The organism is Paracoccus sp. (in: a-proteobacteria), assembly GCF_030538655.1.
GTDB lineage: Bacteria > Pseudomonadota > Alphaproteobacteria > Rhodobacterales > Rhodobacteraceae > Paracoccus.
Genome location: NZ_JAUNTO010000012.1, coordinates 55432 through 110696 on the forward strand (window position 1 = coordinate 55432; position 55265 = coordinate 110696).

Consider the following 55265-nt stretch of genomic DNA (forward strand, 5'->3'; position numbering starts at 1 on the left):
CAGAGGCCGCGCGGCCCCGGTGGCGACATCCATCAGCCAGATGTCGGAATTACCCCGCTTTTCACGGGAATAGACGATCCAGCGCCCGTCCGGTGACCAGCGCGGGGCAAAGGCCATGCTGTCGCGTGCCGCCGTCAGCGCGCGCGAGGTGACAGAGGCCACATCCATCACCCGGATCTGCGGCAGGCCGGTTTCAAAGCTGGTAAACAGAATGCTGCTGCCATCGGGGGAAAAGCGCGGCGACAGCACCAGATTCGAATCGTCGGTCAGCCAGACGGGGTTGGCCCCGTCGAAATCCATCACCCCCAGCCGCATCCGGCGCGCATCCTTGGGGCCGGTTTCCTGAACAAAGGCCACACGGCTGTCGAAATAGGGGCCTTCGCCCGTCAGCCGGACATAGATCTGATCGGCGATCTTATGGGCCGCGCGTCGCCAGTCGGCGCGGGCGGTGACGAATTGCATTCCCTCGCCCAAGGGCTGGCCTGCCACGACGTCGAACAGGCGGAACTTGACCGTGACTTCGGCGGCCTCGCCCTCGCCTGTCACGGTCACATCGCCCGTGACCAGCGCCTGCGCGTTGATCGCGCGCCATTCGGCATAGGCGACCGGGCTGCGAAAGCTGGCCGGGGTGGCGATATGGGCATCAGAGGGGATGGCGCGGAACAGGCTGGTGCCGGTCAGATCAGCAATAACGACCTGCTGCACCTCGGCAGCCATCTGTTCGTCGCCGTGAAAGGGGGCGATGGCAAGGGGCATCGGCTCGGTGATGCCATCGGTGATCTCGATCCGCAGGGGGCCATCCTGCGCAAAGGCAGGCACCGCCAGCGGCAGGGCGGCGGTCAGCAGGGCGCAAAACGGGATCACACGGCAAAACATATCCGGTCCTTAGCAAGGTTAACCCTGCGGCGAAAGGTCAGTTCACGTTGACACCTTGCGGGCGAAAATCGACGATAATTTCACGCCAACGGTTGTATTTTTCCGGTGGCAGCGCGTAACCACCCCGGCCACATTCCAGAATCGCGCGGCTGGCCACCTCGAACGCCTGCTGGACGGCGGCGGGCGATCCGCCATCCGAGGCATCCAGCCGCAGCGTGGCCTGATCGGGGATGCCGCTCATGCTCATCTGGAAACGCACCGAAACCGAGGTCTGCGCCGCATCCAGCGACAGCATGGCGCGGTTCCAGCAGGCGTTGATGGCGACCATCAGCCCTTCGCGTTCCGACAGGGACAGCGGCGGGCCGTCAGTGGCCCCGGCATTTGGGGCGCCCAGGGCGCGGTCCAGCGCCATAGCCAGGGCGTCGCCCTGCGGTTCGGTGCGCGATGCCCCGACCGCTGCTGCCGCACCCGCATCGCGCACCGCCTGTTCGGCGCGCGCGGCATCATCCAGCGCCGCCTGCAATTCCGCTGACAGCCCGCCGCCGGTGCTGGCCGATGCGTCGGGATCAGAGGCAAAGGCATCCGCCAAGGCCTCGGCCAGTGGGTCATAGGGCATTTCCGCCGACCGCCGCCGCGCAGCTTCTTCTTCGGCCTGACGGGCAGCCTCGGCGGCCTGTTCCTGCGCGATGCGGTCTACCTCGGCCTGACGCGCGGCTTCTGCCGCACGTTCCTGCGCGATACGGTCGGCTTCGGCCTGGCGCGCGGCCTGTTCGGCTTGTTCCTGTGCGATCCGTGCGGCCTCGGCTTGCCGTTGTGCCTCGGCCTGACGCACCGCTTCTGCCGCACGTTCCCGTGCGATGCGGTCTGTCTCGGCCTGACGCGCGGCTTCGGCGGCTTGTTCCCGGGCAATACGGTCAGCTTCGGCCTGCTGGCGTGCGGCCTGTTCGGTTTGCTCCTGCGCGATCCGCGCGGCCTCGGCCTGACGGGCGGCTTCCTGGGCCTGCTGGCGTTCGGCCTCGGCTGCGGCCAGCCGCGCCTCGCGGGCGGCAACCAGCCCATCGGGGCGGGCCTGCGGACGGGGCGAGACGTCCAGCGCCAGTTCGGAACGCGGCGGCGGGGCGGTCTCGGGCGGGGCGGGCGGTGTCATGCCGGTTTCCGCCTGCGGTATCGTCGGCGCAATCGGGGCTAATGCTGTCTGCGGCGGGGTGGAGGACGGCGGCGGTGGCACCGGGGCGGGTGTGCTGTCAGGTGCGGGCGCGGCCATCTGTGGCAGTTCCGTGGCCGCGCTGACCGGGGCCGTCGGGGTGACGCCGCTCAGATCCGGCTGGTCTTCCGGTGCCTGCGGCGCGGGTAGAGGGGCGGCGGCGTCGGGCGTGTCCATCGGCGCGGCGGCATCCGGCACAGGGGTGGCGCTGTCATCAGCGGGCGGCTGTGGCAGTGCGGCAATATTGGTTGTGCCCGGCCTCACCGGCCCGGCCCCGCGCGATGCGGCGGCGAAGTCCTGAAATTCGGCCTCGGACATGGTGGTGACTTCGGTCTGGCGGATCGCCGGGCCATCTTGCGGGCGCAGGAAAGCCCCCGCCAGCACTGCCCAGAGGATCAGCCCGCCATGCGCCACCCCCGAGGTCCAGCGCCCGATGCGTTCGGCCCGCTCCATGGCTTAACCGCCCATCCGCGGCCCGCCGGTTTCCGTCACCAGCACCAGATCGGTCAGGCCCGCCGCGTTCAGCGCCCCCATCACCTGCACCACGCGGGCATAGGGGATGCTGCCATCCGCGCGCAAAAAGATTCGCTGCGACTGGCGTTCGGCCAGCACCGCGCCAAGCCGGGCGATCAGTTCGGATTCGGCCACGGCGCTGTCCATCACCCGGATGTCGCCCTCGACCGGGATCGAGACGACCAGCGGTTCTTCGGGTTCGGTCGGGACGGCCTGCGCGGCGGTGCGCGGCAGTTCCAGCGGCACACCCACGGTCAACAGCGGGGCTGCGACCATAAAGATAATCAACAGCACCAGCATCACGTCCACAAAGGGGGTGACGTTGATTTCCGCCATCGGCGCATTGCGCCGCCGCCCGCGTGCGCCGCGCCCCCGCGCGATCCGTCTGACCACCTGCGCCATGGTCAGTCCGCCGCCATCTGCCGCGACAGCAGGGTGGAAAATTCGTCGGCGAAGGTTTCGTAATTGCCGACGATGCGGTCGGCATCACCCGACAGTTTGTTATAGAACACCACCGCCGGGATCGCGGCCAGCAGGCCAAGCGCGGTCGCCAGCAGCGCCTCGGCAATGCCGGGGGCGACGACGGCAAGATTGGTGTTCTGGCTGACGGCGATGCCTTCAAAGGCGTTCTTGATGCCCCAGACGGTGCCAAACAGCCCGATGAACGGCGCGGTTGCGCCAGTGGTGGCCAGAAAGGACAGGCCGCGCATCAGCCGCGATTCCTCGCGCTGGATGGCGACGTTCATGGCGCGGTCGATGCGCTGATCGGCACCGGGGATCAGCGCGCCATCGTCGCGGTGGCTGCGCCGCCATTCGGTCATCCCGGCGGCAAAGATGCGTTCCGCCGCGCCGCGCGGGGTGTCGCCGATGCGGTCATACAGATCGTCCAGCGGCTCGCCCGACCAGAAGCTGCGGTCGAAACGCCCGGCAGAGGTGCGGGCGGCGGCGAAGGCCAGCAGTTTCTGAATGATGATCGCCCATGCCCAGAAGGACATCAGGATCAGCACCACCATCACGACCTTGACGGTCAGCGAGGCGCGGGCAAACAGCGCCAACAGCGAAAAGTCGATGGCCTGTGCGGCCTGAAGGGTTTCCATGCTCTGCCTCTTGTGTGCCCGTCTGTAGCGGGCTTCTAGCGGCAGTTTACGCCGCCGTCAGCGGCTTGGCCAACACTTTGGCGCGAGGGCGGGGTGAGCAGGCCGGGGACCAGCCCCCGGACCCCCGGCGTATTTGGGCAAACAGGAGGCCGGGCGACGGTTTTCCGGTGCGGTTAACTGGTGGGTTCATCCAGAAACAGCGCCGCCGCGACCGGGGCGGGGATACGCGTCGGGCGACCGCTGTTCAGCGCGACGCAGACCACGGTCACGGTGGCCCGGAACAGCGGCACGCCGTCGCGCAGCACATCCTGCCCCACCACGATGCGCGATCCGCCCAGCTGGATCGTGCGTGTTTCCACTGTCAGCAGATCGTCGAAACGGGCCGGAGACAGATAATCCGCCTCGACCCGGCGGACGGCAAAGACAGTTCCTGCATCCTTGAGCGCGGCCTGATCCACGCCAAGGTCACGCAGCCATTCCGACCGTGCCCGTTCAATGAATTTCAAATAGTTGGCGTAATAGACGATTCCGGCAAGGTCGGTATCCTCGTAATAGATTCGGATCGGGAATTGGTGCATTCTGGGTCTCTTTCAGGTGGTGGCCGGGGCAGGGTGCCGTTCTTTGGGGCGCGCGTCCAGCCATGGGTTGTCTTGCTTGGGCTGGTTGCTGTGCGCGGCCGCAAGGCCCTGACGCTTTTATTCGGCACCTGGAATGAATGTTGAAAGTCTTGGGAAAAGCTCGCGCGGTTCGCGTGTTGTTTGCCGCTGGCGTTTCTGATCGTCCCATCGGGGGTGCGCGCAAGAAGATATTGCGCAGCAGGCCCAAAATCTGCGTCAGATCGTTGATAATCCGGGACAGGCCGCCAGACGGTGGGTGACATCGGCGGCGGCTTCCTGTTCGATCGCCTCGGGCGACAGGGATTGCGCCTATCTACGATCAGCAGGATTTTCCGGCCTTCGGTGTGGCGGCCTTGCAGAAAGGTCCGCCGCCGGCGCAGCGGTTCAAAGGGGCGACATCATCCTGCCCGAACGTCTGCAAAACCCAACGCAGCGGATTTATCGGATCAGGCCAATATGAGTGCGCCGCCGATGCAATTCGACAAAACTGCGGATCAGCAAGGTCTTGTCGGCGCCGACATCGCCGGTCAGCAGGGAAATGGCCTGACCTATTGGCAAGCGAAAACGCCATCATCGTCATGGCCTGACGGTGGTTGGCCAAAGTGAATGACGGGCCGGGAAGGCGTCATTGGGCGGGGACAGAATTGTGAAGAAATGCCCGTCGATTTCAGGGGTTCCCGTCATGATGCCGGAATGTCGCAGATCAGGCCGGGCAGGCTGGCCCTCAGCCCGGTGATGCCGCCGGGGTGCCAGCCCATAGCCGCTAGCCCCGTGCAATCAGGCACGCGCAGCCCGCTGGCATCGGCGCGGGCGGGCAGAGGGTGGCGGCACCCGGTCAGCGCGGCGACCTCGGCCAGCAGATCGCGACGGTCCAGCACCAGATCACTGGCATTCAGCGTGGCGGGCGGGGCAGGGTGGCGCAGGATCAGGGCGATTGCGGCGGCCAGATCGTCGCCATGCAGTTCGGTGGCGACATGCGGCTCTATCGGCTGCCCGGCCAGAAAATCGGCGAACAGCGGTGCCCATTTATGCGCCCGCCCCGGCCCATAGACGCCGGTTGCCCGCAGGCTGGTGCCGTGCAAGGGCAGGGCGGCCAGCGCGGATTCCGCCTGCGCCTTGATCTGCCCATACAGGCTGGTTGGCGCGGGGGGCAGGTCGTCGGGCAGGCGCATCCCCGGCGGGTGGCCGTCATGCACCGCGCGCGATGACAGAAACACCACGCGGCCCACGCCATCGCGGATGGCGGCATCCCACAGGCGCAGGGTGCCGTCCAGATTGGCGGCGCGGAAACCCGCCGGGTCGTCGCCCTCGCCGCCGCGATAGCGACCGGGGGCATGGGACAGCGCCAGATGCACCAGCGCATCGGTGCCGCGCAGGTCGGGCGTGTCGCCCAGCCGCCAGCCGGGCAACAGGTTCAGATCATACCCGGCAGCGGCCAGCGCGGGGGCGATCATGCCGCCCAGGCGCCCGGTTGCGCCGGTCAGCGCCACCCTCATGCGGCGGGGCGGATTTGTGCGCTCAGATCAGGCAGCGGGCCGCCTGCCGCGATGTCGCGCCATATCTGGATCAAAGGACGCAACGCCGCCGCCTTGGCATGATCCGACCATGGCTTTTCGTATTGGTAATGAATGACATGCACGCTCTCCCAATCCCACAGCGCGGGCATATTGATCCAGACATATTGCAGCATGTTGTATTGGATTGGTAGCCCGTGCCAGTCGGGGAAAAAGTCCTGCAAGAAGGTCTGGTCGGTGCGCCGCCAGAACACGCCGGGCCGGTCCAGCTGCGCCATCATCGCATCAAAGGTCGCTGCATTGGGGCGGGCGGTGAATACGCCGGAATTCATACGGTGGAACCCGTCCAGCCCCTCATAGACATTGGGCGCGGCGCAGAATTCGGGAAAGCCGAACAGCTTGTCGATATTACGCACCACCAGCGCATCGGCGTCGATGAACACGGTGCGGGCATAATCCAGCTGCCACAGCCGCAGTTTCACGAAATTATCCAGCGGTGTGTGGAAATCGGGCTTGCCGCCACGGGTAAAGGCGGCACGGCTGTGCAGGGCGTCGCGGGCATGGGTGCGGTCGAATTCGGTCGAAGTGGGCAACAGATCCGCCGCGATCAGCCGCGCGCCAAGGCGGCGCAACCCATCCAGTGCGTCATGTGGGATGCCCCGGTGCATCACGGCGATGTCGGCCCCAGCCCCGGTGCCGGTCAGCCGCAGCGAGCGCACAAGTGCCTGTGCCCCCGGCAGATAGTCGGCATTTGTGACCAGCGTCACATAGGCGCGATCACCCTGCGGCCCGCGTTCGGCCTGCAAGCCGGGCGCAAGGGTGTAACAATCAGCAGGCGATTCTGTCCTGGTGATCGGGGGCGATGGTTGTATCGTCATGCTTTTCAATCTCTTGCGGGGCTTTTGCCGGGATTGCCGGGGCAACACTGTCACAATCGGATAAATGAATTATGACAGCCGCCACGCGCCTTGGACAGAGCGCGGGATCACGCTAGAACCCCCTTCAGCGAGGAGACGCCCATGCCCATTTCTGAACCTGCCATCGCCGCTTTGACCGATGTTTTCGGCGACCGCCTGTCGCAGCGCACAGCCGACCGCGATCACCACGCCGGGTCGGAAACCTTTCACCGCGCCCCGCCGCCCGATGCGGTGATCTGGCCGCTGACCACGGCCGAGGTGTCGGCTGCGCTGGCGATCTGCAACGAACACCGCGTCCCGGTGATCGGCTGGGGCACCGGCACCTCGCTGGAGGGGCATGCGCTGGCGATCCACGGCGGGGTGGTGCTGGACCTGAGCCGGATGGACAAGGTGATCGACCTGCGCCCCGGCGATATGCAGGTGACGGTTCAGCCCGGCGTCACGCGTGAGGCGCTGAATACCGAATTGCGCGCGACGGGGCTGTTTTTTCCGGTTGATCCGGGGGCCAATGCCAGCCTTGGCGGCATGGCTGCCACGCGGGCCAGCGGCACAACGGCGGTGCGATACGGCACCATGCGCGACAATGTGCTGGCGCTTGAAGTCGTGCTGGCCGATGGCCGGGTGATCCGCACCGGCACCCGCGCGGCGAAATCCAGCGCCGGTTACGATCTGACCGGGCTGATGGTCGGGTCTGAAGGCACGCTGGGCATCATCACCGAACTGACCTTGCGGCTGCACGGCCAGCCTGAACATGTCGCGGCGGCGGTTTGTGCCTTTCCGACGCTGGAATCGGCGGTCGAATGCGTCACTGCAACGATGCAGTCGGGCATTCCGATGGCACGGATCGAATTTGTCGATTCGCTGGGGATCAGGGCGGTGAACGCGATGGCGCATCGCAGCTATCCCGAAACGCCGCATCTGTTCGTGGAATTCAACGGCAGCGCGGAATCGGTGCGCGCCGATGCGGCGGCTTTCGGCGATCTGGCGCAGGATTTCGGCGGCACCGGATTCGACTGGGCCGACACGCCCGAGGCGCGCACGGCCTTGTGGAAGATGCGGCATCAGGCCTATCCGGCCTGTCTGGCGCTGCGCCCCGGTGCGACGGCGGTGGTGACGGATGTCTGCGTGCCGATGTCGCATCTGGCCGAGGCGGTGGCGGCAGCCAGCGCCGATATTGCCGAACAGGGGATGACCGGCCCGATTCTGGGTCATGTCGGCGACGGCAATTTCCACGCCGCGCTGCTGGTTGACCCCGGCGATGCCGATCAACTGGCCCGCGCCAAGGCCATTGCCCGCCGCATGGCCGAACGCGCGTTGGCCGTGGGCGGCACGATCAGCGGCGAACATGGCATCGGCGTTGGCAAGCGTCCGCTGATGGCTGCCGAACATGGTGAAGGCTGGGCGGTGATGGGTGCGATCAAGGCGGCGCTGGACCCGCACAATATCCTGAATCCGGGTAAATTGATACCCGACCGGAATTGACTTACCAAGCATTTGGATAAAATCATACAAATGTTAAATTCATCATTTACCTTTTTGCTGACAAAAGTCTGTTCGTGGATGCTGACCGTCTGCTGATTCACGTCTGATGAATGTGCTATGAACACTGCTGACGCAATCACGGGTGACAGGGTGGCTGCCGACCGTGCAGTGCGGGCGGCGGGTGTGATTGAGGTGCCGCCGGTTATTCTTTATGGCGCGCTGCGATCCGGCACGACCATGCTGCGGCTGATGCTGGATATGCACCCGCAGTTATCCTGCCCGACCGAGGCGGATTTCCTGTTCGATCACCTGCGGCCATCCGGTGGCGGCTGGATTCTGGATCGTAACCGCCTGCTGGGCGACCGGATTTTTATGCAGTCTTCTATTGCGCCGCCCCTCAGCCATCACGGCCAGCCTGCGGTGGCGGCGATGGTCGCGGCACTGGCGGCGAAAAAGCCGCAGGCACGGCTGATTCTGTTGCTGCATCGCGGGCTGGATGCCGCGCTGGCGCTGTTGCCCGATGCCCATGTCATCCACCTTGTCCGCGATCCGCGCGATGTGGCGATCTCGTCTGTTCGGATGGGCTGGGCGGGGGATGTGTATCATGCCGCGCAGCATTGGGTCGCAACCGAACATGACTGGGACAGCGCGGCCACCGATCTGGCTGGCAGGCCGGTGGCGGTGCTGCATTTCGAACAACTGGTCGATGAGCCCAGGGAACAGCTCGCACGCCTGTGCGATTTTCTGGGTGTCGGCTTTGATCCGGCGATGTTGCACTTTCACGAAACATCCAGCTATCGCCCGGTCGATTCGTCCTCGTCCTTTCGATGGCAGCGGAACGCCAGGCTGTCGGATGTCGCCCTGATTGAAAGTGCTGTCGGTCCGCTGATCGCGGGGCGGGGCTATTCGCGCAGTCAGGCCGAGCCGGTGCGGCTGACACGGGCCCGGCTGCTGTGGGTCAAGCTGCGCGGCAAGGCCAAGCGGCTGGGGTTCCGCATCGACCGCTATGGCCTGCGCGATACGCTGCTGGAAAGCGCCTCGAACCGGCTGGGCCTGCCATGGCTGGGGCGCAATGCGCGGCTGCGGATTATGCAGGAAGACCTGCGCCATCTGGAATAAGCGACCCCGCCACCCGCTGACCTTGCCCCGGCATCCCGGCACATAAAGCCGTGCCCGCCCTGTCCATACGGCGGGCGCGGCATTGGGCGCAGGTGGTGGCGGAACCCTGCACCGTCTCTGGCGTTGTCTTTTCAACCAGCAGGAGAGGCAATATGTCCCATAATCCGAATCCCGAAAAACAGACCCGCAAGCACAGCCCTGCCTTACTGGCGATTCTGGTGGCGCTGGTCGTTGCGGCAATGGTGTTTTTTGTGTTTGGCGGCTCGGACCCGTCCCCCGATGATCTGACACAGGTCGAGGTGCCGCAAACGGGTCAGGCCGCGGGCACTGACACGACCCCGCCCACCCCCGCGGTCGAGCCGACGCCGGGCGATGAACCGCCGCAGGCCGAGGGTCAGCCCGCCACCTCGCCCCCTGATGAGACACTGCCCACAGCACTGTCGAACTGATGCGCAGGGTGCCTGCACGCTGACGCTTTCGTGAAACTCGCGCACCCGTGACTTTGGGCGCGGGTTTTGCGATAGAGACGAAAAGCTTTTCAAATCATCCGGGGGCAGGGTGCGTCAGGCAACGAAACTTCTTTTGGGGCTGGTTCTGGCCGTCATGGCCGCTTGTGGTCCCGCGCCGCAGCAGCGGGCGTCCGGTCCGGCGGTTATGGCAGGTAGCGTGCCGACCACAGTGCCGCAACTGGGCGACCGCGCGCCGCATCCATGGATCGGCGGTCATCCCTATGCCCATCCGGTGCATGGCATCGACGTGTCACGCTGGCAGGGCAGTGTTGACTGGAACCGCGTGCGTAATGCCGGTGTCAGCTTTGTGTTCATCAAGGCGACCGAGGGCGGCGACCACGCCGACCCGAACTTCCGCCGTTACTGGTATGAAACCGCACAGGCCCGCATCCCGCGCGGGGCCTATCATTATTTTTACTTCTGCCGCTCGGGGCGTCAGCAGGCGGAGTGGTTCATTCGTAACGTGCCGCGCGAACGCGGCGCGCTGCCGCCGGTGCTGGATCTGGAATGGACGGCATCGCGCACCTGCCCGCGCCGCCCGCCCAGCCACGAGGTTCTGCGCGAGGCCAAGATCTTCAAGGACATCCTGCATCAGCACTATGGTCAGCGGCCGATCATCTACACCACGGTCGATTTCTATCGTGACAATGACATGCGGTCCTGGCCCGAAGAATTCTGGCTGCGCAGCGTCGCGGGCCACCCGCGCATCGTCTATCCGGGGCAACGCTGGACCTTCTGGCAATACAGCGGCACCGGCATCGTGCCGGGGATCAGCGGCGATGTCGATCTGAACGTCTTTGCCGGCTCGCCCGCGCAATGGCGGCAATATCTGAACCAGCGACTGCAACGATGACGACCAGCGATTCCCTGCCGCGCGCCAACCGCCGCCTGCGGCTGGGCATCGAATTTGCGCTGCTGTATGTCGGCGCCCCGTTGGCGATTGCGCTGTTTCTGCCGCCGCGGCAGATGTTTTCGGCGCTGTTTCTGCTGACACTGGCCGGGCTGGTTCTGCTGCATTGCACGGGTGGGTTCGACTGGCGGTCGCTGCTGCGCGGCTGGCGCCAGATTCCGTGGCGCGAGGCAGCGGTTCTGGCCGCTGTCACCTTGGTCAGCGGTATCGTTATCTTGTGGTTGTCGGGGCGGCAGGACGCGATTTTTAATATTCTGCGGGTGCAGCCCGAAATGCTGCTGATGATCTGGGCGTTATATCCGCTGCTGTCCGCTTTGCCGCAGGAACTGATCTTTCGCCCGCTGTTCTATCACCGCTATGGCAGCCTGTTTGCCAGCCGCAAACAGGCGCTGATGGTGAACGCGGCGGTCTTTTCCTTTGCACATCTGATGTATTGGTCGGCCATCGTCTTGCTGATGACCTTTGTCGGCGGCTGGATTTTCGGTCGCGCCTATCTGAAACATGGCTTTCCGGCGGCCTGGCTGCTGCACGCCATTGCCGGGAATATCATCTTTGCCGTCGGCATGGGGGTGTATTTCTGGTCCGGCAATGTTCAGCGCCCCTTCTGACGGTTGACTTTGCCGCGCGCCCGCGCCTTATGCGGGGGCTGAACAACCGGGATCTGACCATGCACGCCTATCGCAGCCACACCTGTGCCGATCTGACCGCCGCCCAAGCCGGGGAAACCGTCCGCCTGTCGGGCTGGGTCCATCGGGTCCGCGATCACGGGGGCGTGCTGTTCGTCGATCTGCGCGATCATTACGGCATGACGCAGGTGCTGGCCGACAGCGACAGTCCGGCCTTTGCCGCGATGGAACGCCTGCGCGCCGAAACCGTGGTGCGTATCGACGGGCGGGTGAAACTGCGCGATGCGTCCTTGGTGAACCCCAAACTGCCCACTGGCGAGATCGAGGTCTATGCGACCGGCGTCGAGGTGCTTGGCCCCGCCGAAGAACTGCCCCTGCCGGTGTTCGGCGATCAGGACTACCCCGAGGAAACGCGACTGGCTTACCGTTTCCTCGACCTGCGCCGCGAGTCGTTGCACAACAACATCATGCTGCGTTCGCGCGTGGTGAAATGGCTGCGCGACCGCATGTGGGAGGGCGGCTTTACCGAATTTCAGACGCCGATCATCACGGCCAGCAGCCCCGAGGGCGCGCGCGACTTTCTGGTGCCGTCGCGCCTGCATCCGGGCAAGTTCTACGCGCTGCCGCAGGCCCCGCAGCAGTTCAAACAGCTGATCATGGTCGCCGGTTTCGACCGCTATTTCCAGATCGCGCCCTGTTTCCGCGACGAAGATCCCCGCGCCGACCGCTCGCCCACCGACTTTTACCAGCTTGATCTAGAAATGTCCTTTGTCGATCAAGAGGATGTTTTTGCGGCCGTTCAGCCGGTCATTCAGGGTCTGTTCGAGGAATTCGGCGGCGGCCGCCGCGTCGATGCCGACTGGCCGCGCATCCCCTATGCGACCGCGATGCTGAAATACGGCAGCGACAAGCCCGACCTGCGCAACCCGATCGAGATGGTTGATGTGTCCGATCATTTCCGCGGTTCGGGCTTCGGCATTTTCGCCAAACTGTTGGAACAGGACGGCACCGAGGTCCGCGCCATTCCCGCGCCGACAGGCGGCAGCCGCAAGTTCGCGGACCGGATGAACGCCTTTGCCCAACAGCAGGGCCTGCCGGGCATGGGCTATATCTTCTGGCGCAAGGGTGATGCTGGGATGGAGGCCGCAGGTCCCATCGCCAAAGCCTTGGGTGACGCCCCGACCGAGGCCATCCGCACCCAACTGGGCCTGAACGAAGGCGACGCCGTGTTCTTCCTCGGTGGCAAGCCCGAGACTTTCGAGGCCGTCGCGGGCCGCGCCCGCAACGAAATCGGGCGCGAGCTTGGCCTGACCGACGAAAACCAGTTCAAATTCGCCTGGATCGTCGATTTCCCGATGTATGAGCGAAGCGACGAGGGCAAGATCGACTTTTCGCACAACCCGTTTTCCATGCCGCAGGGCGGGCTGAATGCGCTGAATGGCGATCCGCTTGCGGTCAAGGGGTATCAATACGACCTCGCCTGCAACGGCTATGAACTGGTCAGCGGCGCGATCCGCAACCACAAGCCCGAGATCATGTTCAAGGCGTTTGAACTGGCCGGCTATGGTCAGGACGAGGTGGAAAAGCGGTTCGGCGGCATGGTCAAGGCCTTTCGCTATGGCGCGCCCCCTCACGGTGGTTGCGCGGCGGGGATCGACCGCATCGTGATGCTGCTGGCCGATGAGCAGAACATCCGCGAGGTCATCATGTTCCCGATGAACCAGCGCGCCGAAGACCTGATGATGGGCGCGCCAAGCGAACCCACGAACGAACAGTTGCGCGAATTGCGTCTGCGGGTGCTGCCCAAGGAATAAGGCTCAGGCCAGCGCCAGATCCAGCGCGGCCTGACAATGGACCCGCGCGGTGTCGAAAACCGGCACCGCGACATTGCCCTGATGCAGCAGCATCCCGACCTCGGTGCAGCCAAGGATCAGACTGTCCGCCCCTTGCGCGATCAGCCGGGCGGCGATGGTTTCAAAGGCGACGCGGCTGGCCGGGGTGGTGATGTCGCGGCAAAGTTCGTCGTAAATGATGCGGTGGATCGTGGCGCGGTCAGCCGGCGACAGGATGACGGGCCGCAGCCCGGCGGCGATCAGGCAGTCGGTGTAGAAAGGTTGCTCCATCGTGAAGGCGGTCGTCATCAACCCCGGTGCGGCAGCCCTGCCGCAGTGATCTGCGCGGCGGTCGCGTCGGCGATATGCAGCAGCGGGATTGGCACGCCTGCCATCATCTGATCCGCAACCTTGTGCATGGTGTTGGTCGCCATAATCAGCAGATCCGCCCCGCCTGCCGTCAGTGCTTCAGGATCGCCGCCGCCCCGTCCCAATCCCCTGCGGCCTGCAACGCCGCAATGGGCGCGAAATCGACCGACCGGATCAGTAGTTCATGCGAATGCAGCCCGCCCGCCGATTTCGCGTCAGATCGCAGAGGGTGCGGTAATAGATCTGCGTCGAGGCGGCGGACATGCTGCCCGGAATGCCGATGGTTTTCATCTGTTCCTGTGTCCCCTGATATGGACAGGCTAGGGGCAGCTTTTGCGTGCAGGCCAGTTCCCCTGTGCGGGGTTGCCGGTCAAGAGGGGGGCGCTGTAGATATGGGCCGCACGCCCGTTTCAGTATGGACAGGTGCTGCCAGCCATGGCTCCTGTCGCTGTCGCTGTCGCTGTCGCTGTTCTGATCCGCGACGGCTGGCTGAGGATACCGTGGATCTGCGCCGTTGTGTTTACAGCTACTTTGGCGTCCGTTCTGCCCTCTGCCGCGTCAGGTCAGCGCCAGCCGCCCCCCTGCCAGCCGCGTCAGGCGGCCTTGCAGTTCCAGTGACAGGATCGCCGGGGTCAGCGTGGCCGCAGGCAGGCCGAGGTCGCGGATCAGGCTGTCCTCCTCGGTCGGGCTGGGCGAAAGCGACGACAGGATGCGGCGTTCCAGATCGGCCGGGGTTGGCAGCCCTTCGCGGGCGCGGGCCAGTGTGGCGGCGGCGCGGTCGCGTGATGATGCCGGATCGACGGCGGGGCCAGCGGGCACCACCACCATACGCGGGTGGTGCGGTGCGGGCGCGGGTTGCGCCGCCTGTTCCATATCACGCTGCGGGGCATTCGCCAGCGCCTCGGCCACATCGGCGGCGCTGCGCACCAGCGTTGCGCCATCGCGGATCAGCGTGTTGCAGCCCGCCGCGCGTGCATCCATCGGGTGTCCGGGCACGGCCATCACCTCGCGCCCCTGATCCAGCGCGGCCTTGGCGGTAATCAGACTGCCCGAGCGGTGCGCTGCCTCGATCACCACAACGGCGCGGGACAGGCCCGACACGATGCGGTTGCGCATCGGGAAATGCCGCGCCATCGGTTCGGTGCCCGGCGGCTGTTCCGACACCAGCGCGCCGCGTTCGGCGATTTGCGCCGCCAGAACGTTGTTTTCCGACGGATAAATCACGTCGATGCCGCCCGCCATCACGGCCACGGTGCCGCTGTCCAGCGCGGCGTTATGGGCGGCGGTGTCGATGCCGCGCGCCAGACCGGCCACAACGCAATGCCCGGTCTCGCCCAGCCCCATGGCCATGCTGCGCGCCATGCGCAGCCCCAGCGACGAGGCATTGCGTGCCCCGATCACCGCGATCGGATCGGCGGTCAGCCATTTCACATCGCCCCGCAGCCACAGCACCGGCGGGGCACCGTCGATGTCGCGCAGTGCGGAGGGATAATCGGCGCTGTCCCAGCGAATCAGCCATGCCCCGGCCCGGCGCCCGGCGTTCAGTTCTGCCGCCGCCACGCCTTCGGGGCAGGGGGCATAGCTGTCCATTCCGGCGGCACGCGCCACCTCGGGCAACGCCTCCAGTGCGGCACGCACCGAGCCATGTTCCGCAATCAGTCGATAAAACGTCGCCGGCCCCACGCGGCGCGAGCGGATGAGACGGAGGACGCAGAGATCGTCTTCCTTCGTGGTGGGTGGGGTGTTGGGGGTGTCGAAAGAAAACATCCCGATACCTTGCTGCCCTCGTCTCATCCTGAGCGCAGGCATAACCGGCGAATGGTTAACAAAACGTTAGCGGAATCGATTCTTTTCGCCCGCAGCGCGAAAATTTACGCGGCAGATCCGCCCACCGTCAGCCCGCCGATCATCAGCGTGGGCTGGCCGACGCCGACCGGAACCCATTGTCCCTGCTTGCCGCAATTGCCAATGCCGGGGTCCAGCACCATGTCATTGCCGATGGCGCGCACCTGTTTCAGCGCGCTGGCCCCGTCGCCGATCAGTGTCGCACCGCGAATCGGATCGCCGACAACGCCGTTTTTCACCCGATAGGCTTCAGTGCAGGAAAAGACGAACTTGCCGTTGGTGATGTCCACCTGTCCGCCGCCGAATCCAACCGCATAGATGCCGTCCCGCAGATCCGCCAGAATCGCCGCCGGGTCGGCATCGCCGCCGGGCATATAGGTGTTGGTCATCCGCGGCATCGGGGCATGGGCGAAACTTTCGCGGCGTCCATTGCCGGTCGGCGTCACGCCCATCAGCCGGGCGTTCATGCGATCTTGCAGATAGCCGACCAGAATCCCGTCCTCGATCAGCACGTTGCGCGCGGGCGGCGTGCCCTCGTCGTCGATGGCGATCGAGCCGCGCCGCCCCGGAATCGTACCGTCATCCACTACGGTCACGCCGGGGGCGGCGATGCGCTGGCCCATCAGCCCGGCAAAGGCCGACGCCTGTTTGCGGTTGAAATCGCCTTCCAGCCCGTGGCCCACTGCCTCGTGCAGCAGGATGCCGGGCCAGCCGGGGCCAAGAACCACATCCATCACCCCCGCAGGCGCAGGCACGGCGCGCAGGTTCACCAGCGCGATGCGCAGCGCCTCGTCCGCCTGGGCGCGCCAATGCGCCGGTTCCAGCAGCTCGGCCAGCGGCATCCGCCCGCCGCCGCCGGTGCTGCCCGATTCGCGGCGGTCGTTGTTTTCGGCGATAACGGTGATCGACAGCCGCGCCATCGGCCGGATGTCGGTGGCCAGCCCGCCTTCGGGGCGCAGAATCGCCACCTCTTGCAGCGAGGTGGCGATGGCCGCCGTCATCTGCACCACACGTGGATCGGCAGCGCGGGCATAGGCGTCGATTTCACGCAGCACCGCGACCCGCTGCGCAAAGCTGACGCCCTCGGCCGGGTCGATGGCGGGATACATGCTGACCGGGCGCATCGGCGCGGCTTCGGCGGCTACGCCGCCGCCCGCACCCACCGCCAGCCGTGCGGTTTCTGCGGCGCGGCGCAGGGCGGGCAGGCTGATCTCGGTCGAATGGGCATAGCCGGTGGTGCCACCGCGCACGGCGCGTAACCCGAACCCCTCGCCCGCCGCATAACCGGCGCTGCGCAACCGGCCATCGTCCAGCACCAGCGTTTCCGACAGGCTGCGTTCCAGAAACAATTCGCCATCATCGGCCCCTGCCACGGCGTCGCGCAGCACCGCCAGCGCGGCCTCGCGATCCAGATGCTGGGCGAAGGGGTCAAATGCGGCGCGGCTCATGCGTGGGGGCCTTTCGGAAAAGATGATCTTGGGCATCGGGCACAGGTATGACTTGCCGGATAGATCGATATATGGTCATAAATCCCAAAGGATGAAAGGGACAGGGGCGGCAAATTGCCGCAACCGGCCCGGCGCTTGTCCGATAAGGCAGCGCCCAGCGAACGGGATGGGACAATGGCAATAGCGATGATTCGCAAGGCTTTGGCGGCGGGAACGGGGCTGACCGCAGCTTTGACGGCGGGGATGGTGCACGCGCAGGACGTGCTGGGCGATCTGCCCACCATCGGCAAGCCGCACGCACGCGGCATAGGTTTTCAGGAGCCGGTGACAGAAATCGCGCGCCAACAGCAATGGCTGGATCATTTTGTTCTGATTATCATTACGGTCATCACGATCTTTGTCTGTCTGTTGCTGCTGTTCGTCATCGTTCGTTACAACAGCCGCAGCAACCCGACCCCGGCTAACTTCACCCATAACACGCCGCTGGAAATCGGCTGGACGCTGATTCCGGTGCTGATCCTGATCGCCATCGGCGTATTTTCGCTGCCCAAGCTGTTCTATTCGCAGGAAATGCCGGAAAACCCGGATGTGGTTATCAAGACCATCGGCAACCAGTGGTTCTGGTCCTATGAATACCCTGACAACGGCATTGCCTTTGATGCGATCATGCTGTCCAAGGACGAACTGGCTGATTACGGCTATGCCGAAGATGAATATCTGCTGGCCACCGACAATGCCATGGTGGTGCCGGTCGGTCAGAACGTGCTGTTGCAGGTGACCGCGAATGACGTGATCCACAGCTGGACCATCCCCGCCTTTGCGATCAAGCAGGACGGTGTGCCGGGCCGGATCGCGCAGGCGTGGTTCAACGTGGACAAAGAGGGTATCTATTTCGGCCAATGCAGCGAGCTGTGCGGCATCAACCACGCCTATATGCCCATCGTTGTCAAAGCCGTTCAGCCCGAGGTTTACGCCGCATGGGTTGCCGAACAGGGGGGGACCATGCCGGGCGTCGAGGCCGATTTCGCCCCCGCCAGCGCCGAGTCTGCTTTTGATGAAGGCGAAGAATCCGCTGTGGCCGAAGTGCCTGTCTCGGAAGACCCCGTAGCCGGGGAGCCTGTGGCAGAGACTGCACCCGAGGCCGAGGCCCAGCCCGCCGCAGCCCCTGCCGGGGAAGCCGCCGCGCCCGCAGCAGAACCGTCAGCCGATGCTGAATCTGCCACAGAACCCGCGGCGGCATCGCAGGATGCCCCGCCTGCCGCCGAAGAACCGGCCCAGGAACCCGCTGTAACGGTCGAACCCACCGACGCGCCGGACGCTGCGCCTGCGGCCACCAACTGATCTGAAACGGACCTATGACCGACGTTCGTGTATATGACAGCGCCCCCGAGGCCCAGTTCGGCGATTATGTTGCGCTGCTGAAACCGCGCGTCATGTCGCTGGTGGTGTTTACGGCGTTCGTGGGTCTATGGGTGGCGCCGGTGTCGGTGCATCCTTTCGTCGCCTTTTGCAGCGTGCTGTTTATCGCGCTTGGGGGCGGTGCTTCGGGTGCGCTGAACATGTGGTATGACGCCGACATCGACGCGGTGATGCGCCGTACGCAGGGCCGCCCGATCCCCTCGGGCCGTATCGCCCGGCCCGAGGCGCTGGCCGTAGGACTGGCGTTGTCGGGCATCGCCGTGCTGATGCTGGGGCTGGCGGCCAACTGGTTTGCTGCCGCCTTTCTGGCGTTCACGATCTTTTTCTATGCCGTGGTTTACACCATCTGGCTCAAACGTAGCACGCCGCAGAATATCGTTATCGGCGGTGCTGCCGGGGCGTTTCCGCCGATGATCGGCTGGGCCTGCGCCACCGGCGGGATCAGCATCGAATCGCTGCTGATGTTCGCGCTGATCTTTTTCTGGACGCCGCCGCATTTCTGGGCCCTGGCGCTGTTCATGAAGGAAGATTACCACAAGGCCGGGGTGCCGATGCTGACCGTCACCCATGGCCGGGCTGCGACCCGTCGCCACATCTTTGCCTATACGCTGGTGCTGGCCCCCTTTGCGCTGTGGCTGGGCTTTACCAGCATCGGCGGGCCGATTTATCTGGCGGTGTCCATCGTGCTGAACGCGCTGTTCATCGCCGGGGGCTGGCGGATTCTGCGCCGGTCCGAGGAACAGGCTACGGCAGATAACTATCGGGTCGAGAAATCTTATTTCCGCCTGTCGCTGTATTACACCTTCCTGCATTTCGCCGCACTACTGGCGCAATCTGTCATGGGGGGCTGGTAGGATGGGGGCGTTCCGGGCCGAACATGAGCTGCATCGCCGGCGCTGGTCGCGTAATGCCGGGCTGGCCGTGGTGCTGGCGCTGTTCGTGGCAATCGTCTTTGGCCTGACCGTCGTCAAGGTCAGGGTGGGCGAGGGGAATATGCTGAAAGGCTATGACCACCGGGTGCAGGACAGCACCTATCTGCCCCCACCCGAACCGCATGAGATGAATCCGCAATCGCAGGCAGGCCAATGACCGACAGACCGCAGCCCAATCATATGAAAACCGTCTGGTATCTGCTGGGCCTTGTCGTGTTCATGGGCGCGATGGCCTGGGCGGCGGTGCCGTTTTATGACTGGTTCTGCCGCGTCACCGGCTATGGCGGCACGACCCAGCGCGCGGAATCGGCCTCGGAAACCGTGGTTGATCAGGTCGTGCGGGTGCGGTTCGACGCCAATACTGACCGCAATCTGGACTGGACCTTTCGGCCGATGCAGAACCGCGTTGATCTGAAAATCGGTGAAACCGCGCTGGTCTTTTATGAAGCGACCAACAATTCCGATGAACCGATCACCGGCACGGCCAGCTTTAACGTCGCGCCCGAGGTGGCGGGGTATTTCTTCGACAAGGTAGAATGCTTCTGCTTTACCGAACAGACCCTGCAACCGGGCGAGCGGATGGAAATGCCCGTCACCTTCTACGTCAACCCCGACATCGTTGGGGATCGTGACGCGGGCTGGGTGCGGGACATCACGCTGTCATATACCTTTCACCGCACCGATCCGCCGCGCGCCACACAGGCCGCGCTGCCGGTCGATGCTGCGGCCAATTTGAACTGATGACGCCAACCATAACCTAAAGGGACGGGGCACATATGGCACATGCGAAGAACCACGATTACCACATCCTGCCGCCCTCGGTCTGGCCGTTCATGGGGGCTATTGCCGCGTTTCTGATGCTGTATGGCGCGGTCGGCTGGATGTCCACCGAGGATGTGCGCCTGATTGGCATCCCGGTCAACGGGCCGTGGCTGTTCCTGATCGGTCTGGTGGCGACGCTGTATGTCATGTTCGGCTGGTGGGCCGATGTGGTGCATGAAGGCGAAACCGGCGATCATACCCCGGTGGTGCGGATCGGCCTGCAATACGGCTTTATCCTGTTTATCATCTCCGAGGTGATGTTCTTTGCGGCATGGTTCTGGAACTGGTTCAAGAACGTGCTGTATCCGATGGGGCCAATGTCGCCGATTCAGGATGGCGTCTGGCCGCCCGCCGGGATCGTGCCCTTTGATCCGTGGCATCTGCCGTTCATCAACACCGTGATCCTGCTGCTGTCGGGTGTCGCCGTGACCTGGGCGCACCATGCGCTGGTGCATGACAACGACCGCCAAACCACCATCCGCGGTTTGACCGTCGCCGTCATTCTGGGTGTCGCCTTCAGCATCCTTCAGGCTTATGAATACAGCCACGCCGCCTTTGGGCTGGCCGACACCGCCTATGCCAGCGGCTTTTATCTGGCGACCGGCTTTCACGGCTTTCACGTCATCGTCGGCACCATCTTTCTGCTGGTTTGCCTGATTCGTCTGATGAAAGGTCAGATGACCCAGAAACAGCACGTCGGGTTCGAGGCCGCTGCGTGGTATTGGCACTTTGTTGATGTGGTCTGGCTGTTCCTGTTCTTCTCGGTTTATGTCTGGGGCCGGTAAGGCACCGCATCATCGCTGAAACGGGCGCGGGGCCAAATCCCGCGCCTTTTCATTGGGAACCCGACCATGCGCCGTTATATCTTTCCCGTTCTTGTCGGCGTCATCGGCTGTGCCATCCTGATCACGCTTGGCGTCTGGCAATTGCAGCGTATGGCGTGGAAAGAGGCGATGCTGGCCGATATTCAGGCCAGCATTGACGCCGCGCCGGTGCCTTTGCCTGCCAGCCCCGACCCGTCGATGAAATACCTGCCGGTGATGGTCAGCGGCACCACCACCGGGCAGGAAATCAACGTGCTGTCGGGCGACCGAGAACTGGGCGGCGGTTATCAGGTGGTGTCGGCCTTTGTCACCGATGACGGGCGGCGGATTATGGTGGACCGCGGTTTCGTGCCGCAGCAGGCGCGTCATCAGGATCGCCCGCCGGTGCATCTGGCCGTTCGTGGCAACCTGCACTGGCCCGATGAAAAGGGCAGCGCGACGCCCGACCCGAACCTGACCGAAAACATCTGGTTCGCCCGCGATGTGCCCGCCATGGCCGCGCTGCTGGACACTGACCCCGTTCTGGTCGTCGCTGCCGCCGTTCAGGGCGACACGCAGGGCGTGCGCCCGATCCCCGTCGCCATCGAGGGAATTCCGAACAACCACCTGTCTTATGCCGTGCAATGGTTCCTGATCGCGGCCACATGGGCAGGGATGACAGGGGCGCTGATCTGGCGTATCAGACAGCGCACTTATTAAAGGGAACGTGGATGCGGTATGTTTCGACGCGGGGTCAGGCCCCGGTGCTGGATTTCGAACAGGCGATGCTGACCGGGCTGGCGCGCGACGGCGGCCTTTATCTGCCCGAGGCGGTGCCGGTGCTGGACGATCTGGCCGCCTTTGACGGGCTGTCGTATGAGAACGCCGCGTTTCGCATTCTGAAACCCTTTACCGGCGACAGTTTTACCGATGACGAATTGCGCGGCGCCATCACCCGTGCCTATGCCGGTTTCGGCCATATTGCCCGCGCCCCGCTGACGCAGCTTGCGCCCGGTCATTTCCTGCTGGAACTGTTCCACGGCCCGACGCTGGCCTTCAAAGACTTTGCCATGCAGCTGATCGGGCAGTTGTTCCAGATCGCCCTGGCGCGGTCGGGTCAGCGCATCACCATCGTCGGCGCGACCAGCGGCGACACCGGGTCAGCGGCGATCGAGGCGTTCCGGGGCCTGCCCAATGTCGATGTGTTCATCCTGTTCCCGCATGGCCGCGTCAGCGAAGTGCAGCGTCGTCAGATGACCACGCCGCCGGATGCCAACGTCCACGCGCTGGCGCTGGACGGGCATTTCGATGACTGTCAGGCGCGGCTGAAGGATCTGTTCAACGACCATGATTTCCGCGACAGCGTGGGTCTGGCTGGGGTGAACAGCATCAACTGGGGCCGGGTGCTGGCGCAGATCGTTTACTATGTCACGGCGGCGGTCAGCCTTGGTGCGCCGGGGCGGCAGGTGGATTTCACCGTCCCGACCGGCAATTTCGGCGACATCTTTGCCGGGTCCATCGCGCGGCAGATGGGCGTGCCAATCCGCCGCCTTGTGGTGGCGACGAACCAGAATGACATCCTGCACCGCGCTTTGACCACCGGCGATTATCGCACCGGCAGTGTCGAGCCGTCGATCAGCCCCTCGATGGATATTCAGGTCAGCAGCAACTTTGAACGTGCTCTGTATCTGGCCTATGGCGGTGACGCGGGCGCGATCCGTCAGCTGATGGATGAATTGAAAACCGGCGGGTTCAGCATCAGCCAGGGCGCGTTGCAGGCCCTGCGCGATCAATACGCCTCGGGCCGCGTGTCCGAGGATGAGACCCGCGCCATGATCCGCACGATCCGCGAGGAAACGGGGCAGGTGATCTGCCCGCATACCGCCGTCGGCGTCCATGTTGCGCGCCAGCATATCGAACCCGGCGTGCCGATGGTGACGCTGGCCACCGCCCATGCGGCGAAATTCCCCGATGCGGTGCAGGATGCCATCGGCCTGCGCCCCGCACTGCCGCCGCATATGGCCGGGCTGTTCGATCTGCCCGAACGCGTGACACGGGTTGAAAATGACAATGACGCGCTTAAATCGCTGATCCTTGAACGGAGGACAGCTTGACCGACCCATTCGTGCAGATTTCGACCCTTCCGAACGGCCTGCGTGTTGCGACCCGCACCATGCCGGGCCTGCATTCGGCCACCATCGGCATCTGGGTGAACGCCGGCGGCCGGGATGAGCGTGCCGAACAAAACGGCATCGCGCATTTTCTGGAACATATGGCCTTTAAAGGCACGCCCCGCCGCAGCGCCGTGCAGATTGCCGAGGCAATCGAGGATGTGGGCGGTTACATCAACGCCTATACCTCGCGCGATGTGACCGCCTATTATGCGCGCGTGCTGGACAGTGACGTCGATCTGGCCTTTGACGTGATTTCCGACATCGTGCTGAATCCGCTGTTCGACGACCGCGAGATCGAGGTGGAACGCGGCGTGATCCTGCAAGAGATCGGGCAGGCGCTGGATACACCCGACGATGTGATCTTTGACTGGCTGCAAGAGGCCGCCTATCCGGCGCAGGCGATGGGTCGCACCATCCTTGGCCCGGCGTCCTGCGTGACGCGGTTTGGTCGGGCCGATCTGTCGGGCTTTGTGGCCGAACATTATGGGCCGGGGCAGATGATCGTCGCAGCGGCGGGGGCGGTGGATCACGACCGCATCGTCCGGCTGGCAGAGGCGGTCTTTGGCCATCTGCCCGCCATCAGCATCAGCACGCGCGAAGGTGCGCGCTGGCAGGGTGGCGAATTACGGCGGCAGAAAAAGCTGGAACAGGCGCATTTCGCGCTGGCGCTGGAGGGGCCGTCTTATCTGGATGCCGATTTCTACCCGGCGCAAATCTTTTCCAGCGCGCTTGGCGGCGGCATGTCCTCGCGCCTGTTCCAGAAGATCCGCGAGGAACGCGGGCTGTGCTATACCATCTTTGCGCAATCGGGCTTTCACGACGACACTGGTATGATGACCATCTATGCGGGCACAGGCGGCGATCAGATCGCCGATCTGGCGAATCTGACCGTCGATGAAATCCGCCGCGCCGCCGATGACCTGTCCATGGCCGAGGTCGAACGCGCCAAGGCACAACTGCGCGCCGGGCTGTTGATGGGGCTGGAAAGCGCTTCGTCGCAGGCGGAACGGATGGCCCGGTCGCTGGCGATCTGGGGCCGCGTCCCCGACCCGGCCGAGGTGGCGCAACGCATTTCGACCGTGACGGTGCAGGATGTGCGGGCGCATGGTGAACGGCTGCTGGCAACGGCGCGTCCGGCGTTGGCCCTGTATGGCCCGGTGTCGCGCGCACCCGCCGTCGCCGCGCTGGCGGAGCGTCTGGCAGCGTGATGATCTGGCGGCGCACGTCGGTTCGGCTGGAAACCGAACGCATGATCCTGCGCCTGCCTGCTCATGCGGATTTCGTCGGCTGGAGCCGCCTGCGCGACACCAGCCGCGATTTCCTGACCCCGTGGGAACCCGTCTGGTCGCCCGATCACCTGACCCGCCGCAGCTTTACCAACCGTGTCTATTGGGCCGCCCGTGCCGCCCGCAGCGGCAGCGCGCTGCCGCTGTTCCTGATCCGCCGCGATGGTGTTCTGTTGGGCGCGATCACGCTGGACAACATCCGCCGCGGTCCGGCGCAGTCTGGCACCGTCGGGTATTGGATCGGGGCACCTTTCGCGCGGCAGGGTTACATGCGCGAGGCGATTGGTGCGCTGGTCCATCACGCTTTCACACAGATGGACCTGTCGCGGATCGAGGCCGCCTGCCTGCCTGAAAACGCCGCCTCGCGCGGGGTGCTGGAACGGTCGGGTTTCAAATACGAAGGCGTGGCGCAAAGCTATCTTCAGATCAACGGGCGTTGGCGCAACCATGTGCTGTATGCCAACCTGCGCAGCGACCGGCGCGGGCGCACTGACGTGCGATAAGCAAGGGCCGCCCCCGCAGCACGCTGTCAGCCCGGCACCGGGCGGTGTGTGCCCAGAAACGGGCCGTCGCCCGCATCCTGAATCCGGGCCTGTGCATGGGCGATGTCTTCGCGGATGACCGACATTTGCCAGGCGGTGGCGTGGATCATGCTGCTGTCGCTTTCGGCGATGGCGACATGGCCGGGCCAGAACAACAGATCGCCGCGCCGGATCGTGTCGGTCGGCGCAAAGGCGGCACGTTGCAGATCGCTGTCGCCGGGGCAGGGGATGTCGGCTGCCGTCAGCGCCGCCTGCACCAGACCGGAACAGTCGATCCCCCAATCGCTGTTGCCGCCCCACAGATAGGGGGTGCCGATCATCCGTTCGGCAATGGCGACCGGATCAGCGGCGGGATGGTTTGCGATATGCTGCACCGGCACCCAGCCCCCGGTCGCCAGCCGGGCAAAGTTGTTTTCGGTGGCCGTGACAGACAGGCGTGCACCGATGGACAGGGCATGTAGCTGATGGGTTTTCATGTCGGGTTCGGGGTAAACATGGGTCGCGGGGGCGCGGACGCGATGCGTGATCGCTGCGGCCGGATCGCTCAGCCCGCCGCTGCGCAGCCAGCCGCAATAGCCGTCCAGCGCCGCGCGGACAAAGGACCAGCCGTCGCGATCCTCGATCACGGTCAGGTCGGCCCCGAAGTTCAGCTGCCGGTCACGCGTGCCGCCGGGGGTGCGGCACAGGTCGGCCAGCGGCACGGCCAGCCGGGCGGGACGGCCTGCGGTGATGGTGGGGCGGGGGGCGCGGTCCTGCCAGCCCTCTAGCACGGTGCGGTCAGTGGCGGGGGTCAGGCGGCGATCCGGCGTCATCACAGCACCTGCGGCAGTGCGGCCAGAATGGCGCGCGCGCCTTGGCCGACGCCGCCCTTGGGGCGGCCTGGCGCGGCAGTGGGTTGCCAGCCGTAAATGTCGAAATGCGCGTATCGTTTCGCCCCCCCGGCAAAGCGGCGCAGGAACAGCGCGGCGGTGATCGACCCGGCCATGCCGCCTGATGGCGCGTTGTCCAGATCGGCAATACCGGGTTCGATCAGGGATTCGTAGGGTTCCCAGAACGGCATCCGCCAGATCGGGTCGGCCACCGTCACCGAGGCGCGCGCCAGTGCCGCAGACAGCGCATCATCATCGCAATAAAACGGCGGGATGTCGGGGCCAAGCGCCACCCGCGCCGCCCCGGTCAGCGTTGCCATCGAGATCATCAGATCGGGGCGTTCCTCGGCGCCAAAGGCCAGCGCGTCGGCCAGCACCAGCCGCCCTTCGGCATCGGTGTTGTTCACCTCGACCGTCAGTCCCTTGCGGCTGCGCAGGATGTCACCGGGGCGGATCGCATTGCCCGACACGGCGTTTTCCACCGCCGGGATCAGCACCCGCAGATTCATCTGCCGCGTCGCGCCGGTATCGGCCAGCATCTGCGCCAGCCCCAGCACGGTGGCCGCGCCGCCCATGTCCTTTTTCATCAGCCCCATCGAGGCACCGGGTTTCAGGTTCAGCCCGCCGGTGTCAAAACACACGCCCTTGCCGACCAGGGTCACTGCCGGGCCGCTGCCGCCCAGCCGCAGGTCGATCAGGCGTGGCGCGCGGTCGGGGGCGGCGGCACGACCGACGGCGTGGATCATCGGGAAACCCGCCTCAAGCAGCGCGTCGCCGGTGGTCACGCTGATTGCGGCCCCGATGCGGCGGGCCAGATCGGCGGCGGCATCGGCCAGATCCGCCGGTCCCATATCGGCGGCGGGGGTGTTAATCAGGTCGCGGGTCAGAAACTCGCCCGCCGCGATGGCCTGCGCCTGTGCGGCATCCACACCGTCTGGTGCGACCAGGCGGGCACGGGGCGCGGAAGAACCAGCATAGCGATCAAAGCGATACGCCGCCAGCAGCCAGCCAAGCGCCGCCTGATCGGGGTCAACCCCGCCCGGCAGATCGCCGGCCAGATACCAGTCGCCCGGCGGCAATGTCTCGGCCGCGCGGGCCAGCGCAAATCGCCCGCGCCCGGCCCGCGCCGGATCGCCAAGGCCGAACAGCGCCCCGCGTAACCCGCCGTTGCCATCCGGCAGCAGGCAGAGTTCGCCCGCCCTGGCCGTGAAACCCGCCGCCGCAGGCCAGTTGCCCGCATTTGCGGGCAGCGGCCCGTCCTTGACCACCAGCCACAGCGGGCGGGCATCGGGTGAGGGCGGGGCAAAGGCGGGGCTGGCGGTCATGCAATCCTCGGCAGGTGAAAACCATGCCAGATTAGCCATGTGCCGCCTTGCCTGCCAGCCCGTTGCGTCAGGCGAAATCGGCGCTGTCCCAGATTTGTGTCAGCGATCGGTTGCCGACCCGCATCAGCCGCGCCCGCACGGCGGACAACGCACCCGCATCACGTCGTTCCGCGCAGCCTGCCAGATCGGCGGCCACCCCCGCCAGCGAGGTCAGCCCCACCTGCCATGCCAGCCGTGACAGCCGGTCGGCCTGGGCTATGATATCGGCCAGATCGTCGCGGCCCACAGCATCGTCTATGGCGGTCAGCGCGGTTGCCAGCTGTTCCAGCGCAAGGCCGATAACGGTCTGTGCCGCCACCTCGCCCAGTTCGTTCACGATGTCGCCCACACGCCGCGCATCCACGCGCACAGGTTCGTTTACGGCCAAAGCCGTGACATGAGCCATTGCCCACCTCCAACAAAATCAGTGTCCCCACACGTCTGGGCAACATGGCGCGAAAGCGTGAAAAAAGGCTTATCCGCACACGCATAAGTCTTTTGAATTTTCAGCGAATGATGCCTATTGGTTGGCGCATAACCGATGAGAGATCGCCATGCCCCTGACCCGCCCTTTGCCGAAATACCTTGTCCAGCGTTATCAGGGCTGGAAAGCCACCGCCTATGCGGAAAACCGGGCATGGTTCCGGCGACTGGCGCATGACGGTCAGCGGCCGCGGGCGATGATTGTGTCGTGCTGCGATTCACGGGTGCATGTCAGCAGCATCTTTGGCGCGGATTCGGGCGAGTTTTTCATCCACCGCAATATCGCCAACCTTGTTCCCGGCTATGCGCCGGATGGGGAACAGCATGGCACATCGGCGGCGGTGGAATATGCGGTGCGCACGCTGCGGGTGGCGCATGTGATCGTGCTGGGGCACACGCAATGCGGCGGTGTTGCCGGGTGTCATGCCATGTGCAGCGGTCATGCGCCTGAACTGGAGGAACGCACCAGCTTTGTCGGGCGCTGGATGGATATTCTGCGCCCCGGCTATGAACGGGTGCGCGACCTGCCCCCCGAACAGCAGGTTGGCGCGCTGGAACAACAGGCGGTGCTGATCTCGGTCGAAAACCTGATGACCTTCCCCTTTGTCCGCGAGGCGGTCGAGCAAGAGGAACTGACCCTGCACGGGCTGGTGCATGATATCGCCGAAGGCGTGCTGTGGCAGGCGGATGAAAAGGGCGAGTTTCATCCGCTGTAAGGGCGCTTACCAGCCGCGCAGCAGGATATTGCCCTCGGGCCAGGTCAGGTCGGTTTGCACCGTCACCTGACGGGTTTCGCCGGGGGCGATGTCGAAGCGCCAGATCAGCACGCCGCGCTTGCCCTCGGGGTCGGTTTCGCTGGGGGTCGGGTCGGCGGACCATGACAGCCGCAGCGATTCCTGTTCCGACACAGGAACCCGATCCACCAGCCGCAGCGGCCACGCCGTGTCGGTCAGGTTTTCCACCCGCAGGATGGCAGTTTCAGTTTCGGTGTTTGACCGCCGGATCAGGCCACTGCTGCCTTCGCTGCGATCCGGCAGGCGGCGTTCGATTTTCAACCCGTCAATCGGGCCAAAGCCCAGATGCAGCCTGTCCCCGGCTGCCAGCAGATCCAGATGCGTCTGCCCGGTCAGCGTGCCGTCGGCAAACAGCGTCGCCGGACCGGGCAGGATCGGTGCGCCGCTGTCATTGACGGCCTCGACGGTCAGATAGGCGCTGCTGTCGTAACGCGGGGCGGCCTCGGCATAGATCTCGGGCGTCGTCAGCGAGGATTGATCCAGCGTCAGGCGCAGCGCATCTGCGCCGTCGCGGATGGTGACGGGGGCAGGCATATCATAGGCGACGGTCAGCCCCAGATCGACCTTGCGCGCGCGATAGCCCATTGCGGCAGGTTCGGGTGCGGCCAGCGCCTCGGGCATGGTCATCTCCATATCCATGCTGCGGCCCATGGGTTGCATCGGTGGTTCGGCCTCGGTGCGGACGATTTCGGGCGCGACCTCGGTTGCCTGGGACTGGCCGCCGGGGCGGGCGGTGGACAGGCGCAGGGCGACATCCGTCCAGTCCTCGCCGGTGGATTGCGACACCAGCGCGCCGCGCACAAGGATCAGGCTGTTGGCCGCGCGGTCCAGCCGCAGGTCATAGACCGGCTGCCACGACGCCTGCGGGCTGTCGTGGCTGATGCGCAGCGTGGCAGGGGTTGCGGTGATCTGCACATCCAGCACCAGCGCCGGGCCGATCAGCGGCGATTCGGTCAGGGTGTTCAGCCGGGCGCGGGCGGCGTCCAGCGCGCGTTGATCGTTGTCACGCCCGGTTTCGGCATCACGGGCGGCGTTTTCGGCCCAGATCGCCTGCCGCCGCACCGTAAGGATCTGCGCCTGCACCGTGCTGGCCAAGGCCGCCACATCGCCCGCCGCAGCGCCTTCGGATTTGGCCAGATCGCGCAGGAAAGCGATGGTGTCCTCGGCCGTCTGCGCCTCGGCCCGGATGGCGGCGGTGGCGGCGTCGCGGTCGCGCAAGGCTTTTTCCAGGCGGTCCACCTCGGCCCTGGCCTCGGTCATGTCCGGGGTTTCGGGGCGGTCGTCCGGGGTGGCGCGGCTGTGTTGCAGGTTGAGCGAAGCGACCGTCGCCCCGTCAGCCTGAATGCGCAGGCTGGCGGCGTCGATGCCTGCGGGCAGACCGGGCAGGATCAACTGATGCTGCCCCGCAGGCGCGTCGATCACCGCCTCGCGCGTGATGGTAGCGCCTTGGGAATGCAGCAAAATATCGCTGATGCGGGCCTGTGCCCGAATCACATCGGCCAGCGCGGGCAGGCTGGTCAGGGCGGTGGTGGCGGCGAAAAGGGCGGCGAGGCGGGTCATGGCTGTTCCTGCATTGGGGTGGGAGCAGGGTTGTCGCGCGCGGCACAGAAAATCAAGCGCCGCGCGCCGCAATTCAGCCTTTGTTCAGCACACGATTGCCCAACAATTCCGCGATCTGCACCATATTCAGCGCCGCGCCCTTGCGCAGATTGTCGCTGACGCACCATAGGTTCAGGCCGTTTTCCACCGTCGAATCCTGCCGGATGCGGCTGACGAAAGTGGCAAATTCTCCAACAGATTCAATGGGAGTGATGTAACCACCGTCTTCGTGCTTGTCGATGACCAGCAGGCCGGGGGCTTCGCGCAGGATGTCGCGGGCTTCGTCTTCGTCCAGAAAATCCTGAAACTCGACGTTGATGGCTTCGGCCTGACCGACGAACACCGGCACGCGCACGCAGGTGACGGCCAGCCGGATTTTCGGATCAAGGATTTTCTTGGTCTCGGCGACGATCTGCCATTCCTCGCGGGTGGCGCCATCCTCCATAAAGTCGCCGATCTGCGGAATGACGTTAAAGGCGATCTGGCGCGGAAACTCTTTTGGTTCAACCTCTTGTCCGGGAACATACAGGCCCTTGGTCTGGTTCCACAGCTCGTCCATGGCCTTGGTTCCGGCGTCGGAAACCGACTGATAGGTGGACAGCACGACGCGGCGGATGCGGGCACGGTCGTGCAGCGGTTTCAGCGCCACGACCAGCTGTGACACCGCACCCAAGGGGCTGGCGATGATGTGCTTTTTCGCAGCGTTTTCAATGGCTGCCGCGTTCACCTCGGGCACGATCAGCGGCACGTCGGGGTCGGTGGACCAGCTGCCCGATCCGTCGATGACGAAACATCCGGCGCGGGCGGCGGCGGGGGCATGGGCGCGCGCGGTTTCGGCGTCGGTGGCGAACAGGGCGATGTCCCAGCCAGAGAAATCGAACCCCTCAATATCACGGCATTTCAAGGTTTTGTCGCCAAAGCCGACCTCGGTTCCGATGGAACGGCGGCTGGCCAGCGCGGTGATCTGATCGACGGGAAATTCCCGTTCGGCCAGAATGTTCAGCATCTCGCGGCCCACATCGCCGGTGGCCCCGGCGACGACGATGTTATAGCCCATCGGTCAGTCCTTTCCTGCAACCTGTTCCACATAGGTGGCGGCGGGCCAGCGCGCAACAGCCGCGCGCGTTGCGCGACACGTGTTGCGTGACCGGAATGTGATCGGCTGCCCGCATGGGCCAGCAATTGCCGGGTTTGGGGCTGCACAACCAATGCACAACCCGTGCACAGGCTGTACACAACCTGTACACAGCCCGCGCGCGCTGAACGGGAGGGATACGCAACAAAAGCGAGTTGGCCCAACCGTGCGGCAAGGCACGCCTGAGTGTCGGTTCGATGGTTCGACGGTTCGGCGGGGTTCAGGCGGGGGGCAGGTGCAGATGCAGGCGCGGATCGGCGGCGGCCAGCCCCTGCACCCAGTTCCGTTCGGCCCCGAAATCATGCGGCACCTGATCGGCACTGCGACGGCCCGACAGGCTTTGGCTGGCAAAGAAATCGAACCCATACAGAGACAGCGCCGACAGATCGGAGCGCAGAGCCAGGTCGATCAGCATCGCGCCGGTGGTCGGCGGTGCGCCCAGCGTTTCGGCAAGGCGTTCGTAATCGGCCAGCGGGTGCAGATAGAATCCGGGACTGTGCGCGGTTTCCCAATCCAGCCGCTTGCGCTTGGGCGACATCCACAGGATGCGGCCGGGGGCCAGCCGGGCGCGATCATCGGCGGGCAGGCTGGTGGCCAGGCCCAGCCAGTCGGTGCGGGTGCCATGGCTGGCGGCATCGGGCATCGGCGCGCGGTTGATGCGCACCACGACATCGGCGGCGTCGATGGCCGTGCCTTGCGCGCCATCGGCCAAGGCGCGGGCATTGCCGACCAACGCCACCGTGCGGCCCTGCAACGGGGCCAGCAGGCTGGCCTGCGACACCGACAGCGCGGCCATCGCCGGTTCGTTGCGCAGGGTGCGGGCCATGTAAAAGCGTAGCGGGGTCATGGAAGCCTTTCTTGTTCCGCCCAGTATAACCGCCGCGTCTTATCGCGCCAGCAATTCGCGATAAACGCCGACGATGGCCGCCGCTTCGTCGCGGATCGCGTGGTTGGCGGTGACATGCGCGCGCGCGGTCTGCCCTGCCGCGGCCCGGCCTGCGTCGTCATCCAGCCAACGGGCCAGCGCGGCAGTCAGTGCCGCCTGATCGTCACGCGCGACCAGCGATCCGGTTTCGCCGTCGCGGATCAGGGTTTCATAGGCCCCCACGCGGCTGGCCACCACCGGAACGGCGCAGGCCATCGCTTCAAGCGGGGTGAGGCCAAAGCCTTCCCACCGGGCGGGGGCGGCGAACAGGTCCAGCGCCTGATAGCTGCGCACCACCTGTTCCCACGGGATTTCCCCCAGAAAGCGGATGCGATCCGACAGGCCCGCCGCCGCGATGCGCCGTTCTAGGTCATCGGCAAAGCCCTGATTGTCGGCGGTGATGCGTCCGGTCAGGATCAGCCGCGCGCGCGGGCGTGCCGGGAACAGGTCCAAGGCCGCATTCACCAGCAGATCGACGCCTTTTTGCGCCCGCACCCGGCCAAAGCAGCCGATCACGATGTCATCCGGCGCAAAGCCCATCTCTGCCCGGATCGCGGCGCGGTCGGGGGCGGGGTGGAACGTGTCCAGATCGACGCCGTGCAGGATCACCGTTGCCGGCCGTTCCAGATAGCTGGCGGCCTGCGGCGATGTGGCGATCAGCGCGTCCTGTTGCCGGATCAGCCAGCGGGTAAAGCCGGTGTGCCGCCTTTGCGCGGCCGATGTGAACAGCAGCCGGAACCGGCGGCGCAGGATATGGCGCAGGATCAGCCCCAGCGCCATTTCCGTATTGCGCCGCGCGTGCCAGACTCGCCAGCCATCACGCGGCAGGCTGGCCGCGCGCAACAGCGGGATATGCGGCAGCTCGGGCGGCAGGCCGGGGCCGGTGGCGGCGATGGCGATCATCTGCGCCTGCACCGGAATCAGCCGCACCACGGTGGCCGTGACCCCCGACAGGCGGCGTTTCAGGTTGGGCGCGATCACAAGCGGGGGGGCGGTCATGGGGCCTCGGGCGTCAGCAGATACAGGGCGGTGGCGATGGCCAGCGGCACGGCGAAGAACAGAAACAGCAGGCCATAGACCTGCGCCGGGTCCATGCCCGCCATGGCGTTATACAGCGGACGCGAGGCGAATTGCATCAGCGCGACACCGGAAATGGAAAACATGTTCAGAAATGTGACCCCTCGGCCCAGCAGATGCGGCGGCAGGAACGGGCGGCCATGCGCCATCAGCAGCACATAGCCCGCCCCGGAAAATCCGATCAGCGTCAGCAGCAGGGTCGAGGGCCAGATCCCGGCAGCGGGGGCGATCCACAGGGCGAACAGGATCGCGGCGGACAAGCCGTTCAGCAGCACGACCGTGCGCCGCAGCGACCCGACCAGTCGCACCATCGGCCCGATCAGGAAATTGCCCACCACCATCGCCAGCCCCATGGCCAGCGTCGCCCGCCCGATCAGGGTGGCGTCGGCGTCATAGACCTCGGTCAGATATGGTCCGGCCCACAGCCCCCGGATGGCGGCGGATGCGGCATAGCCGACCAGCAGCAGCGGCAGCATGAACCACAGCCCGCGCAATTGCAGCACGGCCAGCAGCGAGCCGGGCGGCTGATCCGTCTCGGGCCTGGCCGGATCGCGCAGCAGACACCAGATGGCGGCGGCGGCGATCAGCGTGAGGGCCGCCAGCCCCCACAGGGTTTCGCGCCAGCCCAGCGCCTCGGTCACCCAGACGAGCGGGGCGGCGCCAAGGATATTGCCCAAAGATCCGATGCCGACCACCGCCCCGGTCAGCACGCCAAAGGCGGCGGGCGGAAATTCGCGGGCGATGATGAAATAGGCCCCCATCAGGGCCGGCGCACAGCCCACACCCAGCAGCGCCATGGCGACATGCAGGTGCCACGGCTGGCTGGCCAGCGCAAAGACCGCCGCGCCCGTCGCCCCGCCTGCGGCCAGCAGCACAGCCACCGTCGCGCGGGGGCCGTATTGATCCAGCCCCCGCCCCACCGCAGGCTGCATCAGCGCAAAGGCGATGAACCACATCCCCGATGACAGCGCCAGATCGCCGGGGGCGGCACCCAGCTCGGCTTGCAGCACCGGGGTCAGCACCGCCAGAAACGCGCGGTAGAACTGGCTGAGCATATAGGCAAGGATCAGGCTGAGGATCCCCGGCGACAGAAACGACATGGCGGCTCCGCTTTTTGGGCAGGCTGCGGGATTGGTCGCGTCTGCGCAAGGGGCGGCGTTGCGCCCCAGGCTGCGTATTGGGGCAAACAGCACGCGGGGTTGCCTGATGGGCGTGTTACAGGTTGAACACCCGGTCGGGGTGGACCTGCCCGGCCATATAGCGCCCGATGCACAAGGGGCCGTCGGGACCGGCGACCCAGACGATTTCGCCATAGTCCGCGCCGGTGGTCACGTCGCCGGGGTTGCCGTTGCGGATGCGGGTGGCGCCGGTTTCGGTGGCGCGCAGGCAGGGCAGGTCGGCCAGCGCCGATTGCAGCGGCAGCAGGCGGGTTTCCAGTTCGGATTGGTTGGCGCGGTCGATCAGGTCCAGCGGCACGCCCTGTTCGGCGCGGAAGGGGCCGGACCAGATGCGGCGCAGATGCGCGACATGGCCAAGGCAACCCAGCGTGCGACCCAGATCACGGGCGATGGCGCGGACATAGCCGCCCTTGCCGCAGACCATCTTTAACCGGGCGGTGCCCTCGGTGCTGTCCAGCAGGCGCAGCGATTCGACCCACAGCGGGCGGGCGGCCAGATCGAGGGGCTGCCCGTCGCGCGCAAGATCATAGGCACGGGCGCCATCGACCTTGACGGCGGAAACGGCGGGGGGCACCTGCATGATCTCGCCGGTGAAACCGGGCAGGGCGGCGGTGATGTCGCTGGCGGCGGGGCGTTGGTCCGACTGGCGGGTGATCTGGCCCGATGCATCGTCCGTGTCGGTTTCGCTGCCCCAGTTCACCGTGAAATCATAGGCTTTCAGCGCCTCGGTCAGATAAGGGACGGTTTTCGTTGCCTCGCCCAGCGCAATGGCCAGAACGCCGGTCGCATCCGGGTCCAGCGTGCCCGCGTGGCCAGCCTTTTTCGCATCCAGCGCCCAGCGGACGCGGCTCACCACATCGGTCGATCCGATGCCCGCCGGTTTGTCGACGATCAGCCAGCCGGTGATCTCGCGTCCTTTTTTGCGTGCCATTGCTGCCCCCAAAGCGGAAATGCGGCGGGATAGCTGTGCCTTCAGCCGCCGTCAACAGTCGCGTCAACGAGCCCGATCATCGGGCCAAGCGCGCGGCCCCAGTCGGCGCGGCGCAGGGCGGGGGCATAAAGGCGGCTGATCGAGCCGTCGAAATACAGCGCATTCGGCGTGCCCAGCCCGTCGCGGAACAGCCGCCCGAATTCGTGGAACGTCACCGGGCGGTCAGAAATGGCGAACCATGCCGTCTGGCCATCGGCGGATACGCCCACCCCGTTGCGGATATAGCGGCTGTCGGAATCGACCAGAAAGCGCGGGTGCAAATCGCCCTCGATCACCAGCATCGGGCCGGATTGGCTGGCAAGGCGGCAGGCGGGCGGGCGGGCGGCAAAGGCGCGGCTTTCGATCACCGCGAAGGGTCGGTCGCCGCCGGTGCAGAACACGCCATTCGGGCGCATTCCGAAATTGCCGCCGCCCCCTGCGGTGACGATGGGGGCGCGTTCGGTGCCCTCGATCACCAGCAGGCCGACGGGGCTGTAATCGGCATGATACATGCCTGCGTTCATCGCCCAGCGGATTTGCTGGCCTTGGGGCAGGATTTTCCGCAAATTGGAAAAATTATTCAGCGGCTTGCCGTCCGGCCCATCCTGCCACAGCCGCAGTTGCGGTTCCTGTGCGGCGTCAACCTGACAGACGATATAGCCCTGACCATCATGGGTCATGCGCCCGCAGCCATCGGCCAGCGCGGGCGTGATCGTGGCAATCAGCGCGCCGATGGCGATGCCCAGGCGGCGGCGCAGATCAGCGGTCATTCGTATCCGGGGTGTCGTCGCCATAATCGATCGCATCGCCGTCAAGCTGGGGGTCGTCGGCCTGAACGTCGCGGCGCACACGCGCGTCGGCGAACATGCGGCGGGTGTCGTCCATCCGGTCGAAGGTCTCATCCAGCCGGAACCGCAGTTCGGGGGCGTATTTCAGGTTCATGCCCTTGGCGACCAAATGGCGCAATTCGCGCTGGTTGCGGCGCAGGGCGGCCAGCGCATCCTGTGCGTCATGCCCGCCCAGCGGCAGGACATAGGCCGTCGCCACCTTGAGATCGGGCGAGGCCGATACCTCGCCCACGGTGATCGAGTGGCGGTTCAGGTCGGGATCGTGGACCTCGGCCCGCAAGAGGATGTCGGACAGGGTGCGGCGGATCAGCTCGCCCACGCGGAGCTGACGTTGCGAGGGGCCGGTGCCCTGATGAAAGCGGTTCTGTGCCATGCGTCCCGATGTAGGGGGTCGCGGGGCGCGCCGCAACGGGCTAGGAAGCAGGAAAGCAGGAGGCACGCATGGAAAAACCGGGAATCGTCATCACCGGATGTTCGGGGCGGATGGGGCAGATGCTGGTGCGCGCGGTGATCGAATCGCCGGATGCGCGGCTGAGCGGCGCGCTGGAGCGACCGGGCAGCGCCTGGATCGGCCGCGATCTGGGCGAGGCGATGGGGGGCGCGCCGCTGGGCGTGACCGTCAGCGATGATCCGGTCGAGGTGATCGCGGGCGCGCAGGCGGTGATTGATTTCACCGCACCCGCCGCGACCGTTGCCTTTGCCGAACTGACGGCGCAGGCGCGGGCGGTGCATGTGATCGGCACCACCGGGTTGTCGGACGATGATCTGGCGCTGATCGCCGCCGCCGCGCGTCATGCGCCGGTGATCCGGGCCGGGAATATGTCTTTGGGTGTGAACCTGCTGGTCGGGCTGACCCGCAGGGTGGCCGCCGCGCTGGGCGAGGATTGGGACATCGAGGTGGTCGAGGCGCATCACCGCCACAAGGTTGACGCGCCCTCCGGCACCGCGCTGATGCTGGGCGAGGCCGCGGCCCAGGGTCGCGGCGCGGCTTTGGCTGATCTGCGCGTTCCTGCGCACGAGGGGATCACGGGTGAGCGGCGTGTGGGCAGCATCGGTTTCGCGGCGATCCGGGGCGGCGATGTGGTGGGCGAGCATGACGTGATTTTCGCCGGCGCGGGCGAGCGGGTGGTGCTGCGCCATCTGGCGACGGATCGGGCCATCTTTGCGCGCGGCGCGCTGCGTGCGGCGCTGTGGGGGCAGGACAAGGGGCCAGGGGAATATACTATGGCCGATGTTCTGGGGTTGTAAGAGTGGGGGTTTCACCCCCACACCCCCAGGATATTTTCAGACAGGAGATGCGGTGGGATCGTGTTCCGGGGCAATCGGGTCGCCGTGGTCGCGCACGCCGAAAACCGCGCAATAGAGCGCCGGGACGAAGATCAGCGTAATCAGTGTTCCGGCGATGATGCCGCCCATCATCGCAAAGGCCATCGGTCCCCAGAACACCTGACGCGAGATCGGGATCAGTGCCAGCGAGGCCGCCGCCGCCGTCAGCAGGATCGGGCGGGCGCGGCTGTCCGATGCCAGATAGACCGCATCCCAGCGGTTGCGGCCGCGTTTGATGAGTTCCTGAATCTCATGCACCAGAATGACCGAGTTGCGGATCAGGATGCCGATCAGCGCCAGAATCCCCAGAATGGCGACAAAGCCCATCGGCACGCCAAAGGGCACCAGCACCGCCACCACCCCGATCAGCCCCAGCGGCGCGGCGGCAAAGACGATCAGCGACAGGCGGAAGCTTTGCATCTGGGCCATGACCAGCACGGCCATAATCAGGATCATCACCGGCACGACGGCGGCAATCGGTTCCTGACTTTCGGTCGAGGTTTCAACCGTGCCGCCGATTTCAACGGTGACGTTCGCGGGCAGGGCGGCGGTGAAAGCCTGAATCTGCGGGCGCAGCGCATCCACCAGGGTGGCGGGCTGATCCTTGCTGGCGATGGCGGCCTTGACGGTTGCGGTCGGCAGCCCGTCGCGCTGCATGATAAGCGGCTGTTCGGTGGTCCATGTCAGGCGCACCAGAGAGGCCAGTGGGATGTTCGGGCCGCCGGCTCCCGATGACATCTGCATGTTCTGGATCGCCTCAAGCGAGGTGCGGTCCTGCGCATCGCCGCGCGCCAGCACGTTAATCAGGAAGATGCCGTCGCGGATCTGGGTCACGATGGTGCCGGAAAAGACCGCGGACATCGCCCCGGCAATATCCTGACTGGTGACGCCCAACTGCCGCGCCTTGTCCTGATCCACCTCAAGCCGGACGACGCGGGCCGGTTCGTTCCAGTCCAGTTCAATGTCACGCAGCCTGCTTTCCGAGGCGAGGATGGTGGCCAGATCGCGGGCGGCATCGCGGGCGGCATCAATGTCGGGCGAACTGACACGGTATTGCACCGGCTTGCCCACGGGCGGGCCGATTTCCAGATTCTTGATGAACACGCCGGTGCCGATCAGGTCGCGGGCGGCAATATCCGCCAGCTTGGACTTGAGCCGGTCGCGCGCCGCCAGATCGGGGGTCTGGATCACGATCTGGCCCATATGCGGCCCGGCGGTCGGCACGTCAGCCGATAGCACGAAACGCGGTGCGCCGCGCCCGACGTAAGATGTCCAGAACAGCACGTCCGGGTCATTGGCCAGATGCGATTCCAGCTGATCCATATCGGCGCGGGTCTTGGCGATCGAGGCGTTCTGGCGTTCGTTTATGTCAACGATCACCTCGGTCCGGTCCGAGGTGGGGAAGAACTGCTGTTCGACAAAGCGCATTCCCCAGACTGAAATGGCAAAGATGGCCAGCGTGATGCCGATGGTCAGCCATTTCGCCCGCATCGCGATCAGCAACAGCCGCCGGAAGCCGCGGCGCAGCAGGCCCGCGCGGCCTGCGTGATGATCCATTTTGCGCGGCAGAAAGGCCACGCCCAGCAGTGGCGCGAACAGCACCGCCACAACCCACGAGATCACCAGCGACACGGCGATGACCACGAACAGCGAAAAGGTAAACTCACCCGCCGCCGAGCTGTTCAGCCCGATGGGAATGAAACCCGCGACCGTCACCAGCGTGCCGGTCAGCATCGGAAAGGCAATCGAGGTCCAGGCATAGCTGGCGGCGCGATCCAGACTTTCGCCGATTTCCAGACGGGTTATCATGGTTTCGATGGCGATCATCGCGTCATCGACCAGCAGGCCAAGGGCGATAATTAATGCCCCCAGTGAAATCCGCTGCAAGGTGATGCCATACAGATCCATGACGACAAAGGTGATCGCCAGCACCAGCGGAATCGTCAGTGTCACCACGAAACCGGCGCGGAACCCAAGGCTGATAAAGCTGACGATCAGCACGATGGCCACCGCCTCGGCCAGAGCGGTGATGAAATGGCCGACAGCGTTTTTCACCACGGTGGGCTGATCGGCGAATTTTGCCATCTCGATCCCGATGGGCAGATCGGCGGCGATGCGCGTCATCAGCGCATCCAGATCATGCCCGAAATCCATGATGTTTTCGCCGTCGCGCATCGCCACCTGCAACCCGATGGCGGGCCGGCCATTATAGCGGAACAACTGATCCGGCGGGTCTTGATAGCCGCGGCGGATGGTGGCCACATCCGCCAGATTGAAGAACCGCCCGCCCACACGCAGGTTCACGGCGGCAATCGACGATGCGTCATCGAACTGGCCGCCCACGCGCAGCAGCATCCGTTCCGGCCCGGCCTGAATGACGCCCGAGGGGGCGATGGCATTCTGGCTGGCCAGTGAGGCCATGACCTGTTGCTGGTTCAGACCCAGCGCGGCCAGACGCGCGGTGGAAAATTCAAGGTGAATCACCTCGTCCTGTTCGCCCAGCAATTCGGTTTTGCCCGCAGCGGGCAGGGCGGCGACCTGACGGCGGATGGATTCTACCCGGTCGCGCAATTCGCGCCGGGAAAAGCCGTCGGTGGTAAAGGCATAGATATTGCCGAACACGTCACCAAAACTGTCGTTGAACTGGAAACCGGCGAATTCCTGCGGGAAATCGGGCCGGATGTCAGACATCATGGAACGGACCCGCTTCCACACCTCGGGCACCTGAGCACCCCGGATGGTGGACAGCAATTCGACGTAAACCACCGCCTGACCGGGCATGGTGACCGAGCGGGTGAATTTCAGCTCGTCCAGTTCTTCCAGCTTTTTTTCGATGCGGGTGGTGACCTGAAGCAGAGTTTCTTCGGTGCTGGCACCGGGCAGGGATGCGCCGATCACCATGACCTTGACGGTGAAATTCGGGTCTTCCTCGCGCCCGAGGTTGATATAGCTGATCGTCCCCGCGATCATCGACACGATCAGCAGGAACCAGACGAACGACCTGTGATGCAAGGCCCAGTCGGACAGGTTGAAGCCCTTCATGGATCAACCCTCGGCCCGACGGCCTGACCTTCGGTCAGGGAATAGACGCCGCGTGTCACGATTTCGTCGCCAGCAGCCAGACCGCCGGTGACAAGCACCCGCCCTTCCAGTCGGGGGCCGGTCTGAACCGGGGTCAGATGCACGGTTGCCGTGTCGGCATCGGGGCGGCTGATCCGCCAGACAAGAGTTTCGTTGCCGCGTCGCACGATGGCCGTATCCGGCAGGGTCAGCACCTCGCCCGAGGCGGTGCCCATCCGCACCCGGATCAGCGCCCCCAGCCGGAAAGCGTCGCCGTTTTCCAGCGACAGGTGGATACGCCGGGTGCGGGTGGCGCTGTCGGTCATCGGCTCGATCCGGTCGATGCGGGCGCGGGTTTCCAGTGGCGGCGTGCTGTCCTGAAAGGCGATGAACAGGCTGTCACGGGGCAATGAGGCTGCCAGCGCCTCGGGCAGATCGACCACGGCTTCGCGCCCATCCTCGGCCGACAGGCGCAGGATCGGGGTGCCGGCGGTGACGATGGCGCCGGGGTTTTCATAGACGCCGCTGATAACACCGCTGAACGGGGCGGTGATCTGGGCGAACCCTTCGGCGTCGCGGGCGCGCACCAGTTCAGACCGCGCCTGATCGGCCGCAGCCTGTGCCGCGGCCAGCGCCTGTTCCGCCTGTTCCAGTTGCGCGCGCGAGGCGACATTGCGCCGGGCCAGTTCGCGGGTGCGTTGTTCGGTGGCCTTTTGCGTGGCCAACTGCACCTCGGCGGCATCGACGCTGGCCTGGGCGGCGCGGACGTCGCCGGTCAGATCCTCGGGGTCGAGCCGGGCCAGTTCCTGCCCCTCGGCCACGTGATCGCCCAGATCGACGCTGCGCGAAATCAGGCGGCCAAGGGTCTGAAAGGCCAGATTCACCTCGGTATGGGCGGAAATCACGCCGGGAACGGATCGCTGGCGCTGATCGGTGTCGGCCAGAATTTCGCTGACCACCGGGCGCGGCTTTGCCTGCGATTCGGCGGCGTTTCCCCGCATCCAGGGCAGGGACGACAGATCGAACGCGACGGCAGGTCCGGCCAGCATGACAGCCAGCATCAGCTGTGGCAGTATCCCCCCCCCGCGCGCCATCATCGCAGGCCCCCGCCTGCGTCGATGACCGGGCGGCCCGGATACATCATCTGCGATCCCGCGCCGACCACGGTTTCGCCGGGGGTCAATCCCTGGGCCACGATGACGGAACTGTTCAGAAACCGCGCGATGGTGATCGGGCGCAGGTTGACGCGGCTGTCGGCCCCCACGACCCAGACGGCGGGGCTTTGCCCCTGACGGGCCAGCGCCGTCCACGGAATCCTGATGCCCGCCCCTTCGGAATAGGTCATGCTGCCATAGACGGCGGTGCCCAGCAGGTCGGCATCAGCCGGGGCATCGTCGATCCGCACCCGCATTTCCACCGCCCCCGTCGCCGGGTTCACCAGCGGCGAGATTTCGGCCACCTGCCCGGTCAGTTGCGGCATGTCCACGTCGATCAGGTCCAGCGTGACGGTGCTGCCGACGGAATCGTTCAGATGCGGTGCGTCGGGCACCTGAAACACCGCCTCGAAACTGGTCAGGCTGGACAGGCCGATGACCGGCTGCGCGGCGCCGACGATCTGTCCGGGTTCGGCTGCGCGCAGGGTGACGACGCCATCGGCGGGTGCGCGCAGCACGGTATCCTCGACCGCGCGGCGGGCCTGATCGACGGCGGTGCTGGCGCGTTCGACCGCACCTTCGGCCTGCGACAGCGCCTGCCGCGCCTGATCGGCGGCGGCGCGGGTGCCGACACCGCGCGCCAGCATCGCATCGGCCCGGCGCGAGGCCGCCGCCGTCTGTTCCTGCGCCGCCTGCGCCGAGGTCAGCGCCGCCGTGGCAACCTGCAACGCCTGATCCTGCTGCAACGGGTCGGTGCGTGCCAGCGGATCACCGACGGAGACCTGATCGCCTTCGCTGACCATGACCTCGGCCACGCGCCCGCCAAGGCGAAAGCCCAGCGACATGTTATCCTTGGCCTCGATCGTGCCGGTTACGGCAAAACCGGCATTTTGCAGCGTGGGTGTGATGGACACGAATTCAACGCCCAGCGCCCGCCCTTCCGCCCCGACCGGAGAGCCGTGGCCGGTCAGCGACAACAGGCAGAAAACAAGGGCAGCGCGGCATAATTCGAACATCCGGTTCTTTTGCGTGATTCGCCCGTTTTTGGGAAGCCGTCTTGTGGAATTCCGGTTTCCGGTGACGTGGCGTCCGAATTAACTTTTATTGATATTTCCTTGAGTTCGGACAAGGCGGGTCACGGTTTGGTCGTGCCGCCCATCTCGATCAGGCGCTGAATCAGCGGATGCACGGCAGGGCCAAGCCGGTCGCAGGCCGAAGGTTCGTCCAGCAAGGCGAAGGCGGGGCCGTAAAATTTCCGCTCATACGTGGTCGGGTCCAGTCCCAGCAGGGCGGCCAGCTGATTGCCGGTGCCGTTAATCAGCGCCCATTCCCCGTTGCTGATCGCATGGCCGGGGCAGTTGGCGGTGATGACATCCGCCTGTGCCACTTCTCGGGTCAGCGATTCGGCCTGTGCGCGGGACAATGATGACAGGTCGGGCAGCGTGACCTGCACCCGGTCCTGCGCGCGCGCAAGCTGCGCCCCGGCCAGAACAGCCCCGATCAGCACCACAACCACCATAATCATATCCCAAAGTCGCATCGACTGCCCTGGCATCCTGTTTTCAGTCGCGCGCATCGGGCCTGATCGGGATGCAAATCTCAACCAAATTCGGCGTGAACTTGACCCCGCCGGGCACCGGGTCTAGGCGGGTTTGAACCCAACAGGAGGCCGTGATGACACAGACATATAACCTGCTGATTCTGCCGGGCGACGGCATCGGCCCCGAGGTGATGGACCAGGTGGTCCGGGTGATCGGCTGGTTCCGTGACAATCGCGGGCTGGATTTCCGCGTCGAACATGATCTGGTCGGCGGGGCTGCCTATGATGCCCATGGCGTGCCGCTGTCGGATGAGACGATGGCGCGTGCGCAGGCTGCCGATGCGGTGCTGCTGGGCGCGGTCGGCGGGCCGAAATACGATGTGCTGGATTTCAGCGTCAAACCCGAACGCGGCCTTTTGCGGTTGCGCAAGGAAATGGACCTTTACGCCAACCTGCGCCCGGCGCAGTGCTTTGACGCGCTTGCGGATTTTTCCTCGCTGAAACGCGAGGTGGTGGCAGGTCTGGACATCCTGATCGTGCGCGAACTGACCTCGGGCGTTTATTTCGGCGAGCCGCGCGGTATTCATCTCGACGACAACAACCCTGAAAACGAGGGCGGGCGCGTCGGTATCAACACCCAGCGTTACACCAGCGGCGAGATCCGGCGCGTGGCGCGGTCGGCCTTTGAGCTGGCGCGGCGGCGCGGCAACAAGGTCTGTTCGATGGAAAAGGCCAATGTGATGGAATCGGGCATTCTGTGGCGCGAAGAAGTCCAGTGGGTCCATGATAACGAATATCCCGATGTGGAACTGTCGCATATGTATGCGGACAACGGCGCGATGCAGCTGGTCCGCAACCCGCGTCAATTCGATGTGATCGTGACCGACAACCTGTTCGGCGACATTCTGTCGGATGCGGCGGCGATGCTGACCGGCAGCCTTGGGATGCTGCCCTCGGCCAGCCTTGGCGCGCCGATGGCAAATGGTCGCCCCAAGGCGCTGTATGAACCCGTCCACGGCTCGGCCCCCGATATCGCCGGGCAGGGCAAGGCCAACCCCATCGCCTGCATCCTGTCCTTTGCGATGGCGCTGCGTTATTCCTTCGATCAGGGGCAGGCCGCCGACGATCTGGAAGCCGCCGTGCAGCGTGTGCTGGCCAAGGGCGTGCGCACCGCCGACCTGATGGGGCCAAAGGGCGGCATGGCTGTGTCCACCGCCGGCATGGGCGACGAGATTCTGGCCGAACTGTCGGCCGGGGCCTGATTTTGATCCCCGTCAGGCCGGTCAAAGCGGCGCAATCCCCTGCGCCGCCACTTTCCCCATCGACCGGATCACACCGCTTTCCTGCCTGACCCCCCTTGCAATCCCCGCCGGGCCGCGCTACCTGCCCCGTCACGGTCGGAGCGTAGCGCAGCCTGGTAGCGCACCTGCTTCGGGAGCAGGGGGTCGGAGGTTCGAATCCTCTCGCTCCGACCAGTTTTGGCGTTGGAAAGAGGCAGATGGTTTTGCCTTCTTCGCCAGAAGGATTGCCTCGACCTTCTGCTGTATATTGCCACGATTTCCACGCTTCTTCCCTTGCGGCAGGGATGCTGACGTATTTAAACCGGCGATGACGCCTCTTGGCTGTGGATTGCCGCTGAGACCTTTCTTAAGCGGCCATGATGTTTCCTCTAGAATGGCGCATGGCAGCCACGTCGGCCGGTTGATCGCGCATCATCCAGTTCGAAAGCGCGTTGGAGTATCGAAGGCGGTTGGCCTCAGTCAGATTGCAAAGCATTTGAGCTGCAAATAGGCCCGAAAGGGCAACACGTCGTGGGGTGATGCTGACTCGGGTATCTGCTAAAACGGGCACTACTTCGCCGCATTTCAGCGCATACAGCACGAATACGCAGAATTTATGCGCTTACAGCAAGCGATCCTCTGGATATAACGCGGTTTAATCTGGATCGTGATCGCCTTCTGTGGAGAGCATATGATTCCTCTGCCATTCCATCGCTCGGAATATGCCGAGCGCCTGCAAAATGTCCGCGCAGAAATGGCGCGGCGAGACTTGCAGTTGCTTATCATCAACGATGTGGCGAACCAGCACTACCTCACAGGCTATGACGGCTGGTCCTTCTATACACCTCAGCTGGTCGCGGTGCCGATCGAAGACAATCAGGACCCCGTTTGGATTGGTCGTGCGATGGATGCGGTTGGGGGTCGGTTGACGGCATGGATGCAACCCGAGAATATCGTGGGCTTTCCAGAAGATTATGTCCAGCGCGCAGACTGCCACCCCATGGACTGGATCGCTGCACATCTGGCCGAGCGGGGCTGGGGGAAACGTCGGGTTGGGATCGAGCTTGAGGCATATTTCTTTTCGCCCAAGGCGCATTCCAGGCTGATAGCCGGGCTGCCCGACGCCACTTTCGTGGACGCAGATCTGCTGGTGAACTGGGTCCGTGCGATCAAATCCGAAGCGGAAATTAATTATCTGCGCAAGGGGGCAAGACTAGCGGAAGGCGCTGTGCGCGCCGCCTACGAAATTATCGAACCAGGTGTGCGCGAATGCGATGCCATCGCCCATATTCAGGCGGCCCAGATCGCGGGGCACGCAGATTTTGCCGGTGACATAACTGCGCTGCCCCCGACCATACTTGGCGGAGAAAATGCCTCGGCCCCGCATATCATGTGGAGTGACCGGCGCTTTGGCGCAAACGAAACCGTAGCATTGGAGCTTGCGGGTGTGTGCCGCCGCTATACATCCGGTCTGGCACGAACGCTGCAATTGGGGCCGAAACCCGCAAAAGTGGCCGAGGTTGAAAAAGCCGTGCTGGAGGGGATGGAAGCCGTGCTGGAGGCCGCACGCCCCGGTGTCACCGCCGAGGGCGTTGAGCAGCAGTGGCGCAACGTTATTGCCCGCTACGGTCTTAAGAAAGAATCCCGTATTGGCTATTCGATCGGCCTTGCGTATCCCCCTGATTGGGGTGAGCATACGATCAGCCTGCGTGCGGGAGACAAAACCGTGCTCGAACCGGGAAACGTCGTTCACTCAATTCTTGGTATGTGGATGGACGGATGGGGAATCGAGGTCAGCGAAACCATTCTGATCACAGAAGCGGGGAATGAAACCCTGACAAACTTCTCGCGCGAGATTTTCGTCAAATGAAAATCCAACCTGATATCATTACACGGATGGTGGCCTTGCGCCGCCATCTGCATCAATACCCCGAACTTTCGGGACAAGAGTTCGAAACGCAGGCTTATTTGCTGCAACAAATTGTAGCTGAGGGGATCACAGGTGCGCAGGTGGCGGCTGATACGGGTATCGTCGTCGATATTATCGGAAATGTTCCCGGATCGAATCGCTGCGTAGCTGTCAGGGCCGATATTGATGCTCTGCCGATCACAGAGGATACCGGGCTGGAGTTCGCCTCAGTTCGACCAGGGATCATGCACGCCTGCGGTCATGATGTCCACACGGCCATGGTGTTCGGTGCCATGCTTGCGCTTCACCGTCGGCGCGACTTTTTTTCAGGCAGCGTGCGGTTCATCTTTCAGCCCGCCGAGGAAGCTGCGCCCACAGGTGCGCCGCGCATTATCGCCGAGGGCTGGTTAGACAGCGTTGACAGCGCCATAGGCCTGCATGTTGACCCTTATCTGGACAGCGGTCTGATCGCAGTAGGGGCTGGTCCTTATACACTTGCTTGCGACGATTTCGACCTGGTGATCCATGCAGCGCAAACACATGCCGCAAAGCCGCATGAGGGGATAGACGGTATCAGCGTCGGATGCTCGGTCGTAAATGAGCTACAGCGGCTTGTTTCGCGCGAGACTGGCCCATTCGATCCACTCGTGCTTTCGATCACAAAGTTCAATGCCGGTAGGTCGTATAATATTCTGCCATCAACGGTCGAAATCGGTGGAACCCTGCGCAGCGGTTGTCCCGAAAGCCGCATTCGCGGCCAAAGGCGTTTGGCCGAGATTGCGCAGGGAGTTGCCGCCGTTCATGGCGCGCAGGCAGAGCTTCGCATGGTTCCGGGGGAACCTCCGGTCATTAATGATCCCGGCATGGTTGATATGTTTCGCGATGCCATCACCAACGCTTTAGGAAGCGGCGTTCTGGTCAACGCTCCGGGCTGGGAAGCCGCCGACGACTTCGGCTTCTTCTCGGAAAAGGTGCCGTCCGTCTATTATCGTCTTGGGGTGAGACAAGTTGGCGTAGAGGCATTTCCACTTCACCACCCCAAAATGATGATCGACGAAGCCGCGATGACCATTGGCCTGCAAAGCATCACCGCAGCGGCGGTAGTCGCCCTGAGCGGGGAGGGCTGAATATATTTTTATGTCAGCATTGATTTTATGTTGGTGTTTTGCTGTGCCGTATGGTTGGGGGGTATTTTGGTAATGGAAATATATCGCGGTGGGGGGCGGATGTGTGATACCTCAGTGGCAATAGTGATGTAACGGCTTCCATCGGACGCTTGCATTAGCTTGCGTCAGAGTAAGCGTCGATGGTGTCGTGGATTTTTGCGGAATGGATGGTGTTAAATTTTTGTGATTTGCATCCCCTCGCCGGAGATCATGACGCCTGAGGCGTTGTCCTAGACCGTAAACTCATAAACTGACTTGCATGATCTGGGATGGATTGCTTCAAGGCTTTTGAAGGAGCCTTCGATGACGCATCGCAGATTTGAGCTTACCGATTTGGAATGGGATGTCATCGAGCCATTATTGCTGAACAAGGTGCGCGGTGTGCCGCGAGTGGATGATCGGCGTGTGATCAACGGGATATTGTGGCGCTTTCGCACGGGCAGCCCATGGGCGGATGTTATCGGTCATCAAAACCTGCAGTAAGCCGGGATTATCTGGGATCAGCCGATCAGAGGTGAAAAGGCCAAGGATTACCGAGCCTTGAGGGGCGAGGGTTGGTTGATCGGGCGCGGGCGCAAGTGTCTTGCAGTCGAGCCTGAAAACGGCATTTAGGGCGCCTTAAACGCCGAGGCAGCGTGGCAGTGTAAGAGCATATGTCGTACGCATTTGAGCCAATAAAATAAGGCGTTCGGGGCCGTGTCGTGGTCGTTGAACATGGCACTATGCCCGATCCAGGTGGTGCCAATGGTCGATGCTAGCGCGCCGACCGGGGCCGAAGTCCGGCTGATCCGGCCATCCTGTAAAGCGATAATTGTGCCGGGCAGCTTCGATCCCGGCTGGGGGCGCAGCGGCGGGATGCGATCCGGCGTCACCTTCACCTGCCAGCAGACGATGAGATAGCCATGGTTGCCCATATCTCCCAAGCAGAGCACGATCATCTGCGGTCCCGCGCGACACGCGATGTGGCGATATTGCTGTGGATCGTTGCGAAGGACATTCACGATGGCAGCATCGTTCGCACCGGGTTATGGACTGGCAAGGATCACCGCGAATTTCGGGTCGAAGGGCAGAGCCGTGGCTACTTCGGCGCGGGCGGCCTCGTGTCGGTCGGGCCGATCCGGTCGGTAATCGGCACGGATGTCCAGGAGACGACGGCCTCTTTCGCGCTGACCGCACCTGAGGTCGAACTGGCGGTGCGGCGTTATGAGCTGCGTCAGGCCGATGTTGAAATCCATCGCGCGCTTTTCGACGCCTTTAGCGGCGAGCTGATCGGCATCACCCGGAAATTCAAGGGCTGGATCGATCGGCTTGAGATCACCGGGGTGACAGACACAGCACCCGGTCGCTGTGAGGTTGTGATGGCCGGGGCCGCGCGGTGCGGCACGCGCGGGCTGTCGCTGAAACGATCCGATGCCAGCTATCAGCTACGGAAGCTGCCCGACGGCCGCCCCGATCTGTTCGGGCAGTATGGCGATATTTCAGGCTCCGTTCCCGTCAAATGGGGGGGCGCATGAGGGTTTATAACTGGGAAGCCCGGCTGTCCGATTACATTGCGCAGGTCGCTGAACGACCCTTTGAATATGGCGTTTATGATTGCGCGCTGTTCGCCGCCGGCGGCGTCGAAGCCGTCACCGGTACCAATCCGGCGGCGCAGTGGGTCGGTCGATACCAGTCTGATCTGGCCGGACGGCGGCACATGCGCCGCGCCGGATATGCCGACCATATCGATTGCGCCATGACCATGTTTCCCCCGATCGGCCACGCCATGCGCCTGCCAGGCGATCTGGCGGTGGTCCTTCAGGGCGATGCAGGAGCGCTTGGTATCCTGCATGGCGCGCTGATCTATGTCCTGCGCCCCGACGGGCTTGGCATCATCGGCATCGAGCGCGCCGATCTTATCCTCGGGGTGCGCTGATGCCCGCCGTCGGAGCCGCCATCGCCGTCGTCGGTAGCTGGGCCACCACAGCTGTGGTTGGCAAAATTGCCACAAACCTGCTGATCAGCGCCAGCTTGACGGCCGTTCAATCAGCGCTGCAGCGCAATGCCGCAAAGCGCCAGCCGCAGCCGGGCATCCAGACGGAATTCACCACCAGCGGCGGCGCGCAGCCCATGGCCTTTCTGGTCGGGCGCTATGCCACCGGCGGTCATATGGTCTGCCCGCCGATGTCGCATGGCAAATCGGACCGCAACCCCAATGCCTTTCTGACCTATGTGATTTCACTGGGCGATGTGCCGGGCGCGGCACTGAACAAGGTGATTATCAATGATAGAGAAGTCAGGTTTTCCGACGTGCCCAAGGATATGCCCATTGGCGGTCCGATTCCGCAGGGCAAAAGCGCGCGCTGGTATCAGCCAGACGACAATCACGGGGCAAATCAAGCTGCCGGATGGCAATGCAGCACAGATCACAGCAGTCGATTTTACGTTGGCCGCCGCCGATTTTGAAGCTGGTCAGATTATCGCTGCTCATAAGGTCAGCGCCACGGTCGATGCTCAGGGAGCATTCAGCGTGACATTGTGGCCCAACAGCGCGGGAGAGAGGGGAAATACCAGCTACAAGGTGGTGTTCAAGCTGGTCGACGGGGCGGTGGTTTCCGAAATCAAGAGTCTGTTTGTGCGGGCGTCTGAATCGCCACGAAACATCGAGGATGTGGTGATCGAGAACACCAAAATTTTGTCAAATTTTGGCACCATATTGCTGTCAGAGGGGGAATGGCAGGCGCTGACGGTAATGAAGCCGAATACCGTCTACTTCGTTCTGCGTGAGGTGTAATTATGCATGGCTTCATCGGACGGGTTGCGCAGATCTATATCACCGACAGCCAAGGTCGCCCTCGGCGTACGGACATGTTTCTTAATGGCCGAGATATGCTGAGTGGCCTGCGGTTCACAGCGCATCCACAGATCAATGGCGAGCCGTTGATCGGCCAGACGCTGACCGTCAGTGCGGATGCCGAGGGAGCAGCACTCAGCTATCAGTGGATACGAGACGGCGCAGTCATCAGCGGTGCAACTGCAGCAAGATATGAGGTGGTTCCGGCAGACGACCTTTGCCAGATTGGTGTACTCGTGACCGCTGCGGTTGGCGAGGACGGCATTAGTGCTGCGGTATCTGCAGGTGTCGCGCGCTGGCCAGCACCGGTTGCAATCGGCTCGATCGGAAATCGCAGCTATATGGTCGGTCAGACCGTGCCTGCCACTGATCTGCGAACCAAATTCCGTGGCGGTGCGCTAAACTATACGATTATGCCGGACGACGGTCAGCTTTTGATCGATGGCCATAACCTCATATTTGCGACTGAGGCTGCCTATAGCGGATCATTCGTGATCACGGCCAGCAATAGCGGTGGAGAAGCCATTCTGCCCGCGTTTTCAGTGACCATTGAGGCGGTGCATCATTCCGACCCCGACCCGCCGAACGACCTTCTTAGCACCAGCGAGGGCGCGATCAGCAATGTGGTCGAGCGGCAGGACGGGGCGAATTCGTTCACCCTGATAGGGACAGAACATGCTGGTGATTACTCCGTATTTGCTACTGACATCGCATCGGGGCACCCGATTGTTCTGGTCCCGCCGACTGTCGGGGAAAGCCCCGCCGGGACGTTCCGCATCAGCAAATTCGGCTTCTATGTCTACCCGTCTGACGCGCCGGCTGTGGCAACGCATGCCTGGCTGGTTGACAATCTGGAGGTTGCCACAGGGACGGAGTTTGTCAGTGAAAATACTCACGCGTTCGGGCAGATCGAACTGGAATTGCGCGTCTCGAATATCAATAGCATGGTGTCCGGGACAACGATTGCGACCCGCGTGACCGCGCAGGAGCCGCAAATGTTCACTGCGGCACCGTCTGTCTTCCGCAAGTCGGATAGCAGCCGTGTGCACTTTGCGGAACAGGCGATCCCTATTGATCCGGTTAACGAACTGATCCTGGCAGGCCGCATCAAATACGAGCCACACACTGGCGAATCGCGGGTGGCGGGTCTTGCTTTCCGGCTGGCGGATCAGGCCGAGCATTTGGCAATCAATGTGACACAGACAGGCACGCTTAACATCCGCACACGTTTTGCTCATGCAGACGGGTCCTCTCGTGCGATCAATTATCTGGACGGGATGCCCGCGATCCACCCGGAGACGTGGTTGATTTTGTCCAGGTCGCTGGTCCGATTGGCACCAACGCGGCGCGCACAAGCTATGTGACGGCACGGGTGAACGGCGGCGACTGGGTGGCGCCAATTCATGGGCGGTCTCTGCTGCCCATCGGTGATCGACAATTCATGTGGCCCGATGGGGCCACCAGTTATGCGCCCAAAATCAGCGCACTCGCGGATAATACTGCCGCGCAAGACAATGGTTCGATTTCTTTCGATGCACCCGGCTTCTGATCTCTCTGGGCGAAACCCTGACGCTGGACGAGGCAAAGTCTCTGTTCTGGCGACCAGACGGAACCATGCAGCCGCCGGGTGTGATCCGTCTCAGGATCACCGCCCCGATCATCGACTTTTATGGTGGCCGGAATCACGGAACGATTGGCGCGCCGACCATCAACACCGCAGCGTAAGGGGGTATCATGTCGAAAAAATATCATCTGTCGGTCGCGAACGAGGACGCCAGTGCGCATCTGTTCTGGTCCACGGAAAATGACGGCTTTGAAACCATTGGCCTCAGCATGAATGAGGAGGGCATGTTCGGGAACACACTGGGTTCCCGAACGGGTAAGGTGTCCAAGGGCCGCATTCGCCCCGTCACCATGGATATTCACGCATGGCGCCCGACCGCTTTTGACAAGGCGTCACGCAAGATCAGCTTCGGGCCGAATACTGTCGCCGGATATGAGTTTTTATCGACGGATGGGCGAATGGCGGCACGGTGGATGTGATGCGTGTCGTCGATGACAAAATGACCGAAATAGGTCGGGTCAACATTACAGACACTATCGCACGCCAGATTGTCCCAATCGGTGGCGCCACGCGCGGCCTGGTTGCGGGTCACGGAGAGCTGATCCACCAATTTTCCAGATACTATGGGCTGGAAGTGCCCATGTATATCGCCGTTGCGGCGGTCAGCGAGAATGGCGAGATCAGCGCATGGTCCGAACCTGCCAAGGTCGATCTGGTGGCCGGTTCTGATGCAATCACCCCCACGCCGGCGGATCATTTCACCACTGTACCCAGCTATCCACACGCCTCCCCGGACGTCTCGGTTCCGAAGCCCACGAACGTCACTGTGCAGGCTGTCGGCAATCGCGCCATCAAGGTCAATTTCGCCCCCGCCCTCGGCCTGCGTCACGTTGTGGCCATGTCGTGGCACCCCTCCTTCACCAATGAAGAAGCTATCACCGTGGATGGTGATATTGACATTGAACTGACCGATTTTCTCGTGGTCCGCACGACCTTTGTGGACATGGATATGGCCAAATATGCCTGCGGGCGCATGGTCCATGTAGAGTCGTTCAATGCGAACTCCCCCGGCGTGCCCAGCTTCAATCAGTGGATGCCCAAGGGTGTTACGGGTGAACTTCTGACGGATGTGGACGGCACACCGTTCGGACGGATCAGGATCGAGGATGGGGTGGAATACAATATCAACGCCTATGTGCATCAGGGCACGGATGGGGCCTGGTATCCCATTCTCGACCCCGCCCGCCGCTATCGCTGGATTACCGGCATTCGCGCGCAATCCCCGACAACCGCTCGATTCCAGGTATTGGGATCGACAACGCCCCGCTCGATCCAGGAGATCGGAACGGATTGGAGTGATGTCGAGATCGCGTTCGGCGTGAATGAACCTCGCATCGATGGAACGGCACAACCGGCCCGGATCACATTAACCGGCCCTTGCGTGGTGGATCTGCGGCGTTTCGCGGTATTCGAGGACGGCACCGAATACCTGCATTTCCGCGAGCAAGAGCGGCGAACGCTGCTGGACGGCACACTGCCCTATCTACGCATTCATTCGATGTGCAAATCGCGACCCAGGGTTTATATTGCGGCTGATGCCCTGCATCCTTGGGGCACGAACGCGCGCGGTTATTCGTTTTGGGCGTTTTTCAACAGTCTGAAGCAACTCAAGGAAAGCCTGGAAGGTCAGGCGGCGCAGGCAAAGGTTGGCCGCCCGTGTTTCAATCCATGGATACAGATCGAACCGCCCCATGCGCGCAGGGACGAACTGCGGACCTATGCGGGCTGGCTGTGCACGACCTATGACGCGAGCGCCGAGCAAACCCCCGAGCAGGTCGGCGCAAAAATGCGCGTTGACGCCGGGCAGGTCGAGCCGTGGCAGGATGTGTTCGAAACCATCATGATCGAGATGGGGAACGAGCCGTGGAACAACATGTCCGCATTTTTCTATTATGAAGGCATTGATGGTGTTGCGTCGGGCGGCAAGCTTAATGGCATGTGGCTGCAACGGTTTGCCAACATCATGGAGGCCACCCCCGGTTATAACCCGGACAAGTTCAGATTTTACCTGAACGGCACGGGCAACAATCCCAATTACATCCCGGACGGCCTGTCCGTGTGCCCCGCCGCCGATTACACCGGATTTGCCTATTATATCATGGGCTGGGACGTCGGCATGAATATCATGCCAGATTCCAGAAATCAGGACCTGATGGCATATCAGGCGGCGTCTACACATGCCACCTATCAAAGCAAAAACCTGCCAGGTACCAAGTATGTTACCCTGATGAACAGCCTGGAAGACATCAACAAGACCCGTGAAAAGAAGGTCCGGGTCATAGGATACGAATATGGGCCGGGTTATGAGACTGTGGGCGGCACGATCTGGCAAGAGCGCAGTCAGAAATCCAAGCTGCTCGGGAACTCGACCCTTGATGTTTTGATGACCAACGCCAGTCTCGGCAATATTTCCGACACCTTCTTCACGGTATCTACGGGGCGGCTGTTCAGGGGTCGCACACAGCCTCCACAGGGCGGCGCTTATGCTCCGTCGCTGATGTGGCAAAATTTCGTGAACGAACATCTGCTTGGTAAAACCACGCGGGTCATGCCGGTGAAGGGCGCGTCTCTGCCGGGTGTGACGCTTGAAACCCGCGATGATGAAGGCAATCCGGCCCCCGGAACGTCCTCGCTGGCGGCCCGCTTCGTGCAAGAGGCTGTTCGCGTGTTCCGGGTCGATCGCAAGGATGGCAGCATCGCTTTTGTTCTGATCAGCACTGACACGCAAAATATGCAGACCATGAAGCTGGGCTTCCCGCCCCGCGCCCGCCGCTGGACGAAATGGACGATGGAGGGCGACATGCTGGCCTATAACCAGACCTTGGCCACCAAGGATGATGTCCGCTTTGAAAGCCAGCAGATGCCTGACGATTGGGGAGGCAGCATGATCGAGATCGCCCTGCAACCCGGCACGGCCGAGGTGTATATTGAGAGTGCGTGACGCTGGGTGCTGTCGGTGCGTGTTACACCGACAGCACCCTTGAAACGCCGTTTCACGCCCCGTGAAACATTTTCTGCGTGCTGCAACTTTTGATGTCAAACACTGCAAGTTCTTGTGTCATGCTGCAGCGGATATCCCTGAGCGCTATGGCCCGCACACCACCTGCTACAATCGCTTCGTGCGGTGGCGTGAAGCGGGCGTGTGGGACCGGCTTCTGGCTTCGGTTAGCGCGGCTTGCCGATGCCGAGGGGATCACCGTTCATCATTCAGCCGTGTGTACCCTGCTTGCAGGATGCAAGGCTGAACCTGTTGGCCTAGGCATTTACTGCGAGAA

At 63.9% G+C, this 55265-nt stretch carries 54 protein-coding genes, 1 tRNA gene and 2 pseudogenes (1 of these 57 running past the window's edge); 31 read left to right on the forward strand and 26 right to left on the reverse strand.

Going from position 1 to position 55265, the window contains the following annotated elements; translation table 11 throughout:
• From tolB to ybgC, 5 genes are all read right to left on the reverse strand, one after another.
• Positions 1–876, reverse strand: the 5' portion of a protein-coding gene (tolB, locus tag Q4G22_RS09675) for a Tol-Pal system beta propeller repeat protein TolB (protein ID WP_303385702.1). Its footprint begins 453 nt before the window's first position; only the first 876 of its 1329 coding nucleotides appear in the window; it begins with the start codon at positions 874–876; its stop codon lies beyond the left edge, outside the window.
• A gap of 37 nt (positions 877–913) precedes the next feature.
• The gene (locus Q4G22_RS09680; protein ID WP_303385703.1) at positions 914–2533 is read right to left on the reverse strand and encodes a protein TolA; all 1620 of its coding nucleotides are present in this window, start codon (positions 2531–2533) and stop codon (positions 914–916) included.
• 3 nt (positions 2534–2536) lie between these two features.
• Positions 2537–2995, reverse strand: a complete 459-nt coding sequence (locus Q4G22_RS09685; protein ID WP_303385704.1) for an ExbD/TolR family protein — start codon at positions 2993–2995, stop codon at positions 2537–2539.
• 2 nt (positions 2996–2997) lie between these two features.
• Complete coding sequence (tolQ, locus tag Q4G22_RS09690) at positions 2998–3690, reverse strand: protein TolQ (RefSeq protein WP_303385705.1); 693 nt, start codon at positions 3688–3690, stop codon at positions 2998–3000.
• 173 nt (positions 3691–3863) lie between these two features.
• A complete protein-coding gene (ybgC, locus tag Q4G22_RS09695; RefSeq protein WP_303385706.1) occupies positions 3864–4268 on the reverse strand; it encodes a tol-pal system-associated acyl-CoA thioesterase in 405 nt (134 codons plus the stop codon).
• Positions 4269–4559: 291 nt separating this feature from the next.
• On the opposite strand from ybgC, the gene Q4G22_RS09700 reads away from it, so the two are divergent.
• Positions 4560–4913 carry a hypothetical protein gene (locus tag Q4G22_RS09700; RefSeq protein WP_303385707.1) on the forward strand — a complete coding sequence of 118 codons (354 nt, stop codon included), beginning with the start codon at positions 4560–4562 and terminating at the stop codon, positions 4911–4913.
• A gap of 74 nt (positions 4914–4987) precedes the next feature.
• On the opposite strand, the gene Q4G22_RS09705 is transcribed toward Q4G22_RS09700, so the two are convergent.
• Together Q4G22_RS09705 and Q4G22_RS09710 are read right to left on the reverse strand one after the other, a co-directional pair.
• A complete protein-coding gene (locus Q4G22_RS09705) occupies positions 4988–5803 on the reverse strand; it encodes an NAD(P)-dependent oxidoreductase (protein WP_303385708.1) in 816 nt (271 codons plus the stop codon).
• Positions 5800–6699: a glycosyltransferase gene (locus Q4G22_RS09710; RefSeq protein WP_303385709.1), complete on the reverse strand. Its 900-nt coding sequence runs from the start codon at positions 6697–6699 to the stop codon at positions 5800–5802. Before Q4G22_RS09710 ends, Q4G22_RS09705 begins: the two co-directional genes overlap by 4 nt.
• A 141-nt stretch (positions 6700–6840) precedes the next feature.
• On the opposite strand from Q4G22_RS09710, the gene Q4G22_RS09715 reads away from it, so the two are divergent.
• From Q4G22_RS09715 to aspS, 6 genes are all read left to right on the forward strand, one after another.
• A complete protein-coding gene (locus Q4G22_RS09715) occupies positions 6841–8220 on the forward strand; it encodes an FAD-binding oxidoreductase (protein WP_303385710.1) in 1380 nt (459 codons plus the stop codon).
• A gap of 117 nt (positions 8221–8337) precedes the next feature.
• The gene (locus tag Q4G22_RS09720) at positions 8338–9339 is read left to right on the forward strand and encodes a sulfotransferase (protein WP_303385711.1); all 1002 of its coding nucleotides are present in this window, start codon (positions 8338–8340) and stop codon (positions 9337–9339) included.
• A 152-nt stretch (positions 9340–9491) separates the two neighbouring features.
• The gene (locus Q4G22_RS09725; RefSeq protein ID WP_303385712.1) at positions 9492–9788 is read left to right on the forward strand and encodes a hypothetical protein; all 297 of its coding nucleotides are present in this window, start codon (positions 9492–9494) and stop codon (positions 9786–9788) included.
• A 154-nt stretch (positions 9789–9942) separates the two neighbouring features.
• Positions 9943–10701 (forward strand): GH25 family lysozyme, encoded by a 759-nt coding sequence (locus Q4G22_RS09730; RefSeq protein ID WP_303385753.1) that lies wholly within the window; start codon positions 9943–9945, stop codon positions 10699–10701.
• Complete coding sequence (locus Q4G22_RS09735; protein WP_303385713.1) at positions 10698–11366, forward strand: CPBP family glutamic-type intramembrane protease; 669 nt, start codon at positions 10698–10700, stop codon at positions 11364–11366. Before Q4G22_RS09730 ends, Q4G22_RS09735 begins: the two co-directional genes overlap by 4 nt.
• A 59-nt stretch (positions 11367–11425) precedes the next feature.
• Complete coding sequence (gene aspS, locus Q4G22_RS09740) at positions 11426–13198, forward strand: aspartate--tRNA ligase (protein ID WP_303385754.1); 1773 nt, start codon at positions 11426–11428, stop codon at positions 13196–13198.
• 3 nt (positions 13199–13201) lie between these two features.
• Here aspS and Q4G22_RS09745 read toward each other — a convergent pair whose 3' ends face one another.
• The 4 genes from Q4G22_RS09745 to tldD all read right to left on the reverse strand — a co-directional run bounded on the left by Q4G22_RS09745 (position 13202) and on the right by tldD (position 16878).
• The gene (locus Q4G22_RS09745; RefSeq protein ID WP_303385714.1) at positions 13202–13525 is read right to left on the reverse strand and encodes an aspartate/glutamate racemase family protein; all 324 of its coding nucleotides are present in this window, start codon (positions 13523–13525) and stop codon (positions 13202–13204) included.
• Positions 13525–13710, reverse strand: coding sequence for an aspartate/glutamate racemase family protein (locus tag Q4G22_RS09750; RefSeq protein ID WP_303385715.1), 186 nt, complete (start codon positions 13708–13710; stop codon positions 13525–13527). The genes Q4G22_RS09745 and Q4G22_RS09750 overlap by 1 nt, the downstream gene beginning before the upstream one ends.
• A gap of 433 nt (positions 13711–14143) precedes the next feature.
• Entirely contained in the window at positions 14144–15352 is a 1209-nt protein-coding gene (gene dprA, locus Q4G22_RS09755) for a DNA-processing protein DprA (protein ID WP_303385716.1), read from the reverse strand.
• A gap of 104 nt (positions 15353–15456) precedes the next feature.
• Positions 15457–16878 (reverse strand): metalloprotease TldD, encoded by a 1422-nt coding sequence (gene tldD, locus Q4G22_RS09760; protein WP_303385717.1) that lies wholly within the window; start codon positions 16876–16878, stop codon positions 15457–15459.
• Between the two features lie 174 nt (positions 16879–17052).
• Between tldD and coxB the strand changes: the two genes are divergently transcribed.
• From coxB to Q4G22_RS09805, 9 genes are all read left to right on the forward strand, one after another.
• Positions 17053–18219: a cytochrome c oxidase subunit II gene (gene coxB / locus Q4G22_RS09765; protein WP_368661469.1), complete on the forward strand. Its 1167-nt coding sequence runs from the start codon at positions 17053–17055 to the stop codon at positions 18217–18219.
• Between the two features lie 14 nt (positions 18220–18233).
• The gene (gene cyoE, locus Q4G22_RS09770) at positions 18234–19151 is read left to right on the forward strand and encodes a heme o synthase (RefSeq protein WP_303385718.1); all 918 of its coding nucleotides are present in this window, start codon (positions 18234–18236) and stop codon (positions 19149–19151) included.
• 1 nt (position 19152) lies between these two features.
• Complete coding sequence (locus Q4G22_RS09775; RefSeq protein WP_303385719.1) at positions 19153–19386, forward strand: hypothetical protein; 234 nt, start codon at positions 19153–19155, stop codon at positions 19384–19386.
• Positions 19383–19970 carry a cytochrome c oxidase assembly protein gene (locus Q4G22_RS09780; RefSeq protein ID WP_303385720.1) on the forward strand — a complete coding sequence of 196 codons (588 nt, stop codon included), beginning with the start codon at positions 19383–19385 and terminating at the stop codon, positions 19968–19970. The genes Q4G22_RS09775 and Q4G22_RS09780 overlap by 4 nt, the downstream gene beginning before the upstream one ends.
• Positions 19971–20005: 35 nt before the next feature.
• Positions 20006–20836, forward strand: coding sequence for a cytochrome c oxidase subunit 3 (locus Q4G22_RS09785; protein ID WP_303385721.1), 831 nt, complete (start codon positions 20006–20008; stop codon positions 20834–20836).
• A gap of 66 nt (positions 20837–20902) precedes the next feature.
• Entirely contained in the window at positions 20903–21574 is a 672-nt protein-coding gene (locus tag Q4G22_RS09790; protein WP_303385722.1) for an SURF1 family protein, read from the forward strand.
• A gap of 11 nt (positions 21575–21585) precedes the next feature.
• The gene (thrC, locus tag Q4G22_RS09795) at positions 21586–22968 is read left to right on the forward strand and encodes a threonine synthase (RefSeq protein ID WP_303385723.1); all 1383 of its coding nucleotides are present in this window, start codon (positions 21586–21588) and stop codon (positions 22966–22968) included.
• A complete protein-coding gene (locus Q4G22_RS09800; RefSeq protein ID WP_303385724.1) occupies positions 22965–24236 on the forward strand; it encodes a pitrilysin family protein in 1272 nt (423 codons plus the stop codon). Before thrC ends, Q4G22_RS09800 begins: the two co-directional genes overlap by 4 nt.
• Positions 24236–24817, forward strand: a complete 582-nt coding sequence (locus tag Q4G22_RS09805; protein ID WP_303385725.1) for a GNAT family N-acetyltransferase — start codon at positions 24236–24238, stop codon at positions 24815–24817. Before Q4G22_RS09800 ends, Q4G22_RS09805 begins: the two co-directional genes overlap by 1 nt.
• 26 nt (positions 24818–24843) lie before the next feature.
• Here Q4G22_RS09805 and Q4G22_RS09810 read toward each other — a convergent pair whose 3' ends face one another.
• Genes Q4G22_RS09810 through Q4G22_RS09820 form a run of 3 tightly spaced genes read right to left on the reverse strand, consistent with a single transcriptional unit; the run spans position 24844 to position 27495 of the window.
• Positions 24844–25668 (reverse strand): NlpC/P60 family protein, encoded by an 825-nt coding sequence (locus Q4G22_RS09810; RefSeq protein WP_368661470.1) that lies wholly within the window; start codon positions 25666–25668, stop codon positions 24844–24846.
• Positions 25668–27089, reverse strand: coding sequence for a M17 family metallopeptidase (locus tag Q4G22_RS09815; protein WP_303385727.1), 1422 nt, complete (start codon positions 27087–27089; stop codon positions 25668–25670). The genes Q4G22_RS09810 and Q4G22_RS09815 overlap by 1 nt, the downstream gene beginning before the upstream one ends.
• Positions 27090–27117: 28 nt before the next feature.
• Positions 27118–27495, reverse strand: a complete 378-nt coding sequence (locus Q4G22_RS09820) for a hypothetical protein (protein ID WP_303385728.1) — start codon at positions 27493–27495, stop codon at positions 27118–27120.
• Between the two features lie 148 nt (positions 27496–27643).
• Between Q4G22_RS09820 and Q4G22_RS09825 the strand changes: the two genes are divergently transcribed.
• The gene (locus tag Q4G22_RS09825; RefSeq protein ID WP_303385729.1) at positions 27644–28288 is read left to right on the forward strand and encodes a carbonic anhydrase; all 645 of its coding nucleotides are present in this window, start codon (positions 27644–27646) and stop codon (positions 28286–28288) included.
• A gap of 6 nt (positions 28289–28294) precedes the next feature.
• Here Q4G22_RS09825 and Q4G22_RS09830 read toward each other — a convergent pair whose 3' ends face one another.
• The 8 genes from Q4G22_RS09830 to rbfA all read right to left on the reverse strand — a co-directional run bounded on the left by Q4G22_RS09830 (position 28295) and on the right by rbfA (position 36471).
• Complete coding sequence (locus Q4G22_RS09830; protein ID WP_303385730.1) at positions 28295–29926, reverse strand: DUF4139 domain-containing protein; 1632 nt, start codon at positions 29924–29926, stop codon at positions 28295–28297.
• 73 nt (positions 29927–29999) lie between these two features.
• Positions 30000–31022 carry an aspartate-semialdehyde dehydrogenase gene (locus Q4G22_RS09835; RefSeq protein ID WP_303385731.1) on the reverse strand — a complete coding sequence of 341 codons (1023 nt, stop codon included), beginning with the start codon at positions 31020–31022 and terminating at the stop codon, positions 30000–30002.
• Between the two features lie 298 nt (positions 31023–31320).
• The gene (locus tag Q4G22_RS09840; RefSeq protein ID WP_303385732.1) at positions 31321–31947 is read right to left on the reverse strand and encodes a glycosyltransferase family 29 protein; all 627 of its coding nucleotides are present in this window, start codon (positions 31945–31947) and stop codon (positions 31321–31323) included.
• A gap of 39 nt (positions 31948–31986) precedes the next feature.
• Entirely contained in the window at positions 31987–33024 is a 1038-nt protein-coding gene (locus Q4G22_RS09845) for a glycosyltransferase family 4 protein (protein ID WP_303385733.1), read from the reverse strand.
• Positions 33021–34193: an MFS transporter gene (locus Q4G22_RS09850; RefSeq protein ID WP_303385755.1), complete on the reverse strand. Its 1173-nt coding sequence runs from the start codon at positions 34191–34193 to the stop codon at positions 33021–33023. Before Q4G22_RS09850 ends, Q4G22_RS09845 begins: the two co-directional genes overlap by 4 nt.
• 124 nt (positions 34194–34317) lie before the next feature.
• Positions 34318–35211 (reverse strand): tRNA pseudouridine(55) synthase TruB, encoded by an 894-nt coding sequence (gene truB, locus Q4G22_RS09855; protein ID WP_303385734.1) that lies wholly within the window; start codon positions 35209–35211, stop codon positions 34318–34320.
• A gap of 41 nt (positions 35212–35252) precedes the next feature.
• Positions 35253–36020 carry a phosphodiester glycosidase family protein gene (locus tag Q4G22_RS09860; RefSeq protein WP_303385735.1) on the reverse strand — a complete coding sequence of 256 codons (768 nt, stop codon included), beginning with the start codon at positions 36018–36020 and terminating at the stop codon, positions 35253–35255.
• Positions 36010–36471 carry a 30S ribosome-binding factor RbfA gene (gene rbfA / locus Q4G22_RS09865; RefSeq protein ID WP_303385736.1) on the reverse strand — a complete coding sequence of 154 codons (462 nt, stop codon included), beginning with the start codon at positions 36469–36471 and terminating at the stop codon, positions 36010–36012. Before rbfA ends, Q4G22_RS09860 begins: the two co-directional genes overlap by 11 nt.
• Positions 36472–36539: 68 nt before the next feature.
• Here rbfA and dapB point away from each other — a divergent pair, with 68 nt between their 5' ends.
• Positions 36540–37346 carry a 4-hydroxy-tetrahydrodipicolinate reductase gene (dapB, locus tag Q4G22_RS09870; RefSeq protein WP_303385737.1) on the forward strand — a complete coding sequence of 269 codons (807 nt, stop codon included), beginning with the start codon at positions 36540–36542 and terminating at the stop codon, positions 37344–37346.
• A 36-nt stretch (positions 37347–37382) separates the two neighbouring features.
• Here dapB and Q4G22_RS09875 read toward each other — a convergent pair whose 3' ends face one another.
• The 4 genes from Q4G22_RS09875 to Q4G22_RS09890 all read right to left on the reverse strand — a co-directional run bounded on the left by Q4G22_RS09875 (position 37383) and on the right by Q4G22_RS09890 (position 43178).
• Positions 37383–40466, reverse strand: a complete 3084-nt coding sequence (locus Q4G22_RS09875; protein ID WP_303385738.1) for an efflux RND transporter permease subunit — start codon at positions 40464–40466, stop codon at positions 37383–37385.
• Positions 40463–41545 carry an efflux RND transporter periplasmic adaptor subunit gene (locus Q4G22_RS09880; RefSeq protein ID WP_303385739.1) on the reverse strand — a complete coding sequence of 361 codons (1083 nt, stop codon included), beginning with the start codon at positions 41543–41545 and terminating at the stop codon, positions 40463–40465. The genes Q4G22_RS09875 and Q4G22_RS09880 overlap by 4 nt, the downstream gene beginning before the upstream one ends.
• 32 nt (positions 41546–41577) lie before the next feature.
• The gene (locus tag Q4G22_RS09885; RefSeq protein ID WP_303385740.1) at positions 41578–42654 is read right to left on the reverse strand and encodes an efflux RND transporter periplasmic adaptor subunit; all 1077 of its coding nucleotides are present in this window, start codon (positions 42652–42654) and stop codon (positions 41578–41580) included.
• A gap of 119 nt (positions 42655–42773) precedes the next feature.
• Positions 42774–43178, reverse strand: a complete 405-nt coding sequence (locus Q4G22_RS09890) for a hypothetical protein (RefSeq protein ID WP_303385741.1) — start codon at positions 43176–43178, stop codon at positions 42774–42776.
• 134 nt (positions 43179–43312) lie between these two features.
• On the opposite strand from Q4G22_RS09890, the gene leuB reads away from it, so the two are divergent.
• The 13 genes and pseudogenes from leuB to Q4G22_RS09955 form a co-directional block, all read left to right on the forward strand.
• A complete protein-coding gene (leuB, locus tag Q4G22_RS09895; RefSeq protein WP_303385742.1) occupies positions 43313–44440 on the forward strand; it encodes a 3-isopropylmalate dehydrogenase in 1128 nt (375 codons plus the stop codon).
• A gap of 136 nt (positions 44441–44576) precedes the next feature.
• Positions 44577–44653, forward strand: a tRNA-Pro gene (locus Q4G22_RS09900).
• Between the two features lie 496 nt (positions 44654–45149).
• A complete protein-coding gene (locus Q4G22_RS09905; protein ID WP_303385743.1) occupies positions 45150–46328 on the forward strand; it encodes a M24 family metallopeptidase in 1179 nt (392 codons plus the stop codon).
• Complete coding sequence (locus Q4G22_RS09910; RefSeq protein ID WP_303385744.1) at positions 46325–47494, forward strand: M20 family metallopeptidase; 1170 nt, start codon at positions 46325–46327, stop codon at positions 47492–47494. Before Q4G22_RS09905 ends, Q4G22_RS09910 begins: the two co-directional genes overlap by 4 nt.
• 342 nt (positions 47495–47836) lie before the next feature.
• Positions 47837–47992, forward strand: a pseudogene (locus tag Q4G22_RS09915) (transposase); the annotation flags it as partial.
• A 443-nt stretch (positions 47993–48435) separates the two neighbouring features.
• Positions 48436–49047, forward strand: a complete 612-nt coding sequence (locus Q4G22_RS09920) for a hypothetical protein (protein ID WP_303385745.1) — start codon at positions 48436–48438, stop codon at positions 49045–49047.
• Positions 49044–49448, forward strand: coding sequence for a hypothetical protein (locus Q4G22_RS09925; RefSeq protein WP_303385746.1), 405 nt, complete (start codon positions 49044–49046; stop codon positions 49446–49448). Before Q4G22_RS09920 ends, Q4G22_RS09925 begins: the two co-directional genes overlap by 4 nt.
• The gene (locus Q4G22_RS09930; protein ID WP_303385747.1) at positions 49448–49978 is read left to right on the forward strand and encodes a hypothetical protein; all 531 of its coding nucleotides are present in this window, start codon (positions 49448–49450) and stop codon (positions 49976–49978) included. Before Q4G22_RS09925 ends, Q4G22_RS09930 begins: the two co-directional genes overlap by 1 nt.
• A complete protein-coding gene (locus Q4G22_RS09935; RefSeq protein WP_303385748.1) occupies positions 49959–50306 on the forward strand; it encodes a hypothetical protein in 348 nt (115 codons plus the stop codon). The genes Q4G22_RS09930 and Q4G22_RS09935 overlap by 20 nt, the downstream gene beginning before the upstream one ends.
• A 2-nt stretch (positions 50307–50308) precedes the next feature.
• On the forward strand, positions 50309–51730 hold the full coding sequence (locus Q4G22_RS09940; protein ID WP_303385749.1) for a hypothetical protein: 1422 nt from the start codon (positions 50309–50311) through the stop codon (positions 51728–51730).
• A gap of 370 nt (positions 51731–52100) precedes the next feature.
• Positions 52101–52409: a hypothetical protein gene (locus Q4G22_RS09945; protein WP_303385750.1), complete on the forward strand. Its 309-nt coding sequence runs from the start codon at positions 52101–52103 to the stop codon at positions 52407–52409.
• Positions 52409–54931, forward strand: a complete 2523-nt coding sequence (locus tag Q4G22_RS09950) for a hypothetical protein (RefSeq protein ID WP_303385751.1) — start codon at positions 52409–52411, stop codon at positions 54929–54931. The genes Q4G22_RS09945 and Q4G22_RS09950 overlap by 1 nt, the downstream gene beginning before the upstream one ends.
• A 127-nt stretch (positions 54932–55058) precedes the next feature.
• A pseudogene (locus Q4G22_RS09955) lies at positions 55059–55145 on the forward strand (transposase); the annotation flags it as partial.
• Positions 55146–55265 lie beyond the last annotated feature (120 nt).

Bases quoted from the DNA above. Each gene is read 5' to 3' on its own strand.
- truB (WP_303385734.1), bottom strand. From the start codon at position 35,211: ATGGCACGCAAAAAAGGACGCGAGATCACCGGCTGGCTGATCGTCGAC.
- Q4G22_RS09780 (WP_303385720.1), top strand. From the start codon at position 19,383: ATGACCGACAGACCGCAGCCCAATCATATGAAAACCGTCTGGTATCTG.
- Q4G22_RS09845 (WP_303385733.1), bottom strand. From the start codon at position 33,024: ATGACCGCCCCCCCGCTTGTGATCGCGCCCAACCTGAAACGCCGCCTG.
- Q4G22_RS09810 (WP_368661470.1), bottom strand. From the start codon at position 25,668: ATGACGCCGGATCGCCGCCTGACCCCCGCCACTGACCGCACCGTGCTA.
- Q4G22_RS09805 (WP_303385725.1), top strand. From the start codon at position 24,236: ATGATCTGGCGGCGCACGTCGGTTCGGCTGGAAACCGAACGCATGATC.
- Q4G22_RS09875 (WP_303385738.1), bottom strand. From the start codon at position 40,466: ATGAAGGGCTTCAACCTGTCCGACTGGGCCTTGCATCACAGGTCGTTC.
- Q4G22_RS09920 (WP_303385745.1), top strand. From the start codon at position 48,436: ATGGTTGCCCATATCTCCCAAGCAGAGCACGATCATCTGCGGTCCCGC.
- Q4G22_RS09720 (WP_303385711.1), top strand. From the start codon at position 8,338: ATGAACACTGCTGACGCAATCACGGGTGACAGGGTGGCTGCCGACCGT.
- rbfA (WP_303385736.1), bottom strand. From the start codon at position 36,471: ATGGCACAGAACCGCTTTCATCAGGGCACCGGCCCCTCGCAACGTCAG.
- Q4G22_RS09710 (WP_303385709.1), bottom strand. From the start codon at position 6,699: ATGACGATACAACCATCGCCCCCGATCACCAGGACAGAATCGCCTGCT.
- Q4G22_RS09705 (WP_303385708.1), bottom strand. From the start codon at position 5,803: ATGAGGGTGGCGCTGACCGGCGCAACCGGGCGCCTGGGCGGCATGATC.
- Q4G22_RS09905 (WP_303385743.1), top strand. From the start codon at position 45,150: ATGATTCCTCTGCCATTCCATCGCTCGGAATATGCCGAGCGCCTGCAA.
- Q4G22_RS09685 (WP_303385704.1), bottom strand. From the start codon at position 2,995: ATGGCGCAGGTGGTCAGACGGATCGCGCGGGGGCGCGGCGCACGCGGG.
- tldD (WP_303385717.1), bottom strand. From the start codon at position 16,878: ATGAGCCGCGCCGCATTTGACCCCTTCGCCCAGCATCTGGATCGCGAG.
- Q4G22_RS09775 (WP_303385719.1), top strand. From the start codon at position 19,153: ATGGGGGCGTTCCGGGCCGAACATGAGCTGCATCGCCGGCGCTGGTCG.
- Q4G22_RS09945 (WP_303385750.1), top strand. From the start codon at position 52,101: ATGTCGAAAAAATATCATCTGTCGGTCGCGAACGAGGACGCCAGTGCG.
- thrC (WP_303385723.1), top strand. From the start codon at position 21,586: ATGCGGTATGTTTCGACGCGGGGTCAGGCCCCGGTGCTGGATTTCGAA.
- Q4G22_RS09925 (WP_303385746.1), top strand. From the start codon at position 49,044: ATGAGGGTTTATAACTGGGAAGCCCGGCTGTCCGATTACATTGCGCAG.
- Q4G22_RS09725 (WP_303385712.1), top strand. From the start codon at position 9,492: ATGTCCCATAATCCGAATCCCGAAAAACAGACCCGCAAGCACAGCCCT.
- Q4G22_RS09715 (WP_303385710.1), top strand. From the start codon at position 6,841: ATGCCCATTTCTGAACCTGCCATCGCCGCTTTGACCGATGTTTTCGGC.
- Q4G22_RS09730 (WP_303385753.1), top strand. From the start codon at position 9,943: ATGGCCGCTTGTGGTCCCGCGCCGCAGCAGCGGGCGTCCGGTCCGGCG.
- dprA (WP_303385716.1), bottom strand. From the start codon at position 15,352: ATGTTTTCTTTCGACACCCCCAACACCCCACCCACCACGAAGGAAGAC.
- Q4G22_RS09815 (WP_303385727.1), bottom strand. From the start codon at position 27,089: ATGGCTAATCTGGCATGGTTTTCACCTGCCGAGGATTGCATGACCGCC.
- Q4G22_RS09830 (WP_303385730.1), bottom strand. From the start codon at position 29,926: ATGACCCGCCTCGCCGCCCTTTTCGCCGCCACCACCGCCCTGACCAGC.
- dapB (WP_303385737.1), top strand. From the start codon at position 36,540: ATGGAAAAACCGGGAATCGTCATCACCGGATGTTCGGGGCGGATGGGG.
- aspS (WP_303385754.1), top strand. From the start codon at position 11,426: ATGCACGCCTATCGCAGCCACACCTGTGCCGATCTGACCGCCGCCCAA.
- ybgC (WP_303385706.1), bottom strand. From the start codon at position 4,268: ATGCACCAATTCCCGATCCGAATCTATTACGAGGATACCGACCTTGCC.
- Q4G22_RS09940 (WP_303385749.1), top strand. From the start codon at position 50,309: ATGCATGGCTTCATCGGACGGGTTGCGCAGATCTATATCACCGACAGC.
- Q4G22_RS09790 (WP_303385722.1), top strand. From the start codon at position 20,903: ATGCGCCGTTATATCTTTCCCGTTCTTGTCGGCGTCATCGGCTGTGCC.
- Q4G22_RS09885 (WP_303385740.1), bottom strand. From the start codon at position 42,654: ATGTTCGAATTATGCCGCGCTGCCCTTGTTTTCTGCCTGTTGTCGCTG.
- Q4G22_RS09735 (WP_303385713.1), top strand. From the start codon at position 10,698: ATGACGACCAGCGATTCCCTGCCGCGCGCCAACCGCCGCCTGCGGCTG.
- Q4G22_RS09745 (WP_303385714.1), bottom strand. From the start codon at position 13,525: ATGACGACCGCCTTCACGATGGAGCAACCTTTCTACACCGACTGCCTG.
- leuB (WP_303385742.1), top strand. From the start codon at position 43,313: ATGACACAGACATATAACCTGCTGATTCTGCCGGGCGACGGCATCGGC.
- Q4G22_RS09930 (WP_303385747.1), top strand. From the start codon at position 49,448: ATGCCCGCCGTCGGAGCCGCCATCGCCGTCGTCGGTAGCTGGGCCACC.
- Q4G22_RS09910 (WP_303385744.1), top strand. From the start codon at position 46,325: ATGAAAATCCAACCTGATATCATTACACGGATGGTGGCCTTGCGCCGC.
- cyoE (WP_303385718.1), top strand. From the start codon at position 18,234: ATGACCGACGTTCGTGTATATGACAGCGCCCCCGAGGCCCAGTTCGGC.
- Q4G22_RS09825 (WP_303385729.1), top strand. From the start codon at position 27,644: ATGCCCCTGACCCGCCCTTTGCCGAAATACCTTGTCCAGCGTTATCAG.
- Q4G22_RS09840 (WP_303385732.1), bottom strand. From the start codon at position 31,947: ATGACCCCGCTACGCTTTTACATGGCCCGCACCCTGCGCAACGAACCG.
- Q4G22_RS09890 (WP_303385741.1), bottom strand. From the start codon at position 43,178: ATGCGACTTTGGGATATGATTATGGTGGTTGTGGTGCTGATCGGGGCT.
- Q4G22_RS09835 (WP_303385731.1), bottom strand. From the start codon at position 31,022: ATGGGCTATAACATCGTCGTCGCCGGGGCCACCGGCGATGTGGGCCGC.
- Q4G22_RS09785 (WP_303385721.1), top strand. From the start codon at position 20,006: ATGGCACATGCGAAGAACCACGATTACCACATCCTGCCGCCCTCGGTC.
- Q4G22_RS09880 (WP_303385739.1), bottom strand. From the start codon at position 41,545: ATGCTGGCTGTCATGCTGGCCGGACCTGCCGTCGCGTTCGATCTGTCG.
- Q4G22_RS09820 (WP_303385728.1), bottom strand. From the start codon at position 27,495: ATGGCTCATGTCACGGCTTTGGCCGTAAACGAACCTGTGCGCGTGGAT.
- Q4G22_RS09950 (WP_303385751.1), top strand. From the start codon at position 52,409: ATGCGTGTCGTCGATGACAAAATGACCGAAATAGGTCGGGTCAACATT.
- Q4G22_RS09680 (WP_303385703.1), bottom strand. From the start codon at position 2,533: ATGGAGCGGGCCGAACGCATCGGGCGCTGGACCTCGGGGGTGGCGCAT.
- coxB (WP_368661469.1), top strand. From the start codon at position 17,053: ATGGCAATAGCGATGATTCGCAAGGCTTTGGCGGCGGGAACGGGGCTG.
- Q4G22_RS09860 (WP_303385735.1), bottom strand. From the start codon at position 36,020: ATGACCGCTGATCTGCGCCGCCGCCTGGGCATCGCCATCGGCGCGCTG.
- tolQ (WP_303385705.1), bottom strand. From the start codon at position 3,690: ATGGAAACCCTTCAGGCCGCACAGGCCATCGACTTTTCGCTGTTGGCG.